The organism is Streptomyces sp. NPDC054872, from assembly GCF_053610705.1.
In genome coordinates this window covers 115343-173013 of the sequence record NZ_JBSGYY010000009.1, presented here as the reverse complement: position 1 = coordinate 173013, position 57671 = coordinate 115343, and the positions used below count along the sequence as shown (strand labels likewise).

Below are 57671 nucleotides of genomic sequence, written 5' to 3'. Positions count from 1 at the left end.
GTGCGCGGACCGGCCGGGAGGGGGTCCCGTGTCCGATTCACCGTCCACGCCTGAGCCATCAGATGTGGAAGATTCACCAGCACCTTCGGCAGGAGAGCCAGCCAAAGAGCCGCCAGAGCGGCCAGAGCCGCGGCGAGCGGACGGCGACAGCCACATCGAGGCGCCTGAGGAACCCCAGGACGCCGTGCCCCGGCCGCGTGCCGCGGAGGGCGTTCCAGGGCCTCGTACCGACTGGGCGTACCCGGAGGGCGCGTACAAGCACGAGCCGTTGTTGGCCGACCTGCGTTCCGAGCCGCCGGCCCCGGTCCGCGCGGGCACACTCGGCGCGGTGCTCGCGACCGGCCTGCTGAGCATGCTGCTGCTCGGCGACGGGCTCGCGATCAACCTCCTGATCGTCGCCGTGCCCGCCGCGCTCGCCGCGTACTTCGCCGCCGAGCAGGCCGGTCGCAGGCCCCGCCCATGGACGCTTGCCTGGGCGGTCGGCGGCCTCGCGCTGCTTGCCGTGCCCGCCCTGCGGGACGCGGGCTGGCCCTCGTTCCTCGCCATCGTCGCCGCCGTCGGCCTCGGCTCGCTCGCCCTGCACGGCTGCCGTACCTGGCCCGGCGTGCTGCTCGGTCCGGTCGGTCTCTTCGAAGCGGTGCTCTCGGGCCTCGGCTGGGGATGGCGCGGGGTGCGGGACCGCGCGAGCGGGTCCAGGAGCGGACCCGTGCTGCGGGCGGTCGCGGTGACCGCCGTGCTGCTGGTGGTCTTCGGCGCACTGTTCGCCGGGGCCGACGCCGCCTTCGCGGGGCTGCTCGGCGATCTGATGCCGGATGCCTCCGTCGCCGACGGGCCATGGCGTCTGCTGCTCTTCGCGGCCGGCGTCGTAGGGGCGCTCGCCGCGGCACACACCGCTGCCGCGCCCGTGCGGTGGGACCGGCTCGTCGTGGGACCCGGACGGGAGCGGGGCCGCGTCGAGTGGGCGCTGCCGCTGATCGTCCTGAACCTGCTGTTCGCGGCGTTCAACGTGGTGCAGCTCGCCGTGCTCTTCGGCGGCTACGACGCGGTCCTGGAGAAGACCGACCTCTCGTACGCCGCCTACGCGCGCCAGGGCTTCTGGCAGCTGCTGCTCGCCACGCTGCTCACTCTGGTCGTCATCGTCCTCGCCCTGCGCTGGGCGCCCCGGGGCGGGGCGCGCGACCGAGGTCTGGTGCACGCCGTGCTCGGCACGCTCTGCGCGCTCACACTCGTCGTCGTCGCGTCGGCGGTGCGGCGCATGGACATGTACGTCGAGGCGTACGGCCTGACCAGGCTGAGGGTGTCCGTCGTGGCCGTGGAGCTCTGGCTCGGCCTCGTCATCGTCCTGATCATGGCGGCCGGAGTGTGGGGCGCGCGTTGGTTGCCGCGCGCCGTTGCCGCGAGCGCCGCCGCCGGTGTACTGGCCTTCGGGCTCCTCTCGCCCGACGGACTCATCGCCGAGCGCAACGTGCAGCGCTACGAAGACACCGGGAAGTTCGACCTGGAGTACGCGCGGGGGCTGTCCGCCGATGCGGCTCCGGCCCTCGACGCCCTGCCGGAACCGCTGCGCTCCTGCGTCCTCGATGGCCTGGAGACGAGCCTCGGCTCCGAGCGCGGGCCTTGGTACGCCACCAGCCTGGGGGAGGCGCGGGCCAGGGAGATCCTCGAGGACCACCCGCCCGAGGCTCCCCCGGCCGGCTGCACGGATGATGGCGAGGAGCCGTCGTACCGCTGAGTCGCGCACGGCCGGGTCGCCGGTTTCCTGGGCGAAGGGAGTGCGGCAGCCGTCGTCCGCGGCGGCGATGCCGGGTCGCTCCCCCCCCGCCGCGGGCGACCCGGCACATACGCGTGCGCGCCGGTCAGCCGCCGGCGGGACCCGCCGCGCTCGCCGTACCGGACAACGCGTCCAGGTCGCTCTTGCGCACCCTGACCACCACCAGCGCGGTGACCAGGGCGAGCAGGGCCATGGCGACGGCCGGCAGGAAGGCCGTCGAGATCCCCTCGGCCAGCACTTCGTGTCCCCAGGGCGCGGGCAGCTCGCCGGTCTTGGCGAACGCGGCCTTCTGTTCCGGCGATGCGTTCGCCATGAAGTCCGCCATCTGTTCCTTGCCCTCGTTGCGGCTCGCCGTGCCGAACACCGTGGTCAGGATGGAGAGGCCGAGCGAACCGCCCACCTGTTGCGTCGCGTTGAGCAGCCCTGATGCCGCGCCCGCCTCGTGTGGGGCCACTCCGGAGACGGCTGTCAGTGTCAGGGTCACGAAGTTCAGACCCATGCCGAAGCCGAACAGGAGCATCGGGCCGAGTACTCCGCTCACGTACGAGCTGTCCGGGCTGATGAGGGTCTGCCAGCCGAGCCCGACGGCGACGAGGGCCGAACCGATCACCATGAACGGCTTGGGGCCGAGGGTGGGAAGCAGCCGTTGGGAGATGCCCGCGCCCGCCACGATCGCGACGGTGACCGGCAGGAAGGCGAGGCCCGCCTCGATCGGTGTGTAGCCCAGGACGTTCTGGACGAAGAGCACGATGAAGAAGAACATGCCGAACATCGCCGCGGCCAGACTGAGCATGATCACGTACGAGCCGGAGCGGTTGCGGTCGGCGAACATCTTCAGCGGAGTGATCGGTTCCTTCGCCCGGCTCTCGATCAGGGCGAAGGCGAGGAGCAGCACGATCGCCGCGGCGAACGACCCCACGGTGAGGCTGTCGCTCCAGCCGTCCTCGGCCGCCCGGATGAATCCGTAGACCAGGGAGGCCATGCCGAGGGTCGACGTGAGGGCGCCCGCGATGTCGAAACGGCCCGGATGGCGCTCGGACTCGCTGATGTAGAGCGGGGTGAGGAAGGCGATCAGGATGCCGATGGGCACGTTCACGAACAGCACCCAGCGCCAGTCGAGCCACTCGGTGAGCATGCCGCCGGCCAGCAGGCCGATGGCGCCGCCGCCCGCGGAGACGGCCGCGAACACACCGAAGGCGCGGTTGCGCTCGGGGCCTTCGGGAAACGTCGTGGTGATGAGGGCGAGAGAGGTGGGCGACGCGATCGCGCCACCTACACCCTGCAGGGCCCGCGCGACCAGCAACTGCCAGGGCTCCTGCGCGAATCCGCCCAGGAGCGAGGCGAGGGTGAAGACCAGGATGCCGGTCATGAAGACGCGGCGGCGGCCGAGGATGTCACCGGCCCGACCGCCGAGAAGCAGCAGGCCACCAAAGGTGAGGGTGTACGCGCTGACGACCCAAGTGAGGTCGGTGGTGGAGAATTCGAGCGCGTCCTGAATGTGCGGGAGCGCGATGTTCACAATCGTGGCGTCGAGGACCACCATGAGTTGGCAGGCCGCGATGACGGTCAGGGCGATACCGGGCCGGCCTTCTCGGCGGGCGGCGCCGGGCTTCCGGTCTTTGGATAACTGAGAGGTTGTCACTATGGGTCCCCCACAAGTGCGTTAGTGAACGCTCCCGTTCACTGTCCCGTCAACGGTAGTGACTCCCCAACAGTGAACGCAACCGTTCACTGATACTGCCTCGTACTCCAACGGAGAGATGTCGATGGTTACTTCGCGCTGGAGCGCCGCATCCGCTCAAACGGCCTCCCTGCGCCGCCGGGGCCCCGTCCTCGAACGGGCGATCCTCGAGGCCACGCTCGAACAGCTCAGCACCGTCGGCTGGGCCGGCCTGACGATGGAGGGCGTGGCCGCGGGCGCGCAGACCGGCAAGGCCGCCGTCTATCGCCGCTGGCCCTCCAAGGAGGACCTCGTCGTCGACGCGCTGCGGTCCGGCCTCCCGAGACTGGACTCCGCACCGGACTGCGGAGGGGTCAGGGAAGACCTCCTCCAGCTGTGCAGGCAGATGCGTGAGGCGATGTTCTCGCGGCCCGGATTCGCTCTTCGCGCGGTCCTTCACGAGTGCGACACGGTGACGGCCGAGCGGTTCCATGGCGTGATCTTCGATGGGGTCATCGGGCCGAGCGTGGGGCTGATCCAAGAGGTCGTACGCCGCGGGGTCGAGCGCGGAGAGGTCCGTGCCGAGGCCATGAATCCCTACGTATGCGATGTCATTCCGGCGATGATGATGTACCGGTCCAAGGTGTGCGGGAGCGAATGGAGGGACGAGGAGTTCACCGAGCTGATCGATCAGGTCATGGTTCCGCTGCTTCGTCGGTAGACCTGGGTGTCGCCGGTGGCATGCGGCGGCGTACGCTGTCAGGCGCCATGCCGTACGAACCACCCACCCACACCGTCGAGCGCTCCCTTCGCGCTACCACCGGAGCGAAGATCGTTGCCGGAGTCGACGAAGTCGGGCGCGGCGCGTGGGCGGGACCGGTCACCGTATGCGCGGCGATCACGGGACTGCGCAGGCCGCCCGAAGGGCTCACCGACTCCAAGCTGATCACTCCCAAGCGGCGCACCACGCTCGCGGGGGAGCTGGAGAGCTGGGTCACGGCCTACGCCCTGGGGCACTCCTCGCCCGAGGAGATCGACGACATGGGGATGACCGCCGCGCTGCGGCTCGCCGCGACGCGCGCCCTGGAGGCGCTTCCGGTGCGTCCGGAAGCGGTGATCCTCGACGGGAAACACGACTATCTCGGGATTCCGTGGCAGGTTCGTACGGTGATCAAGGGCGACCAATCCTGTGTGGCCGTCGCTGCGGCTTCGGTGATCGCGAAGGTTCGGCGCGACAAAATGATGGCCGAACTGGGTATCGAACATGCAGACTTCGGTTTTGCGGCCAACGCCGGCTATCCGTCGCCGGTGCACAAGGCCGCGCTGGCGGAGCGGGGGCCCACCCCGTACCACCGGATGTCGTGGGCGTATCTTGATGCGCTGCCCCAGTGGCGGCACCTCAAGAAGGCCCGCAGCTGGGCGGATGGAAGTGTTCCGGAGATCGAGGGCCAGCTCGGCTTCGATTTCTGACACTTCCGGCAGTTCCCATCGCACTCAAGTGCCCCCCCCGCCGATGCCACCCGCACCGGCGTTTGATAAATAACAACGCATGCCTCTCAGTCCCGAGGAGCCTCAGATTCACGAGAGTGCCCAGGGTCCCCGCGTGACCCCGGCCAGTGGCCGCATCACGCCGACCCCCCGCCCCGTACCCGGCCCGCGTCCCGCGGCCGCGCCGCGTCCTGGCCGACCGGGCCCCGCCCGGCCGACGCCGCCGGCGCAGCGCACGTCGCGTGAGCCGGCCGCCAAGCCCGCTCCGTCCGCCCCGGCTGTTCCCGGATCCTCCGTCGCTCCCGCTCGTGTCCCCGCGGGCCCCGCAACGGACGCCGGCGCTTCGGTTCCGCAGATCCAGCTGATCCCGGCTCCCGTCGAGGGGGCGCTCGACGCCGCCGAGGAAGCCGTTGACCTGCTGCTCGACTCGGGTCGCGCTCCGGGTGAGGTGCTGGTGATCACCACCGGCGACCCGCACCCGTGGGCCACGCACGAGCTGTCGTTCGGCGAGGTCTCCTACTGGGCTCAGCACGACGCGGGTGACGACGTCTTCTACGCGGACGCCGCCGCCCTGGACCGTGCCGTGTCCCGCCCCGTGGTCGTCGTCGCCATCAACGGCGGCAGCGAGGAGATCGCGGTCGGCGCGCTGCCGACGGCGCTCGCCCGAGCCGGAGCCCTGCTGATCGTCTGCGGTGACCCGCAGCGGATCAACGCGATGCTGGGCGCGGGCGTCTGACGCTCGCTGTCCGACATCCGCGCCTCGGCTTCGCCTGCCTGACGTTCGTCGTCAGGCGGACGAAGTCGCGGCGTGGAGCGACCGGTTTCGACGGCATGGCCGAGTGAGCCTCTGACTGTGCGTGTCGCGTTGTCACGCGACGCTGCCGGCGGGCGCGCGCCGGTCCATGCCTGTGGCCCGCTTCGCGGCGGGTGGTGCGGCGGACGACTCAGCGTGCCGCCGCTCGGCGCAGGACGTCGGACGCGGCGCCGCCGGTGCGTGGTGGCGGCGGATCGGTGTCGGCGAAGGTCTCGGGCTGTGAGCCGGTGCTCGGCCGACGGCCGCCGCGCCCCTCGCCGAGTACCTGCCAGCCATCACGGGTCAACGTGATGTACGCGCCGCACCGCAGCCCGTGCAGCGTGCAGGCGTCCCGCAGCCCCCACATCCACGCCCCGTCCTCCTGCGTCCAACGCGCGTCACCGTCACGGCAGTAGAGCAGGACAGCCGTACGCACCGGTGTGCGGCGCCGCAGATCGTGCGGGATGATCCGACGCAACTGCGCGAGCAGGGCGTTACGGAAGACCCAGCCGTCCGCCGCGCTCGGCCGACGGGTGAACGAGGCGCTCGCCCGCAGCCGTTCCTCCGGATCGAGGACGGCGACGACGGCTGTCGCGGGCGTCGGACGATGCCGGGCGTGCAGGCCGCTGACGACCTCACGTGGGTTGCGCAGCAAGGGAATCCCGGCGGCTGACCACTCCGCGGGCTCCAGCATCCGGGTCAGTCGGTTGGCGGGATCGGCGGACATCTCAGCCGACGTCGAGGACTCCGACATCGATGCCGCAGCGGACGGAGCGAATCCGAAGGTCACGGTCCTCCCTTCGGCTACGCGCCCAGAGGGCGGGGTCGGACTGGGGAGCGCACCGCGGCACAGTGCTGCCGGGCGCACGGGGAGCCGCGTGGGGAGCGCCACCAATTCTTCCCGTCGAATTGCCTTGCGGCAACGCGCAATTGAGGCCGCCGACCGGTATTTGGTGATGCGCCTTCTATATCCCTGCCCAAGGCGCCCCCCATTGACGCTTCCGTCAGCCCTGTACAGCCAGGACCAGCGGCAACACTCCCTTGGCTCCGGCTCGGCGGAGCATGCGCGCGGCGACCGCCAGGGTCCAGCCGCTGTCCGTCAGATCGTCCACGAGCAGTACGGGGCCGCCCGCTTCCTGGAGCGCCGCGGCGAGCTCCGGGGGCACGGACAGTGTTCCGTCGAGGGCGCGCAGGCGCTGGGCGCTGTTGCTCCTCGGAACGTGCGTCGTATCGGCCCCGGCGGCGTACTCGATGGAGCCGAGGAGGGGCAGGCGGCCGATCTCCGCGATCCGCGCACCCAGCGACTGGATCAGCTGGGGCCTGGTGTGCGAGGACATGGTCACGACACCGGCCGGTCGCGGCTGCGCGTCGGCGTTGCCCGATGCCCAGCCACCGGGGCCCTTCGCCCAGTCGGCGAGGACACCGACCACGGCGTCCGCCACATCGTCGGGCACCGGCCCGTCAGGGGCCTGCGGCGAGAGCATCGGCCGGAGCCTGTTGCCCCACCCGATGTCCGAGAGACGCCCCAACGCCCGGCCCTGCGCTGCCTGTTCCCCGGCGGGGATGCGTCCCTTCAGGTCGACGCCGATCGCGGCGAGCCCGGTCGGCCACATCCTGCGGGGCTCCACATCGACGCCCGCGCGGACCAGTTCGCCCTTCGCTGTGTCGAGCGCCCCGGATGACACGGCGTCCGTGAAGCGTGCTCCCGCGCAGTTGTCGCAGCGGCCGCAGGGGGCGGCTGCCTCGTCGTCCAGCTGCCGTCGCAGGAACTCCATCCGGCAGCCGGCGGTCGTGGCGTAGTCCCGCATCGCCTGCTGTTCCGTCTGCCGCTGCTTGGCGACCCAGGCATACCGCTCGGCGTCGTACGCCCAGGGCATCCCGGTGGAGGTCCAGCCGCCCTTGACGCGCCGCACCGCTCCGTCCACGTCGAGGACCTTGAGCATCGTCTCCAGGCGTGACCGGCGCAGCTCGACCAGCGGCTCCAGGGCGGGCAGCGACAGTGGCCTGCCCGCCTGCGCCAGCACGTCCAGCGTGCGCCGGACCTGCTCCTCCGGCGGGAAGGCGAGCGAGGCGAAGTAGTTCCAGATCGCTTCGTCCTCCTTGCCCGGAAGGAGGAGCACCTCCGCGTGATCGACACCTCGGCCCGCGCGACCGACCTGCTGGTAGTACGCGATCGGGGATGAGGGGGAGCCGAGATGCACCACGAAACCGAGGTCGGGCTTGTCGAAGCCCATCCCCAGGGCGGAGGTGGCGACCAGGGCCTTCACGCGGTTGGCGAGCAGATCCTCCTCGGCCTGCTGGCGGTCCGCGTTCTCCGTCTTTCCGGTGTAGGAGGTGACGGTGTGCCCGCACTGCCGCAGGAAGGTGGTGATCTCCTCGGCCGCTGCGACGGTGAGCGTATAGATGATCCCCGAGCCCGGCAGTTCGTTCAGATGGTCGGCGAGCCAGGCCAGCCGGTGCGCCGCATTGGGGAGTTGCAGGACGCTCAGGCTCAGGCTCTCGCGGTCGAGGGGGCCACGCAGCACGAGCGCGTCCGAACTGCCGCCAGTGCCCAGCTGCTCGGCCACGTCAGCCGTCACGCGCGCGTTGGCCGTCGCCGTGGTCGCCAGGACGGGGACGCCGGGGGGAAGGTCGGCGAGCATCGTGCGCAGCCGTCGGTAGTCGGGCCGGAAGTCGTGGCCCCAGTCCGAGATGCAGTGCGCCTCGTCGACCACGAGCAGACCGGTCGCGGCGGCGAGCTTGGGCAGGACCTGATCACGGAAGTCCGGGTTGTTCAGCCGCTCCGGGCTGACGAGGAGGACGTCCACGTCGCCGGAGGCGACCTCGGCCTGGATGGTCTCCCACTCCTCGGTGTTGGAGGAGTTGATCGTGCGGGCGCGGATCCCGGCTCGCGCCGCCGACTCCACCTGGTTGCGCATGAGCGCGAGCAGTGGGGAGACGATCACGGTGGGGCCACTGCCCCGCTCCCGCAGCAGGGCGGTCGCGACGAAGTACACGGCGGACTTTCCCCAGCCCGTGCGCTGCACGACCAGTGCCCGCCGCTTGTCGGCGACGAGCGCTTCGATCGCGCGCCACTGGTCCTCGCGCAGCCGTGGACCATCTGACGGAGACGCCTCGCCGCTCGCGTGCGCGGGGCCGCCGACGAGGCGGGCGAGTACGGCATCGGCCGCCGTGCGCAGATCTTCGTTGCTCATGCCCCCATGCAACCCGATGGGTCTGACATTAGGCGAACGGGTCCGCCGGACTGTGGATAACTCTTGGCGTGGCCCTGACCGTACTTATCCACAGGGCAAACCGGAACCTGGTCATCCGCGGGAGAGTCGGCGCATGACGAACCACAGCGAGCAAAACGACCCGATCGACTCGACCAGCCCCATCGACTCCGCCAACTCGACCGAGCGAACCGCGTCCATCGACGAGACCATGGTCACCCTGCGCACCCCCGCCGAACTCGCGGACGCCCTGCCGTACTTGCTCGGGTTCAGGCCCGAGGAGAGCGTCGTCCTCATCGCCCTGCACGGCGAGCGGGGGCGGTTCGGCGGCCGGGTGCGCCTCGGCATTCCCGGGCGTGCGGAGGACTGGCCGCCCATCGCGGAGCAGCTCGCCCAGTGCCTGGTGGGCGGCTGTGAGCGGCGCGGCGCCCGGCCTGACGGCATCGTGGCCTTCCTGTGCGCGGAACCGGTCGGCGCCGAAACCGGCCGGCAGGTCATGGAGCGCCTGCGCCCCCTGGCACAGGTGCTCCGCACCGCCTGCGGAAGGCTCGACGTCCCCGTGTTCGAGGTCGTGTGCATCTCGGCGGGCACCTTCTGGACCTACTGCTGCCCGAACCAGCAATGCTGCCCGCCGGAGGGCGTGCCACTGCTGCGTCCCGGCACCTCGGTTCTGGCCGCCGCCACGGCTTACGCCGGCGTCCAGGTAGGCACCACCACGCGGGAGATCCGGGCGCGGTTGACTCCCTGGGAATCCGTTGCCGCAGCCGACCAGGAAGCCGCGCTCGACGCGGCGGGGATGGCGCTCGTGCACCGGATGCTGGGGGAGGACGGGCAGGCCGAGGTCGCCGCTGACACGCTCGACCTGGCCCGACGGATCATGGCGCGCATGGCTGCCGCGCCGACGGTCGGCGACCGGCTTGAGGCGGACCTCCAGGACGACGAGCTCCTCGCGCACGACGAGGCCGCCGCGCTGATCCTCGGCCTGCAGGACCGTACGACGCGCGATCGGGCCGCGGAGTGGATGGAAGGCGATGTGGCGGCATCGGCGCTTCGGCTCTGGAGGGTCCTGGCCCGCCGCTGCGTCGGGGCCTACAAGGAGCACGCGGCGGCACCGCTGTCGCTCGCGGGCTGGGTCGCGTGGTCCCTCGGCGACACCACGGAGGGCCAGGAAGCCCTGGCCATGGCGCTGTGCGCCGATCCGAGGTACACCTTCGCGCAACTCCTGCACCACGCGTGCGCCGGAGGTCTGGACCCCGAGCCGATCCGCCGCTGCTTGCGCACGGAGCGGAGGGACCGCAGTGCCACGGGAGTGCAGACCGAACTGCCACTCTCCTCGGGGCCTTCGGGGCCTTCGGGGCCTTCGGGGCCTGCGGAACCTTCGGGGCCAGCGGAGCCTTCGTCGTCTTCGTCGGCTTCGGAGCTCGCGGAGCCCTCGGGTGAGCCGGTGGGTGTCGTCGCCGCTCGACGCCGCCGTCCCGCACGTCCGAAGGGCGGCACTGGCGCACGGAGCGCCGACAGGCCGACCACGGGGCCACAGAACCGACGCAGCACCATCCGTCGCACCTCGAGGAACGACACGTGAAAGCCGATGTGCGGCACGTCCTGGGGCCAGGGGGTGGACAAGTGCCGACCGTCCTGCCGTACGGGGGAGGCCAGGGCCGGGCGAGTGGCTTCCCGTCCGGTAGGCGTGACTTGGTGCGGGGCAGGTCCGTTCACCTGAAAGGCGGTACCCGTGCCTGGGTCGATCCGCCGTACGGCCCCCGACTCCCCGTAGCGCGGACAGCGCAGAAGAGGCCATCCCATGCCCCTGCCCGCCTCGTCCCCCCTCTCCGGCAGAGGGGGTCCCCAAAGGCCTGTGCCGGGCTCCCCGCTCTCTCCGGGCGGATCCACGCAGGCTCCCGCGGCTCCCGCGCCGCGTCGCCTCGCGCAGTTGCCGCCCGCGCACGCCACGCTGATCTGTGTCGCCCTGCCCGCACTCGCGATCTCCACCGACCAGGGGCAGTTGACCGGACGCGGACTCGAGGGGTTCTACCGAGCCGGGCGCAGGCTGCTGTCCCGCTGTCAGCTACGAGTGGCGGGGCGCGAGCCGATCGCCGTGCAGGCACGGATGCTCTCGGCCGACCATGCCCGCTTCACGGCGACGCTGCGTCCTGCCGCGGACGGCGGCCCGGATCCGGAAGTGATCGTCGAGCGGACCCGGTACGCGGACGGCACGGAGCGGATCATTCTGCGCAGTGCCGCCGGCCGGCCCCTGCGACTACCGGTGGAGGTGTCGCTCGGCACGGATCTGGCGGAGCTCGGAGCAGTCGCCTTCGGCACCACGGGCCCCGAACTGCCCCCCACGGTCCACGACTCCGGAATGCGTTGGTCCTCGCCGTCGGGCACCTGTGTGGTCACCGCACACCCGGCGCCCGCGGACGCACTGGCCTCGGCCGGACTGCTGCGCTGGGAGGTGGAGCTGGCGCCGGGCGGCGCCTGGAGCCTGGAGCTGCGCGTCCGGCCGGAGGGCGCGGGCCCGGTGAGGGCGGTCGGGCACGCGATGTCCCGTTCGCTCGCCACGGCACGGGCCGCGGGCGACGACCCCGGGGCCCGCGCCCTGCTGGACCGGTCCGTGGAGGATCTCCAGGCGCTGCTGCTGCGGGACCCCGAGCACCCGACCGATCTCCACCTGGCCGCGGGGGCGCCGTGGCGCTGCGGACTCGCACCGGCCGAGGCGCTCGCCGCCGCCCGGATGGCCCTGCCGCTCGGCACCGGGATCGCCATGGGGACACTGCGCACGCTGGCCCGCCGTCAACTCACGGGCAAGGGGCCACGGGTGGGCATGATCCCCGGGCCGCTGCGGAACGCGGGGCCGCATCTGCCGCCCGGGTGCACGGGGGTCGAGGCGACGCTGCTCTTTCCGGTGCTGTTGGCGGAGGCGTGGCGTTGGGGGGCATCGGCTCAGGAAGTGGAGGAGTTGCTGCCGGCGGCCGAGCGCTGCCTGCGGTGGCTGCTCGCCGCGGTGGGCGACCGGGGGTTCCTGCCGGACCCGTACCCGGGAGGGCCCGCGCGCTGCGAGACCCAGGCCCATGCCCACCGGGCCGCGCTGCTCGGCGCCGACCTGCTGGATGCCCACGGCCGCCCGGGCGGTGCCGGACTGCGCCAGTGGGCGGAGCGGCTGAGGGGCACCTTCCGGGAGGACTTCTGGGTGGAGGACCGGGCGGGTGGCCGGCCCGCCGCGGCCTGCCTGGCCGACGGCCGCCCCGTGCCGCTGCTCACCGGCGGAGCCGCGCACCTCCTCGACACGGGGCTGCTCGGAGGGGGCGTGCTCGCGCCAGGGCTGCTGGACAAGGTGCGGACGGAGCAGCTCGCCCGGCTGCTGGGCGGGCCCGCCATGGACTCGGGGTGGGGACTGCGGAGCCTGGGCGTCAAGGAAGCGGCGTACAACCCTTTCGGACATCGTGGCGGGGCGGTCCGCATCCATGAGACGGCGGTCGCCGTCGCGGGTCTGGCCGCCGCGGGCTACGAGAAGGAGGCGAGCGCGCTGCTGCGAGGGGTGATGGCGGCGGCCGAGACGTTCGGCCACCGGCTGCCTGAGATGTACGCGGGGGAGCAGCGCACGGAGGGCGGTGCTCCGTTGCCGCACCCCGCGGCCTGCCGCCCGGCGGCCACCACCGCGGCTGCCGGGGTGCAGCTCCTCACCGCACTCGCCGGGATCCGGCCCGACGCCCCGTCGGGCACGGTGACGCTCAGTCCCGTCCGCAGCGCACCCCTGGGGGAACTGGGGCTGACGTCGCTGCGCGTCGCGGGCGCGCCGTTCTCCGTGCGCGTCAGCCGACTCGGCCTCGCCATGGTCGAGGAAGCGGCCGACGGGCTGCAGCTGGGGGTATGACGTACGGACCAGGACGAAGGGTGCAGCGGAGGTGTGGCCCACGAGGGAGGGACCTTCGGCCGGGGTGGCTCGCCTCCGACGGGTGTGGCCTAAACCCGACGCGAGGGCCGGTGAATCCGGCCGGGTTCGGATGCCGGAGGAGCTGTTTATCGTCAGGCAGACGACTATGATCGCGGCATGTCGCCCTACGACCCGTCGGCCTTCCCGCCGTTTGCTGTCACCGTCGATCTGGTCGTGCTGACCGTACGTCGTCATGCGCTCTGCGCGCTTGCCGTACGCCGGGGCGAGTCGCCGTTCCAGGGGCGATGGGCGCTGCCCGGCGGATTCGTGCGCGACGACGAGGACTTGTCGGCGGCCGCCGCGCGGGAGTTGGTCGAGGAGACGGGGCTGTGCGCGCACGATCCGGACTCCCCGGCCCAGGCGAACGGCGCACACCTGGAGCAGTTGGCCACGTACGGCGACCCCAAGCGTGATCCGCGGATGCGGGTCGTCAGCGTCGCCCACCTCGCGCTCGCTCCCGACCTTCCCGCCCCGCGAGCCGGCGGCGACGCGAACAGCGCGCGCTGGGCGCCGGTCGAGGCACTGCTCAACCAGGGTGGATACGGACGTGAGGACGAGCAGGCGGCGCCGCTCGCCTTCGATCACGCGCAGATCCTGTCGGACGGCGTGGAGCGCGCACGTTCGAAGATCGAGTACTCGTCGCTTGCGACGGCCTTCTGCCCGCCCGAGTTCACCGTCGGCGAGCTGCGCCGCGTGTACGAGGCCGTGTGGGGCGTCGTGCTCGACCCGCGCAACTTCCACCGCAAGGTGACCGGCACACCGGGCTTCCTCGTCCCCACCGGTGGTACGACCACGCGCCAGGGTGGCCGCCCCGCTCAGCTCTTCCGTGCCGGCGGCGCGACGCTGCTCAACCCGCCGATGCTGCGCCCCGAAGTCTGAGGCTCGCGCCACGGGTCACGTCAAGGGTCGCTCCGCTGGTCGCCCCGCCGGTCATCTGTCGGTCCGGCGGCGTGATGAACACCCGCGGCCCACGCCCTGACCGAAATGCCAGAAATATCGCGTTATCTTGCTGACGTACCCACGGGGTTCGTCCGTCCCCGACCCGGCGGACGAATCCTGGCCGTCGAGCGGTCGCACATCCTGCGAGAGAAGCGATGATCCAGGCCATCGGACTGACAAGCAATCCCCGCCAGGAGCTGCCGCCTGCCGTCGACGACGTGTCCTTCGAGGCGCGAACAGGCCGTGTCACGGCACTGCTCGGCGCGCAGGGCGCCGGTAAGACGACGGCGCTGAGGCTCATGCTCGAACTCCAACAGGGCCGAGGTGTCACCTACTTCAGAGGGCGCCCGCTGCACCGCATCACCTACCCGTCACGCGAGGTGGGTGTCCTTCTGGGCGAGGTTCCCGGACACCCCGGCCGTACGGTCCGGGGGCAGCTGCGCATGCTGTGCGCGGCCGCAGGTATGCCCGTCCAGCGCGCCGACGAGGTGCTCGAAGTCGTCGGCCTGGTGAGCCTTCGCGATCAGCGCCTCGGCACGCTCTCGCGCGGCATGGACCGTCGTCTCGGCCTCGCCTGCGCGCTGCTCGCCGACCCGCACACACTCGTCCTGGACGACCCCGCCGATGGACTCTCGGCCCGTGAGGGCGGCTGGCTGCACAGCGTTCTGCGCGCGCACGCCGCCCAGGGCGGGACCGTCCTGTTCTCCACTGCCGACCCCAAGGAAGCCGCGCGGACCGCCGATCGCGTCGTGACGCTGGAAGCGGGCCGGCTGGTGGCCGATCAGGAAGCCAGGGACTTCGCCCGCACCCGGCTGCGCCCCCGGGTCGCGGTGCGCAGTCCGCATGCGGCACGGCTCGGGGTGCTGCTGTCCAAGGAGGCCCGCGCCGGGCAGCGCTCCATCGAGGTGGTGAAGGAGGACGGCAACCGGCTCTCGGTGTACGGCAGCAACTGTGCCGACATCGGAGAGACAGCCTTCCGTCACGGAATCCTCGTCCACCAACTCGCCGACGAGATCGGGGATGCGGGGCCCACGGCGGCTGAGGCCGGCAGTCCCTCTCCCGAACCTGATGCCTGTCCCGCGCCCGCTCCCGCCCCTGAGATCGCCACCGCAGCCGTAGTTGCGGATACGTCAGCGGCGGCAGCCCACACACCGTCGGGAGCCGTACCCGAAGCCTCGAACCGGGCTGGGGCCGAGATCGTGCCCGCGGACAAGATCGTGCCCGCGGAAGAGAACCACTCCGCGCCCGAGAACCTCATCCCACTCGCCACCTCGGAACCGGTCGCAGCCGCCGTCACCCCCCAGCCTGTCCCCGCGGCGCCATCCCACTTGCCGCCCCCCATCTCGGTCCGCCCCGCCCGCAGCCCTCTTCGGCCCTTGCGCTACGAACTGCGCCGCGCCGCCGGTGTGGGCACCGGTTACCTCACCACGGCCGCTGTGCTCGCCGTCTCCGCCGTGATCTGCGTCTTCCTCGCCAGGAGCGGTCACACGCCGCAGCCCCAGCTGCTGGCCGCCTGGCCGCAGGAACTTCCCCTGCCGCCCGCGGCGCTCGGCGCCGGACTGCTCGGCGCCCTCGCCTTCGGCGAGGAATTCCGCCACCCCGCCCTGGCTGCCGACCGGGGCACCGTCCCCCGTCGCTTGGGGCTGCTCAGCGCCAAGTTGACCGTCGCGGCCGCCACCGCACTCCTGCTGAGCTTGCTCGTCCTGGTCTCCGACGCCGCTCTCCTGCACCTTGTATACGGAGAAGAGGTCGCGAAAGTTCCCGCCGACTGGCTTTCGATGAGCGTGAGTTGGGTCGGCCTGGTGGGTGGCTGCGCCTGGGCGGGGGTCCTCGCCGGAGGAGTCTTCCGGTCCACGACCGCCGGTCTCGCCGCGGTTCTCGCGGTGCCGATCGTCGTCGTACCGCTCGTACAAAAGGCCTTGGAGGGACCGTCTGTGCGATCGGCGGCGGGGCTCCCCGGGAGGCTGCGCGACCTCGCACTGGTGCAATGGCCCTTCGGTGTCGAGCGATATCTGGCCGGTGGAGTCCGGATGGTCGCTCAACCCGTCGGCAGTGCCCTGACGTTGTCGCTGACCGCACTGCTCTGCGCATATCTGCTCACCGGGATGCGCGGCAGGGCTCGATGACAACCGTCCGTCGGTTCCGTTCACGTGCTGCGCACAACTCCCCCGGAGAACGCCCATTTCTTTCCGATAAGGCGTCAATTGCGGCGGGGTAAGCGATCACCCTTTCGTGTGCTTTTCACCAAAGACCTCAAGGGACTTGGGAGCCACGCCGACAAAGAATTCCGTGAGTACCCTTGCGCACACCATGATGACCGCCGCCCGCTCCGCAGACTCCGGCCTCGCCGGCCCGGGCGAACTCGACCGCTACCCCTACGCCGAGGCCCCGGGTGCCGACCGCGTCGTCGCGCCCTCCTGGGACAGCGCCGACCACGATCTCGGCCGCGTCGGACGACGCACCGCCGGCAGCCGCGGCCGCGGACTGCACGGCCAACTCGTCCAGCAGCTCGGCCAGATGATCGTCTCCGGAGACCTCGGAGCAGACCGCCCGCTGGTCCCCGAGGAGATCGGCCAGCGGTTCGAGGTCTCCCGCACCGTCGTCCGGGAATCGCTGCGTGTACTCGAGGCCAAGGGCCTGGTCAGCGCCAGGCCCAATGTCGGCACGCGCGTGCGCCCCGTCAGTGACTGGAACCTCCTGGACCCGGACATCATCGAATGGCGCGCGTTCGGGCCGCAGCGCGACGACCAGCGCCGCGAACTCAGCGAGCTGCGCTGGACGATCGAGCCCCTCGCCGCGCGGCTCGCCGCGGGCCACGGCCGCGAGGAGGTGCAGCAGCGGCTCGCCGACATGGTCGAGATCATGGGCCATGCCCTGAGCCAGGGCGACGGAATCACCTTCTCCCGTGCCGACGCGGAGTTCCACTCGCTGCTCATCCAGCTCGCGAGCAACCGCATGCTGGAGCACCTGTCGGGCATCGTCTCGGCCGCGCTCCAGGTCTCGGGCGGCCCCATCACCGGCTGTGACCGCCCCACCGAGGCGTCCCTGGCGCACCACTCGCGCATCGCCGACGCCCTCGGCGCGGGGGACGGCGCCGGCGCCGAGGCCGCCATGCGCCAGCTGCTCACCGTCCACCCGGAGGTGGAGCGCGTCGTGCCCGCCCCCCGCGAGCACTGACGGCCGGGTCTGCGTTCGTACGGCCGGCTGATGCGCTCCGCGGCACGACCTCATCACTCCGTTGGCGCGGTGGCGTCGCCGGGCTTCTGCGGGTTCCTCGGGGATCCGGCAGGGACCCGGCGACGCGGTCGTTGCGGGTCGGAGGGCCGTCAGAGCTCAGGTCTGCACATGTCTGACCGTATCTGGCCGCTTTTACGCGCTTACGGGGTGTGACTCGGGCCACGTAGATTGGGCGTAACGCTCGTCGGGGCAGCGCGATGACCTAAGAGGTGATAGCCGAGGAGGGAATACAGCAGTCGTTCGCGGCGCTGTGTAGCTCCCCGGCCCCGCCTGCGCCGTCGGCCCATCCCTAGTCGTCGGTCGTCGGTCCTGGTCCACAATGGACGGGGCCGGAAGCCGTTTTCCAACGTTCCGAGAGGTTGTTCGTGTCGGCCAGCACATCCCGTACGCTCCCGCCGGAGATCGCCGAATCCGTCTCTGTCATGGCGCTCATCGAGCGGGGAAAGGCTGATGGGCAGATCGCCGGCGATGACGTGCGTCGTGCCTTCGAAGCTGACCAGATTCCGGCCACTCAGTGGAAGAACGTTCTGCGCAGCCTCAACCAGATCCTCGAGGAAGAGGGTGTGACGCTGATGGTCAGTGCCGCGGAGCCGAAACGCCCCCGCAAGAGCGTCGCAGCGAAGAGCCCGGCCAAGCGCACCGCGACCAAGACCGTCGCGGCCAAGACGGCCACGGCGAAGCAGGCCACCGCGTCCGCCGCCCCCGAGGCGTCGGCCGTGGATGTCGCCGCTGAGGACGCGCCCGCGAAGAAGGTCGCCGCCAAGAAGACGACGGCGAAGAAGGCCGTCGCCAAGAAGACCGTCGCCAAGAAGGCGACGGCCAAGAAGACGTCCAAGCAGGACGACGAGATGGTGGACGACGAGGCCACTGAGGAGACGACCGCCAAGGGCAAGCCCGGTGAGGGCGAGGCCACGGAGGAAGGTCCCCAGGCAGGCTTCGTGCTGTCCGACGAGGACGAGGACGACGCCCCGGCCCAGCAGGTCGCCGCGGCCGGTGCCACCGCCGACCCCGTCAAGGACTACCTGAAGCAGATCGGCAAGGTCCCGCTGCTCAACGCCGAGCAGGAGGTCGAGCTCGCCAAGCGCATCGAGGCCGGCCTGTTCGCCGAGGACAAGCTGGCCAACGCCGACAAGCTCGCCCCGAAGCTGAAGCGCGAGCTGGAGATCATCGCCGAGGACGGGCGCCGCGCCAAGAACCACCTCCTGGAGGCCAACCTCCGTCTGGTGGTCTCCCTGGCCAAGCGCTACACCGGCCGCGGCATGCTGTTCCTGGACCTCATCCAGGAGGGCAACCTCGGTCTGATCCGCGCGGTCGAGAAGTTCGACTACACCAAGGGCTACAAGTTCTCCACGTACGCCACCTGGTGGATCCGTCAGGCGATCACCCGCGCGATGGCCGACCAGGCCCGCACCATCCGTATCCCGGTGCACATGGTCGAGGTCATCAACAAGCTCGCGCGCGTGCAGCGCCAGATGCTCCAGGACCTGGGCCGTGAGCCCACCCCGGAGGAGCTGGCCAAGGAACTCGACATGACCCCCGAGAAGGTCATCGAGGTCCAGAAGTACGGCCGTGAGCCGATCTCCCTCCACACCCCCCTGGGTGAGGACGGCGACAGCGAGTTCGGTGACCTCATCGAGGACTCCGAAGCGGTCGTTCCGGCCGACGCGGTCAGCTTCACGCTCCTTCAGGAGCAGCTGCACTCCGTGCTCGACACCCTGTCCGAGCGTGAGGCGGGCGTGGTCTCTATGCGCTTCGGTCTCACGGACGGCCAGCCGAAGACCCTCGACGAGATCGGCAAGGTCTACGGAGTGACGCGTGAGCGCATCCGTCAGATCGAGTCGAAGACGATGTCGAAGCTGCGCCACCCGTCGCGTTCGCAGGTCCTGCGCGACTACCTCGACTAGTCACCAGCGCTCCACGAAGAAGACCCGGGACCTCACGCGAGGCCCCGGGTCTTCTGTTTGTCCGGCGCGGCCGCCGCGTGACGCACCACCCCGTGACGCACCGCCGCGACGCGGACGCGCGTGGCGCGGGTGCGGGGTGTGACGCACTGGATCACTGTGGGTGTTTCACGAGAACCCAGAGTGAGGAGATCGCATGCCTCGTCCTATCGCCCGAACATTCACGGCGACGCTGGCCCTTGTGGCCCCGGTGGTGGCGCTGCCGTTGGCCTCCACGACCCCCGCGGCCGCCGACAGCGTCGTCGTCGGCGGCGGTCCGGTCCGGGTGGCCGACAGTCCCTGGGTGGTGGCGCTGTCCAGCCGTGACCGGTTCGGGGGTACGCGTTCGGGACAGTTCTGCGGAGGTGTGGTGGTCGGGCGGTCCACGGTCCTCACGGCGGCCCACTGCCTGGGGGAGGAAGTCCTCGGAGTACGGCTGGGCGAGATGAGTGACCTGAAGGTGATCGCCGGCCGGGACGATCTGGGGAGAGCGCAGGGCCGCGAGGTTCCGGTGCGTGAGGTGAAGGTCAATCCGGAGTACGACAGTTCGTCGAACTCCGGCGACTACGCCGTTGTGTCGCTGGCCAAACCGCTTCCGCAGGGCTACGTCATCGGTATGGCGGCCGCGGGGGACCAGGCGTACGCACCCGGCACGCGTGCGGAGGTCTACGGGTGGGGTGACACCACGGGATCGGGCGACTACGCGCGGACGTTGCACTCCGCGCAGGTACGCGTACTGCCTGATGCCACCTGCAAGGAGGCCTATCCGGGCAATTCTGACGGAACGTACTCGGCCGCATCCATGCTGTGCGCGGGGGAACTTGAGGGCGGCCGAGACGCCTGCCAGGGGGACAGCGGCGGCCCGCTGGTCGCGCGGGGGCGGCTGATCGGCCTGGTGTCGTGGGGGAGCGGCTGTGGGCGGGCCGGGAGCCCCGGGGTCTACACGCGAGTCTCGAGCGCCGCACAGGCGGTCGATTCGCGCGGCTGAAGTACGGGAGTTGTCCGCGTGGGGGGTATGGGGCGCCGCGAGAGACCGCCGAGAAGGCGCCTGGGCGCCCCTGTAACGCGAGCGGGCGGCCGACCCTGGGGTTGGCAGGGTCGGCCGCCCGGTCACCGGCCTGGCGTGCGCCGGATCGCTCGTCGTGGGTGCGAGGTGTCAGCGATCCTCGTCGTTGGTCTCCGGGACGGCCGTCAGCCGCTCCGTCTCGTCCTGTATCTCAGCGGCGATCTTCTTGAGTTCCGGCTCGAACTTGCGGCCGTGGTGGGCGCAGAAGAGCAGTTCACCGCCGCTCAACAGGACGACGCGCAGGTATGCCTGGGCGCCGCAGCGGTCGCAGCGATCAGCGGCCGTCAGGGGGCTCGCGGGGGTCAGAACAGTAGTCACGTCGCCTCTTCTCTAGCTCGACGAGCTGTCGTACCAGGGTCAACATCCAACCAGGCCGAAAACGTTCCCGCTCGTGGCTTTTCCTCGAAGTTTTTTCCGAGGCGGCTGTCTGCTGCCGGTTGGCGGCGAATGTGCCGTATTACGTCTCTAACGTGTCGTACGGTTTCGCGCTGTCTGTCAGGTCGGTCGTCCGCCGGCTGGGTTGCCGGTTGTTCATGAGGACGTGCCCGGAGCCTAAATGGTTCATGCCTGGAAGGGAACGTGACGTGCGCTTCACTCAATCGAGGGATCGAACAAGCGTGCGGCACTGGACTAGTGTGAGGAGTGACGAGGGTGGCGTTACAACGGCTCTACCAGGCCTCGGTACCCTCTGAGCGGCAACCGAAGCCGGGGCCTTACCCCAAGAGGCCCCTTTTGAAATTCAGCGAGGAGCGAACCGCGTGACCGCCGAGACGTCCGTGCCGTCCACAGCATTGCTGACCGGAGCAGACCGGGACGGTTCCAACTACACCGCGCGGCACCTGCTCGTCCTGGAGGGGCTCGAGGCCGTTCGCAAGCGTCCTGGCATGTACATCGGGTCGACGGACAGCCGTGGCCTGCTGCACTGCCTCTGGGAGATCATCGACAACTCCGTCGACGAGGCCCTGGGCGGCTACTGCGACCACATCGAAGTCATCCTCCACGACGACGCCTCCGTAGAGGTCCGCGACAACGGCCGAGGCATCCCGGTGGATGTCGAGCCCAAGACCGGCCTCTCCGGAGTCGAGGTCGTCATGACCAAGCTCCACGCGGGCGGAAAGTTCGGAGGTGGCGCCTACGCTGCTTCCGGCGGTCTGCACGGTGTGGGTGCCTCCGTGGTGAATGCCCTGTCCGCTCGCCTCGACGTGGAGGTGGACCTCCACGGGCACACCCACGCGATCAGCTTCCGTCGTGGCGTCCCCGGGGCCTTCGCCAAGCCCGGCCCCGACGCCGACTTCGACTCGTCGGCCAAGCTGCGCAAGGCCAAGAAGATCCCCAAGACGCGCACCGGCACGCGCGTGCGCTACTGGGCCGACCGCCAGATCTTCCTCAAGGACGCCAAGCTCAACCTCGAGACGCTGCACCAGCGCGCCCGGCAGACCGCGTTCCTGGTGCCCGGCCTGACCATCGTCGTGCGCGACGAGTACGGCCTCGGAGAGGGCGGTACCAAGGGCGAGGAATCCTTCCGCTTCGACGGCGGCATCAGCGAGTTCTGCGAGTACCTGGCCCAGGACAAGGCCGTCTGCGACGTCCTCCGCCTCACCGGGCAGGGCACCTTCAAGGAGACCGTCCCGGTCCTCGACGACCACGGCCAGATGTCTCCCACCGAGGTCACCCGTGAGCTCGCCGTGGACATCGCCCTTCGCTGGGGCACGGGTTACGACACGACGCTGCGGTCCTTCGTCAACATCATCGCCACCCCCAAGGGCGGCACCCACGTGACGGGCTTCGAGCGCTCCCTCACGAAGACGATGAACGAGGTGCTGCGCACCCAGAAGGTGCTGCGCGTCGCCGAGGACGACATCGTCAAGGACGACGCCCTGGAGGGGCTGACCGCGGTCATCACGGTCCGTCTCGCCGAGCCGCAGTTCGAGGGCCAGACCAAGGAGGTGCTCGGCACGTCGGCGGCCAACCGCATCGTCTCCAACGTCGTCGCCAAGGAGCTCAAGGCGTTCCTGACGTCCACCAAGCGCGACGCCAAGGCGCAGGCGCGTGCCGTGATGGAGAAGGCCGTCGCCGCCGCCCGTACGCGCATCGCGGCGCGGCAGCACAAGGACGCCCAGCGCCGTAAGACGGCCCTGGAGTCCTCCTCGCTGCCCGCCAAGCTCGCCGACTGCCGCAGCGACGACGTGGAGCGCAGCGAGCTCTTCATCGTCGAGGGAGACTCCGCGCTCGGCACCGCCAAGCTGGCGCGGAATTCCGAGTTCCAGGCCCTCCTGCCGATCCGCGGCAAGATCCTCAACGTTCAGAAGGCGTCCGTCACGGACATGCTGAAGAACGCCGAGTGCGGCGCGATCATCCAGGTCATAGGGGCTGGGTCAGGCCGGACCTTCGACATCGACGCGGCGCGCTACGGAAAGATCATCCTGCTCGTCGACGCCGATGTGGACGGCGCGCACATCCGGATCCTGCTGCTCACCCTGTTCCAGCGCTACATGCGTCCGATGGTGGAGGCGGGCCGGGTCTTCGCGGCCGTGCCGCCCCTGCACCGGATCGAGCTGGTACAGCCGAAGAAGGGCCAGGACAAGTACGTCTACACGTACTCGGACAACGAGCTGCGCGAGACGCTCCTGGAATACCAGCGCAAGGGGATCCGCTTCAAGGACTCCATCCAGCGCTACAAGGGCCTCGGAGAGATGGACGCCGATCAGCTGGCGGAGACCACCATGGACCCCCGCTTCCGCACCCTGCGGCGGGTCAACATCGGCGACCTGGACGCCGCCGAGCAGGTCTTCGATCTGCTGATGGGCAATGACGTGGCGCCCCGCAAGGAGTTCATCACGAGCTCGGCGGCGACGCTGGACCGTTCGCGCATCGACGCGTAGCGCTCGCGCGGGACGCATTCCACCGTGGGTGGAGCCTCTTGGCTCCACCCACGTTCCATTTGTGGGGGCCATTGATGAGGTCCTTCACCTGATGGGGTGAAGAGCAGGGAGAGAAGAGTCAGGGATCTTCCCGTTCTGTCCATCCTTGGGCACGCGGCCGAACAAGGCTGCGGACAAGGAGAGTTCGGTGGAGAAGCACGACGGGCGCGATGCGGGGCCGGCGCGGACCGGAGATCCGAGGGATCCCTGGTACGACGCGCTTGCGTCCGGCTGGGGTGAGCTGGACGGCACGGGCGCGCCGGCGCCCGTGGTGGCGCCCCGGGCCGCGCCGGAGCGGGCCGCGAGCGCCGCCGACATCTATCTGGAGGTCCAGCGCAGTGCTGCCTTCCAGGAGGTGCGCGGCCGGTATCGGCGGTTCGTCTTCCCCGGAGTGGCCCTCTTCTTCACCTGGTACGTCGCGTACGTCGTGACCGCGACGACGGCACCGGGGCTGATGGCACGCCCGGTCGCCGGAGCCGTGAACGTCGCGATGCTCGCCGGCCTCGGCCAGTTCCTCACCACCTTCCTGCTGACCTGGGCGTACGCCCGCCACGCCCGGCTGCGCAGGGATCACGCGGCGCTCGATCTGCGCTGGGCCGTGTTCGAGCAGAAGCGGGAGCAGGAACTGGCCCGGGGGAGCGAGCGATGACCGGGGACCACCAGACACTCGCCCTGCTGCTGTTCGGCGTGTTCGTGGCCGTCACGCTCGCCATCACGACGTGGGTGAGCCGCAACCGGCACGGTTCGGCGGAGGAGTTCTACGCGGGCGGCCGGCTCTTCTCGCCCATGGAGAATGGATTCGCCATCGCGGGCGACTACATGTCGGCCGCCTCCTTCCTCGGCATCTCCGGGCTGATCGCGCTCTTCGGGTACGACGGGTTGCTCTACTCGGTGGGTTTCCTCGTCGCCTGGCTGGTCGTGCTGTTCCTGGTGGCCGAACTGGTGCGCAACTGCGGCCGGTTCACGCTCGCCGATGTCGTGGCCGCACGGATGAGGGAGCGGCCCGTGCGCATCGCGGCGGGAACTTCCTCGGTGACCGTGTCCGTTCTCTACCTGGTGGCGCAGATGGTGGGGGCGGGCTCACTGGTCGCGCTGCTGCTCGGCGGGACGAGCGAGGCGGCGCAGACCTGGACGGTGATCGGCGTCGGTGCGCTCATGGTCATCTACGTGTCGTTGGGAGGGATGCGGGCCACCACCTGGATCCAGATCGTCAAGGCGGTCCTGCTGATGTGCGGCGCGATCGCGCTGACCGTGCTCGTGCTCCTGCGTTTCCACGGCGACTTCGACCAGTTGCTGCGAACCGCCGCCGATCGCAGCGGACACGGCAGTCAGTTCCTCGCGCCCGGGTTGAGGTACGGCAGCGACTGGACCTCGCGCCTGGACTTCATCAGTCTCGGACTCGCACTCGTCCTCGGCACGGCCGGGCTGCCGCACATCCTCTCCCGCTTCTACACGGTGCCGACCGCGCGGGCCGCCCGCCGTTCCGTCGTCTGGTCCATCGGCCTCATCGGCAGCTTCTACCTGATGACGATCGTGCTCGGCTTCGGCGCCGCCGCGATCGTGGGGTCCGATGCCGTGCGGGGATCGAACGCCGCGGGGAACACGGCGGTCCCGCTGCTCGCGCTCGATCTGGGCGGCGGCGCGGACTCCACGGGAGGAACGGTTCTTTTCGCGATCGTCGCCGCGATCGCCTTCGCCACGATCCTCGCCGTCGTCGCCGGGATCACGCTCGCCTCCTCGGCATCGGTGGCCCACGACCTGTACGCGTCGCTGCGGCGCAAGCACGCGAAGCCGCGCAGCGAGGTGGCGGTGGCGCGCCTCGCGGCCGCCGGGATCGGTGTGGTCGCGATCGGCCTGGGGCTGCTCGCCCGGGATCTCAACGTGGCGTTCCTGGTCGGCCTGGCCTTCGCGGTCGCCGCGTCCGCGAATCTGCCCGTGCTGCTCTTCTCGCTGTTCTGGCGGAACTTCACCACGCGGGGAGCGGTCTGGTCGGTCTACGGCGGACTGGTGCCCGCCCTGGTGCTCGTCGTGCTGTCACCCGTGGTCTCCGGAGGGCCGAGCTCGCTCTTCCCGGGAGTGGACTTCCAGTACTTCCCGCTGGAGAACCCCGGGCTCGTCTCCATCCCGCTGGGCTTCCTGGCCGGATGGCTGGGCACCGTCACCTCGTCGGAGCCCGCGGACGAGGCCAAGCACGCGGAGACCGAGGTGCGCTCGCTCACCGGGGCGGGAGCGGCGTAACTGCCCGCCACGGGTGGCTAGGAGGCGCTGGACGCCCACTCGTAGCGGTGCTCCGGGCGGCCCGTGTCGCCGTACTTGAGGCTGAGCCGGACGCGCCCCGAGCGCTCGAGGAGCTTCAGATAGCGCTGGGCCGTCTGGCGGCTCAGCCGGGTGCGGTCGGCCAACTCCTGGGCGGACAGCGGACCTTCCGCGCCCATCAGGGCCCTGCGGACCAGCTCCGCCGTGGTGGGGGAGTGGCCTTTGGGCAGCTCCGGCGCCGGAGTCGCCGAGAGGGCGCCGAAGATGCGGTCGACCTCGGCCTGCTCGGCCTCGCCCCCGCCGTCCAGGGTGCGGCGCAAGGTCGCGTACGCGTCGAGCTTCGCGCGAAGTCCCGCGTACGAGAACGGCTTGACCAGGTACTGCAGGGCTCCGTGGCGCATCGCGGCCTGCACGGTGGCGACGTCGCGCGCGGCGGTCACCATGATCACGTCGGTCTGGTGGCCGCGCTCACGCAGCGTACGGACCACGGCGAGGCCCGTCCGGTCCGGCAGATAGTGGTCGAGGAGTACCAGGTCGACCGGGAGCTCCTCGACGAGCCGCAGGGCCTCGGCCGCGCTGTGGGCCTTCGCGGCCACCCGGAAACCGGGGACTTTCGTCACGTAGGCGGCGTTGACGTCCGCGACCCGGACGTCGTCGTCCACGACGAGAACCTCGATCATCGTGTCTCCTCCGTGCGGGCCGGTTCGGACGTCGGGTCCAGTTCGGGCTGGGCGAGCGCTTCGGGCAGGACGACGGTGAACTCGGCGCCCCCTTCGGGGGAGGCGTCGGCCCGTGCGCTGCCGCCCTGCCGTTCGGCGAGCCTGCGGACCAGGGCGAGCCCGATGCCGCGCTTGCCGTGTGCCGGCGGCTCCTTGGTGGACCAGCCCTCGGTGAAGATCGTCTCGCGTTGTCCGGGCGGTACGCCAGGGCCCGTGTCGCTCACCCGCAGCACGACGGCGCGTCCCTCCGTGCGTACATCGACCTCCACGCGCGCGTGGAGGGTGCCCGCCGCCGCGTCGAGCGCGTTGTCGACCAGATTGCCGACGATGGTGACCAGACCGCCGGGATCGATCAGCCGGTCGGGCAGCGCGGTGTCGCGCGGAACGGCGAGGACGACCCCGCGCTCCGCGGCGACCGTGGCCTTGCCCACCAGGAGCGCGGCGAGCAGCGGGTCGCCGATCTTCTCCGTGATCTGTTCGGCGGTCACCCGGTGCGCGCCCGCCACCTCGCCGACGAACTCCGCCGCCTCCTCGTACATCTCCAGTTCCAGGAGGCCGAGCAGGGTGTGCATGCGGTTGGCGTGTTCGTGGTCCTGGGCCCGCAGCGCGTCGATGAGACCGCGGGTGGAGTCGAGTTCGCGGCCCAGCTGCTCCAGTTCGGTGCGGTCACGCAGGGTGGCGACGGCGCCGCCGTCGTCCGTGGGCATGCGGTTGGCGACGAGGACACGCTGACCGCGGACGGTCAGGAGGTCGGTGCCGGTGACCCGTCCGGCGAGCACGTCGGTCGTACGCCCCGGGCCGAGCGCGGTGTCGAGCGGTTGCCCGATGGCTGCCGCGCCGAGTCCGAGGAGACGCTGGGCCTCGTCGTTGAGCAGGCGTACGCGGCCCGCGCGGTCCAGGGCCACCACGCCCTCGCGGATGCTGTGCAGCATCGCCTCGCGTTCCGCAAGGAGTGCCGAGATATCGGAGAAGGCCAGGTCACGGGTCTGTCGCTGCACCCTGCGTGAGATCAGATAGGCGGCGAGGGCGCCGACGGCGAGCGCCCCACCCGCGTAGGCGAAGAGCCCGGGGATCGCGTGGATCAGCCGGGCGCGGACACTGTCGTACTCGATGCCGACGGAGACGGCTCCCACGATGTCCCCGTCGATCTCCCGCAGCGGCACCTTGCCGCGAGCCGAGCGGCCCAGGGTGCCGTCGTCGATCTCCATGACCTCGTCCCCGGCGAGCGCCTCGCTGGGGTCGGTGGAGACGATGCGGCCGATCTGGCCATGGTCCGTGTGGGACCAGCGCACGCCGTCCTTGTTCATGATCACGACGTACTCCGCGCCACTGGCACGCCGGATGCGTTCCGCTTCCGTCTGCACGGGCCCGTCGACGGCGGGCTTCGAGGAGCGGAGGTCGTCGGCGATCTGCGGCTGGGCGGCCGTGGTCTGGGCGATGGCGAGCGCGCGACGCATCGCCTGGTCGTCCAGTTGATCGCTGAGCGGCGCGAGGAAGAGCCCCGTCGCGAGCACGGCGACCCCGGCGGCGATCGCCAGCTGCATGAGCAGCACCTGCGAGAACACGCGCCGCGGCAGGCCGAGGCGGAGTCTTCGGGCAGGGGAGGTCGGGCTCATGTGTACGAACGGTACGGCGAGCGGAGGGCTACTCCGAAGTGACTGTGGCGGGGATCTCCTGTGCGGCTCCGTCCCCGAGCAGCCGCACCGCCACGACATCCATGCGAGCCGGGGCCGCAAGTGCCGCGCCGCAGCTCTCCGGTCTGGGCGGCTGGGAGGATCCCTGGGCGACCGTCACGCGCCAGCGCCGCCCGTCGGTGTGGGCCACGGTCACGCCCCAGCGCGGGGCCGTGCCGTCCGTGTGGACGACGCTCAGGGCGCCCGCCGCCTCCTCGCCCGCCGTGGCGCGCACCGCGAGTTCGGCGGCCTGTCCGGGGCGCTCCCAGGCGGAACTGCCCCGGCAGCCCTCGGTGACGACCCGCCCCGTACGCACCGCTTCGAGGATGCCTTTGACGGCGGCCTGATCGGAGTGGCCGTATGCGTAGCCGTAGGGCAGGACAAGGAGCGTGGGGGAGAAGCGGTGACCACCCAGATGAGTGACTTCCCAGACGCCTTGTTCACCTGACGTGGCGAGTTCGGCGGCGAGTGGCCTGCCCAGGAGCGCGCAGCAACGGTCACGTTTGCCGTTCGTGCAGACCAGGGCGAGCGGGTCGCCGGTGTGCGGGGCGCCGAATCCGCCGTGGTCGCCCGCGCCCAGAGCCGTGAAGTCGAGGCCGAGCAGCTCCTCCGGCCTGTCCGTGACGTGTCCGCGCAGCCAGCTGTTGCCGGGCGCGGTGTGCGCCACGTACACCCGTCGGCGTGCCGAGGGGTGGCTGTCGGCGTGGCGGCCGGGGCGGCGGATGAGCGCGACCCGTACGCCTGTTCCCTCGGCGGCGGCCTCAAGGGCGCGGCCCACTTCCGGATCCAGGTGGCTCGAAGTGAGCGCTCTGGCGCCCCACGGGCCCGGCTGTTCAAGGAGCAGCCAGGTCCTGGCGGTGGCCGCGGTCCCCGCGAGAGGCTCGTCCAGGTCCCGCGAAGCGGTGGCGCACGTACTCACAGAGGCGAGCCTAACCCGCGCCGGGTCTGGGCTGATTCATCCCCCGTCGGGCACGGGCATGGCCTGGGGCGGACGCAGTCCGACGTACTGCCCGCTGGGGCGCATGCGCAGCGGACGTTCCTCGTACTCCTCCAGGGCGTGTGCGATCCAGCCGGCCGTGCGCGCCACGGCGAAGATCGTCTCACCCGCCTCGGCGGGCATCCCGGAGGAGGCGGTCAGGACGGCGAGGGCCAGGTCGACATTGGCGTGCAGGTCCGTGTGGCGAGCCGTGGTGGCCACCACGTCGCGCGCCGCCGCGAGGGCGGGCCCTGCCTCGGGGATCGCCTCCAGAAGCGTGAACAGGGCCTCTGCGCGCGGGTCGTCGCCGGGGTAGAGCCGGTGGCCGAGGCCGGGGACGCGGCGGCCCGCGCGAAGCTCGTCGGCCACTACGGGGGCCGCGCTGCCGCGGTCAAGGACGTCCAGGAGCATGCGGTGCGCGAGGCCGCTCGCCGCGCCGTGCAGGGGGCCCTCCAGGACGCCGAGGCCGGCCGACACGGCTGCGTACGGGTGGGCGCGGGCGGATGCGGCGACGCGGACGGCGAGCGTCGATGCGGCGAGGTCGTGGTCGACGAGCAGCGCGAGCGCGGTGTCCAGGGCGTGCAGCTGGGCTTCCTGGGGCTGTCGGCCGCTCAGCCGTGCCCACAGCCGGTGGGCCAGTGGGCCCTCGTCCCGATGGGCGCGGCTCACCGGGGGCAGTGCCGTGACGAGCGTGGGGATGAGGGTGCGTGCGGTGCCGATGACGGCTTCTTCGGAGAGGTCGAAGCGGAGGGGGTCGGCCGCGGCGGCCGCGATGGCGGCCACACGGAGGCGGTCGGTCGGGCCGCTGTGCTCGGGGAGCGCGTCGACGGCACGGCGTGCGGCGTCCGCGGTCTCCCCGGGGGCGGTGAAGCGGATTCCGGGACGCATGACACCCGTCCACAGCCACTCGGCGACCTCTTCGTAGGAGTGCGCCAGGGAGAGTTCCGTCGCGTCGACGCCGCGGTAGTAGTAGCGGTCCTTGTCGATGAGCGTGATGCGGGTGCGGACGGAGAGTTCGCTGCTCGCGGAGGTGGCGGCGGGCTCCCGGCGGTTCCTGCGGGCGAGCGACTCGACTTCTTTGGCGTCGAAGGTGCTGCCCCGGGAGCCGGGGCCACGGCGACTGCTGAGCTGGCCGCGGCTCACGTAGGCGTACACGGTCTCCTGCTTCACGCCGAGCAGTTCCGCGGCTTCCCGGGTGCTCAGGCGTCGGCCTTCCTTGGGGGCGGCCTCTTGATCCGTCATGGCGTCACCGTATCCACTCCGACCCTAGATTGATTCAATCAATATTGACAATGACTCAGTCAAGCATGGACAGTCAAATCAAGTCCAGGGAGGAAGTCGAGGAAGAACATGCCGATCAATGGCTCCACCACCACCCCCAGCAGTCCCGTGGAGGTTCCCCGCGGGCTCGCGGGCGTCGTCGTGACCGAGACCCGGCTCGGGGACGTCAGGGGACACGAGGGCTTCTACCACTACCGCCAGTACTCGGCCGTCGAGCTCGCGCAGACCCGCGGCTTCGAGGACGTCTGGCACCTGATGTTCCATGGCGAGCTGCCGGACGGGGGGCAGCGAGCCGCCTTCGTCGAGCAGACCGCGGGCCTCCGCCGCCTGCCCGAGGAGGTACGTGCCGCGCTGCCCGCCATAGCCCGCGCCAGCGCCCTGTCGGGGCCGCTCTCCGGACTGCGTACGGCGCTGTCGCTCTTCGGTGCGGCAAAGGGTTTCCGCCCGGTGTACGACATCGACGGCGACCGGCGCCGTGCCGACGCGCTCGCCGCGTCCGCTGTCGTGCCGACGCTGCTCACCGCGCTGTACCGGCTCGGCCAGGGGCTCGTCCCCGTTGAGCCGCGCGAGGACCTCTCCTACGCCGCCAACTACCTCTACATGCTGACGGGTTCGGAACCGGATCCGGAGCGTGCGAGGGCGATCGAGCAGTACTTGATCTCAACCATTGACCACGGCTTCAACGCGTCCACGTTCACGGCGAGGGTGATCACGTCGACCGGGGCGGATGTCGCGGCCTGTCTGGTGGGGGCCGTGGGCGCGTTGTCGGGTCCGCTGCACGGTGGGGCGCCGAGCCGGGCGCTGGACACGCTGGACGCCATCGGCACGCCCGATCGCATCGACGGCTGGATCCGTGAGCGGGTGCTCGCGGGGGACCGGATCATGGGCTTCGGCCACCCCGTGTACCGCACGGAGGACCCGCGTTCACGCATGCTGCGGGGTATCGCGCGGCAATTCGGCGGGCCCATGGTGGAGTTCGCGGTCGAGGTCGAGCGCCAGGTGGAGGCGATCCTCGCCGAACTGAAGCCGGGCCGCGAGCTGCACACGAACGTGGAGTTCTACGCGGGCGTCGTCATGGAGCTGTGCGGCCTGCCCCGGGAGATGTTCACGCCCACCTTCGCGGCGGCGCGGGTGGTGGGTTGGGGGGCCAACGTCCTGGAGCAGGCGGAGGACTCGAAGATTATTCGGCCGGCGGCGCGGTATGTGGGGGCGGTGGCGCCCGAGGAGGTTCCGGCGTTCGCCTGAGCGTGCGGCGGCGGGGCGCGTTCAGCCACTCCGCCACCGCTCGTCCATTTCCCCGCTCACGAGGTGGGCGGGGGCGCCCCTCCATGGCGGTCGGTCAGAGCCTGATCGAAGACCCGGAAAAGGCGACCCTCGGGGCTCTCCGGTGGCGCACCGGCCTTGCCTGCGCGAGAGGCGGTCCAGTAGCGCAGAAAAACGGGACTTGCGAGGAGATTCTGGGCGTAAATCACCAGATCGTCCTCCGAGTAGCTGCCCCAACTGAGCGCGAGCACGAAGTGGCTGTAAACGAGGTTGGCGAAGAGGTTCTGCCGGAGTTCGGTGTCCGACGCACCTGCGTAGTCATTCCAGACCTCGGCCAGTGAGGGGTCGTCCATCGCCATCTGTGTCAGCTGCATGTGCAGAGCCCGCATGTCGGCCTCCGCGCTCCGGCGCAGTTCGGTGCGCGAGGCGACCATCTCTTCACGCTGCATCGCGAGCTCTCGGCGCTGAAACTGCAGTTCGCGTTGCTGGAACAGCAGCGTGACGATGAGGAGCAGTAGCGCGATCCCGGAGAAGACGGCGCTCACGCCGCCGAAGTAGTCCCCGAGGAGGCTGCGTTCCTCCGCGGCCTTACGGCTTCCGCTGGCTGCTTCGGCGCCGCGTGCGAGCCAGCCGCTGATGATGACGGAGGCCACGCCCACCAGTGCGACGCCCGCGATGGCGGTGGTCAGCCACGCGCAGATCGAGAGCGCTGAACGCAAGTTGGTTTGGCGTGCCATGGTTCCTCCCCCTGGAGACCGCGGGATTCTTCCCTCGGGGCCAGGGGTGGGAAACTGGATGGTGGTGGCCAGGGCCAGAACTGATGGGGCTCTGCCACCCCGTCAACTACCGCTAAGAGTCGGGGATCTCACCCTTGGCGCGGACCAGCGTCTCGCGGCTCACGATCACGATGCGTTCGTAGTCCGCTCGCGAGGCGTCAGGCGGGAGTTCTTTCTCGAGCGTCGCTGTTGCCTCTGTCCCGATGACGGCGAAGTTTCCGTCGCTGAGTTCGAAGACATCGGGGCATGACTGTCCTGAGGCGCTTCCCCGCTGCTGGGGAGAGGCACCGATGCGGCGCACGATCTTCAACGGTTTTCCAGTCTGGAGTGGTTGAGTGCGCAGACCTGGACGTCGCAAGCAGTTTGGACAGTCGTGTTTGGGGTAGGACGCGCGCGCTTACCTTAGGTACTGGTGGTGTCCGAGACAAGCTGAGTCAACACGGCGTGGCACACTCTCGAAAGGCTGAACTAGCCCTGTTCGGTTGGGGGTTCACCCACCACCCACCACTCGTCGGTGTCCGCTTCCTCCAGATCCCGTATGAGCTTGTCGACCATTCGGCCCAGGCGAGCCTCGTCCGAAGCGTCAAGCAGGCTGGCCCGGTGCGGCTGAGTGGCCTTCCAGTAGCGGCGGAAGATCGGGTTCTGGCAGATGAGGCGCAGATGCCCGTGTACCTCTTCCCAGCTGAAGTTGCCGACGCGCCAGAAGAGCAGTGCGTTGGTGTACACCGCGTTAGCGAACAGGTACTGCCGGAGCGTCCGGGGGTCGAGAGTCACGTCGAAGGTGTCCAGGACAGCCGCCAAGTCAGGGTCGTCCATCGCCTTGCTGAGCATGTCGAACTGCAGTCGCTGTTGCGCGATCAAGGTGGTGGCATTCTGCTGACGATCGGGCCGGTCTGCACATGCGTTGTGCAGTCGCAGCGCCCACACTCCGTGCTTGCGTTGCTGAGCGGTCAGGACCGTGAGTGCCCCGACGGCGAAAGCAAGGCCCGCGGCAGCGGTGCACCCCAACCTCCGTGTCCCACGCTTCTGTGTGGCCATGTCAACCCCCGAATCGGCGACCGTCCGCCGGTCGTCGGATGCGGGTCGACAGGGTGAGGACCGGCGAGCGATGGGCGGCGCGCTTGCCGCCTTCCAGAATGCCGAGCGGCTCTGATCGGCAGGGAGGCGGAGAGGAGGCGCACGGAAGGCAGCTGTGGTCGCATGTCCCGGCGCCGTGCCAGATGTGTGCCCCGGCTGCGCCGCTAACAATCGTTCACTTCGTGGGCTTTCTACGCGCTCGTATGCTGGGACGGCAGTCGTTCGTCGTACGAGAGCCGGTGCTCACGCCGGTGCACGCGTCAGTGTGAAAGGGGTCGCACGTTGACTCAGCCGGGTGCCGGGCAAATCCCGGTCGTCGTCCTCACCGGCTTCCTGGGTTCGGGGAAGACGACCCTGCTCAATCACCTGCTCCACCGCAGCGGTGGCAGCCGTATCGGGGCGATCGTCAATGACTTCGGGGCCATCGAGATCGACGCCATGGCCGTTGCCGGGCAGCTCGGGGACTCCACCGTTTCGCTCGGCAACGGGTGTTTGTGCTGCGCTGTGGACGCCAGTGAGCTCGACGCGTATCTGGAGAAGCTCGCTCAGCCCTCCGCCCGGATCGACCTCATCGTCATCGAGGCCAGTGGGCTTGCCGAGCCGCAGGAGCTCGTGAAGATGGTGCTCGCCAGCGAGAATCCGCACATCGTGTACGGCGGGCTCGTCGAGGTTGTCGATGCCGTCGAGTTCGACTCGATCCGGCAGCGGCACCCCGAGGTCGACCGGCACCTCGGCATCGCTGATCTTGTCGTCGTCAACAAGGTCGACCGAGTCGCTGAAGACGAGCGGGAGCGGGTCCTCGGTGTCGTCCGCGGGCTCACCGATCGTGCCGCCGTCGTCCCCGCCTCGCACGGACGCGTCGACGTGGAGCTGCTCCTTGACCGGAAACCCGTGGGCGAGCGCCTCGGGCAGCTCTCCTTCGACGACCTGCATCAGCATGAGCATGACGCGGACGGTGACCACCATGGCCATCTGCACTCCGCCTACGAAAGTCTCTCCTTCTCCTCCGAAGTGCCCATGAGCCCCCGCCCGTTCATGGCCCTCCTCGACAGTCGGCCCGAAGGGCTCTACCGCATCAAGGGGTACGTCGATTTCGGCGCCCACGACCCGCGCAACAAGTACGCCGTGCACGCCGTGGGGCGGTTTCTGCGGTTCTACCCGGAGCCATGGGCCGCGGGTGAGCCCCGGCTGACCCAGCTCGTGTTCATCGGGTCCGGCATCGACGTACCCGCCCTGGAGAAGGAGCTGGAGGCCGCGCGCGAGCACGCCCCACAGACCGGTGCCGATGAGCACGGCATGTGGGGCGTGCTGCGGTACGTGCAGGAACCCGAGCCGGCGGAGTAGCCGGCTACGCCGGGCCCGCCACCGCCGCCACCGGCTTCGCCAGGGAGACGCCCGAGCCGTCGCGGCGGGGGTCGATCTCCGGCAGCTCCGCCGGCAGGCCGCTGCGCTGGGCCGCGAGCGGTGGCGTCGGGCCCGCCCACGCGAAGCTCAGGCAATCCTCTCCCTTGAGGAAGCGCTGGACGCGTACGCCACCCGTGGCGCGGCCCTTGCGGGGGTACTGGTCGAACGGCGTCACCTTTGCCGTCGTCTGCACCGAGTCGTCGAGCGTGCCGCGCGAGCCCGCCACCGTGAAGACCACGGCGTCCACGGCCGGGTCCACCGCCACGAAGGAGATGACCTTGACGCCGTCCGCGAGCTTGATGCCCGTCATGCCGCCCGCGGGGCGGCCCTGCGGACGGACCTGCGAGGCCTGGTACCGAAGTAGCTGGGCGTCGTCCGTGATGAAGACCAGGTCCTCCTCGCCGGTGCGCAGCTCGGCCGCGCCGACGATCCGGTCACCGTCCTTGAGGGTGATGACCTCCAGCTCTTCCTTGTTGGACGGATAGTCCGGGACGACGCGCTTGACCACGCCCTGTTCGGTGCCGAGGGCCAGGCCCGGTGAGGACTCGTCCAGGGTCATCAGGCAGATCAGCTTCTCGTCCGCCTCCAGGGAGAGCAGCTCCGAGACCGGTGCGCCTCCCGAAAGGTTCGGCGCCGAATGCGTCTCCGGTAGCTGGGGCAGGTCCACCACGGAGAGGCGCAGCAGGCGTCCGTCGGACGTCACCGCGCCCACCTCACCCCGCGCGGTCGCGGGCACGGCGGAGACGATCACATCGTGCTTGACGCGCTTGGTGTCGCTCTCGGCGAACGGCTCGCCGTTGGCCGTACGCGCGAGGAGGCCGGTCGAGGAGAGGAGCACGCGGCACGGGTCGTCCGCCACCTGCAGCGAGACGGTGGGCGCCGGGGTGCCCGCCGACTCCAGGAGGACCGTGCGCCGGTCCGTGCCGAACTTCTTGGCCACGGCGGCCAGTTCGGCGGAGACCAGCTTGCGCAGCTCGGCGTCCGACTCCAGGATGCGGGTCAGCTCCTCGATCTCGGCGTTGAGCTTGTCGCGCTCGGACTCCAGCTCGATGCGGTCGAACTTGGTGAGGCGGCGCAGCGGCGTGTCGAGGATGTACTGCGTCTGGATCTCGCTCAGCGAGAACCGCTCCATCAGGCGGTCCTTGGCCTGCGCGGAGTTGTCGCTGGAGCGGATGAGGCGGATGACCTCGTCGATGTCCAGGAGGGCGACAAGGAGCCCCTCGACCAGGTGCAGCCTGGCCTGCTTCTTGCCGCGGCGGAACTCGCTGCGGCGTCGCACGACGTTGAAACGGTGGTCGAGATAGACCTCGAGCAGTTCCTTGAGGCCGAGCGTGAGGGGCTGGCCGTCCACCAGGGCCACGTTGTTGATGCCGAAGGACTCCTCCATCGGCGTCAGCTTGTAGAGCTGCTCCAGGACGGCCTCCGGGACGAAGCCGTTCTTGATCTCGATGACCAGGCGCAGGCCGTGCGAACGGTCCGTGAGGTCCTTGACGTCGGCGATGCCCTGCAGCTTCTTCGAGCCGACCAGGTCCTTGATCTTCGAGATGACCTTCTCGGGGCCCACGGAGAAGGGCAGTTCGGTGACGACCAGGCCCTTGCGGCGCGCGGTCACGTTCTCGACGGCCACCGTCGCGCGGATCTTGAAGGTGCCGCGGCCCGACTCGTACGCGTCCTTGACCCCGGACAGGCCGACGATGCGGCCGCCCGTGGGCAGGTCGGGACCCGGCACGAAACGCATCAGCGTCTCCAGGTCGGCCCCGGGGTGCTTGATCAGGTGACGGGCGGCGGCGATGACCTCGCCGAGGTTGTGCGGCGGCATGTTCGTCGCCATGCCGACGGCGATGCCCGAAGCGCCGTTGACCAGGAGGTTCGGGTAGGCCGCCGGGAGGGTGACCGGCTCCTGCTCCTGGCCGTCGTAGTTCGACTCGAAGTCGACGGTGTTCTCGTCGATCGACTCCGTCATCAAGGACGTCGCGTCGGCCATCTTGCACTCGGTGTACCGCATGGCGGCCGGCGGGTCGTCGTTGCCGAGGGAGCCGAAGTTGCCGTGGCCGTCCACCAGCGGCAGGCGCATGGAGAAGGGCTGCGCCATGCGCACCAGGGCGTCGTAGATCGACGCGTCGCCGTGCGGGTGCAACTTACCCATGACCTCGCCGACGACGCGGGCGCACTTCACATAGCCGCGGTCGGGGCGCAGGCCCATCTCACTCATCTGGTAGACGATGCGCCGGTGCACCGGCTTCATGCCGTCGCGGGCGTCCGGCAGGGCGCGCGAGTAGATGACCGAATACGCGTACTCGAGGAAGGAGCCCTGCATCTCGTCGACGACGTCGATGTCGAGGATCTTCTCCTCGAACGACTCATCGGGCGGCGGGGTCTTCGTGCTGCGGCGGGCCATCGCTGCTGCGGCTCCTTCAGGGTGTCTGCCAGGGCATCAACGGGATCTGACGCCGACCATTGTGGACTGTCCCACTGACAACGCCGACCACGACCCGGACTTCGGGGCCGACTACGCCGAGCGCGGAGCGGGAACTTCACCGGTTGTCGGCACGCTTGCATACAGTGTCAGGACTGGCAGAATTTCCAGCTTTTCGCGATCGAAGGGACGTACATGCCCATGGGTCACACGGCCACAGCCGAGGCCGGCTCCGGCGGCCTGACAGCGACCGAGCACCGGCTGGCCAACGGCCTGCGCGTGGTGCTCTCCGAGGACCACCTGACCCCGGTCGCCGCGGTCTGCCTCTGGTACGACGTCGGTTCACGCCACGAGGTCAAGGGGCGTACGGGCCTCGCGCACCTCTTCGAGCACCTCATGTTCCAGGGTTCGAAGCAGGTCCAGGGCAACGGCCACTTCGAGCTGGTGCAGGGCGCGGGCGGTTCGCTCAACGGCACCACGAGCTTCGAGCGCACGAACTATTTCGAGACCATGCCCACACACCAGCTCGAGCTGGCCCTGTGGCTGGAAGCCGACCGCATGGGCTCGCTGCTCTCCGCGCTCGACGAAGAATCCATGGAGAACCAGCGGGACGTCGTCAAGAACGAGCGCCGCCAGCGCTATGACAACGTCCCGTACGGCACGGCCTTCGAGAAGCTGACCGCCCTCTCGTACCCCGAGGGCCACCCCTACCACCACACTCCGATCGGCTCCATGGCCGACCTGGACGCGGCGACGCTGGAGGACGCCCGGGCGTTCTTCCGTACCTATTACGCGCCCAACAACGCGGTGCTGTCGATCGTCGGTGACATCGACCCGGAGCAGACCCTCGCCTGGGTGGAGAAGTACTTCGGGTCCATCCCCTCGCACGACGGCAAGCAGCCGCCGCGCGACGGCTCGCTGCCGGACACGATCGGCAAGGAGCTGCGGGAGGTCGTCGAGGAAGAGGTCCCCGCCCGCGCCCTGATGGCCGCCTATCGCCTCCCGGAGGACGGCACGCGCGCGTGCGACGCGGCCGACCTGGCGCTCACGGTCCTCGGCAGCGGCGAGTCCTCCCGGCTCTACAACCGCCTCGTGCGCCGCGACCGCACCGCCGTGGCGGCCGGGTTCGGCCTGCTGCGGCTCGCCGGCGCCCCCTCGCTCGGCTGGCTCGACGTGAAGACGTCCGGTGACGTCGAGGTCCCCGTCATCGAGGCCGCGGTCGACGAGGAGCTCGCCCGCTTCGCGGAAGAGGGCCCCACCGAAGAGGAGATGGAGCGCGCCCAGGCACAGCTGGAGCGCGAGTGGCTCGACCGCCTCTCCACGGTGGCGGGCCGCGCGGACGAACTCTGCCGGTACGCCGTCCTGTTCGGCGACCCGCAGCTCGCCCTCACCGCCGTCGGGCGCGTCCTGGACGTCACCGCGGAAGAGGTCAAGGCTGCCGCGGCGGCCCGCCTGCGCCCCGACAACCGCGCGGTGCTCGTGTACGAGCCCATCGACGGCGCTGCCGCCACCGAAGCCACCGACGAGGACGAACAGGAGGCGGCGAAGTGACCGAGGCCGCAACGATGCAGTTCCATCCGCAGCCCCAGGCCGGCGCCGCACGGCCGTGGGCCTTCCCCGCGCCCGAGCGCGCCACCCTGGACAACGGCCTCACGGTGCTGCGCTGCCACCGCCCGGGCCAGCAGGTCGTCGCGGTGGAGGTCCACCTGGAGGCGCCGCTCGAAGCCGAGCCCGCGGGCCTCGACGGCGTCGCCACGATCATGGCGAGGGCTTTCAACGAAGGCACCGACAAGCACTCCGCCGAGGACTTCGCCGCGGAACTCGACCGCTGCGGCGCCACCATGGACGCGCACGCCGACCACCCCGGCGTGCGCGTCTCCCTCGAAGTCCCGGTCTCCCGCCTCCCGAAGGCGCTCGGCCTGCTCTCCGACGCTCTGCGCGCCCCCGCCTTCGCGGACAGCGAGATCGAGCGCCTCGTGCGCAACCGCCTGGACGAGATCCCGCACGAGGCCGCGAACCCGGGGCGCCGCGCCGCCAAGGAGCTCTCCCGGCAGCTCTTCCCGGCCACCTCGCGCATGTCCCGCCCCCGGCAGGGCACCGAGGAGACGGTCACGGCCATCGACTCGGCGGCGGTGCGCACCTTCTACGAGAAGCATGTGCGTCCCGCCACGGCGACCGCCGTCGTCGTGGGCGACCTGACCGGCGTCGACCTCGACGCCGTGCTCGCCGACACCATCGGCGCCTGGACGGGCGGCACCGCCGAGCCGCGTCCGGTGCCCCCGGTGACCGCGGACGACACCGGGCGTGTCGTCATCGTGGACCGCCCCGGAGCCGTCCAGACGCAGCTGCTCATCGGCCGCGTGGGACCGGACCGCCACGACCGCGTCTGGCCCGCGCAGGTGCTCGGCACGTACTGCCTCGGCGGCACCCTCACCTCACGCCTGGACCGCGTCCTGCGCGAGGAGAAGGGATACACCTACGGCGTACGGTCGTTCGCCCAGGTCCTGCGTTCCGCACCGGACGGCACCGGCGCCGCGATGCTCGCCATCAGCGGCTCCGTGGACACCGAGTCCACGGGTCCCGCGCTCGACGACCTGTGGAAGGTCCTGCGCACCCTCGCGGCCGACGGCCTCACGGACGCCGAGCGCGATGTCGCCGTGCAGAACCTGGTGGGCGTGGCCCCGCTCAAGTACGAGATGGCGGCGTCCGTCGCGGCCACCCTCGCGGACCAGGTCGAGCAGCACCTGCCGGACGACTTCCAGGCCCAGCTGTACCGCCAGTTGGCCGCGACCGGCACCGTGGAGGCCACTGCCGCCGTCGTGAGCGCCTTCCCGGTGGACCGCCTGGTGACGGTGCTCGTCGGTGACGCCGCGCAGATCGAGGAGCCCGTCAGGGCCCTCGGCATCGGTGAAGTGAGTGTGGTCACGGGCTGAGTGACAGTCAGGACATATCGGGACCCCAGTGGCTGAGATTCATCACTGGGGTCCTCATATGTCCGAATTGATATGGAGGTTACGTGTCTGGCCTGTGGCGTGCGCTACAAAAGCTCTGATCCGTTTGTCGTTTGAAAGATGGCCCGCTTAGCGTCATCCCGGCTGTTCGTCATGCAGTACGCCGCACCCGCGGCACCGGACAGTCATCGCCGAGTCCCCGTACGGCGCGAGCCAGGGGAGCCGGGGACCCACATGTCCCCTTGGGGTGAATCGGGAACCTTGCCGTCAGGTGAGGGACTCGTAGGAGACCTTCCTGCTCCGAACCCGTCAGCTAACCCGGTAGGCGAGAAGGAAGGAAAGGATCAGCCGCTTCATGGCGTTCACCCGTGCCACCGGGAAGCACCGTCGCCCGAGCCGCCTCACGCGTACGACCGCGAACGTGGCGGGCGTCGCCGCCCTCACCACCACCGGTGTCATCGGAGGCCTGGCCGCTCCGGCGCTCGCCGCCGACGACGCGGCGGCCCTTGAGCACACCGGCCTGACCCAGGCCGTCTCCGTCGGCGACTCGCTCGCCGAGAGCATCGACGCGCAGGCCACTGTCCAGCAGGAGGCCGCCGACGCCGCCGCGGCCGCCAAGAAGGCCGAAGAGGCCGCGAAGAAGAAGGCCGAAGAGGCGAAGCGCAAGGCCGAGGCCGAGGCGAAGGCCAAGGCCAAGAAGGAGCGCGAGGCCAAGGAGCGTGCCGCTCGCGAGGCCGAGCGCAAGCGCCTCAACAGCTACGTCTCCCCGATCTCCGGCTCGTACGTCTCCACGGGCTACCAGACCGGCGGCGCCATGTGGTCCTCCGGCAGCCACACCGGCGTCGACTTCCACGCCGCATCCGGCACCTCGGTCCACGCGGTCGGCTCCGGCACCGTCGTCGAGGCCGGCTGGGGCGGCGCCTACGGCAACAACGTGGTCATCAAGATGAACGACGGCACGTACACCCAGTACGGCCACATGTCGTCCCTGGGCGTCACGGTCGGCCAGACGGTCACTCCGGGCCAGCAGATCGGCCTCTCCGGCTCCACCGGCAACTCCAGCGGCCCGCACCTGCACTTCGAGGCCCGCACCGGCGCGGACTACGGCACGGACATCGACCCCGTCTCGTACCTCCGCTCGCACGGCGTCAACGTCTGACCCCGGCGGTCCAAGGCGGACGCGTGAAGCGCCCCTGATTCACCGAAAGCCCCGGCTCCCCGAGAGCCGGGGCTTTCGCCGTTCCCGTATCTCCTTTGGCCAAAAGTATCCCTGGATTTCAGCCTGCCGTCGGAAATTCGGCCGCCCTGCAATAGAGTCACAGACCAGGCGTCGATCGACCGCGTTTCGCGGGGATTAAGGCGGAGGTCAGTCATGCGCATTCCCGCGCACTCGGTATGCACGGCCATCCGGGACGACATCGTCTCCGGTGTCTACGAGCGGGGTGGCCGGCTCACCGAGGAACTGCTCGCGCGCCGCTACGGGGTCTCCCGCGTCCCAGTGCGCGAAGCCCTGCGCACCCTTGAGGCCGAGGGCTTCGTCGTCACGCGCCGGCACGCGGGCGCGTGCGTGGCGGAGCCCACCGAGCAGGAGGCCGCCGACCTCCTGGAGATCCGCGCGCTCCTGGAACCCCTGGGCGCGGCCCGCGCCGCCCAGCGCCGCACGGAGGCGCACCTGAAGGTCCTGCGCGGTCTCGTCAGGCTCGGCCAGGAGCGGTCGAGGCGCGGCCACAGCGAGGATCTGCGCTCCCTGGGCGGCTGGTTCCACGAGACGCTCGCCCAGGCATCCGGCAGCCCGGGCCTCACGGCACTGCTCACCCAGCTCCGGCACAAGATCGCCTGGATGTACGTGGTCGAGACGACGGCAGCTCCCGCCGAAGCCTGGGCCGAGCACGCCGCGATCGTCGACGCGGTGGCCCGCGGGGACGCGGAGCGGGCCAGGTCGCTCACCGCCGCCCACACGGAGCGGACGACGGCCGCGCACCGGCCGCGCTTCTTCCCGCGCGGTCACCGGACCGCGACGGTGATCGTGTGAGGGATTCGCAACATGCCGTAAACACGGTCGGCCTCCGGCATTAACACAGGCGCCGTATACAAAGAAGTGCTATTCGGTGGCGGAGTAATTGTGCTGCCCGAATTCCGCTTTCGATGTCCTGTGCCGGTATTCGGTAAAAGGGGACAGAAAAGCCGTAGGGCCCGCCCCCATTTCGGGGGAGGGCCCTACGGCGTATGAGTACCAGCCTTGGTCAGACGGTCTCGGGGAGTTCCTCGAGGCCGTCCGCGACCAGCTTCGCCAGACGGTCGAGGGCGGCGTCCGCACCCTCGGCGTCGGAGGCGAGCACGATCTCCTCGCCGCCCTGCGCGCCCAGACCGAGCACCGCGAGCATGGAGGCGGCGTTCACGGGGTTGCCGTCAGCCTTGGCGATCGTCACGGGGACGCCGGCGGCGGTGGCCGCGCGGACGAAGATGGAGGCGGGTCGGGCGTGAAGGCCCTCGGCCCAGCCGACGTTGACGCGGCGCTCAGCCATGTGTTGCTGCCCTTCCAGGTGTCTCACACTTGTCTAGACCAGTGTCTCATGCCGTCGCGAGTGCTCCGGCGGCCGTCGGTCCGTACGGTGCCTGCCGATGGTCCGGTGCCCCGTCGACCGTACGTCCTCGAGCCCCGGGCCCTCGTCCCGCTGTTCGACGTCTCCTAGCCTGCCCCGGCCAAGGCGCCCCCGCGACCCGTACCCTGGGCCCATGCAGACCCCGTCGGACCGGCACGCATACCCTTCCCACTGGGAAGCCGATGTCGTCCTGCGTGACGGAGGCACCGCCCGGATCAGGCCGATCACGGCCGAGGACGCGGACCGCCTGGTCAGCTTCTACGAACAGGTCTCGGACGAGTCGAAGTACTACCGCTTCTTCGCGCCCTACCCCCGGCTGTCCGCCAAGGACGTGCACCGCTTCACCCATCACGACCAGGTGGACCGGGTGGGTCTGGCGGCCACGGTGGGCGGCGAGTTCATCGCCACCGTGCGCTTCGACCGCATCGACGAGCGCGGCATGTCCGCCAGCGCGCCCGCCGACGAGGCCGAGGTCGCCTTCCTCGTGCAGGACGCCCATCAGGGCAGGGGAGTCGCCTCCACCCTCCTCGAACACATCGCCGCCGTCGCCAGGGAGCGTGGCATCCGCCGCTTCGCCGCCGAGGTGCTGCCCGCGAACACCAAGATGATCAAGGTGTTCACGGATGCGGGCTACCAGCAGAAACGCAGCTTCGAGGACGGCGTCGTACGGCTCGAATTCGATCTGGAACCGACCGACCGCTCGCTCGCCGTGCAGCGCGCCCGTGAGCAGCGGGCCGAGGCGCGGTCGGTGCAGCGGCTGCTCACGCCGAAGTCGGTCGCGGTGATCGGCGTCGGACGCACGCCGGGCGGCGTGGGGCGCAGCGTCCTGCGGAACCTGCGCGAAGCGGGCTTCACGGGGCGGCTGTACGCGGTGAACAGCGCGTTCGAGAAAGGCGCCGAGGTCGACGGGGTGCCCGCGTACCGCTCCGTGCGGGACATCGACGAGACCGTCGAGCTCGCCGTCGTCACCGTGCCCGCCGACCGGGTGCCGCAGGCCGTCGACGAGTGCGGGGAGCGCGGGGTGCTCGGGCTCGTCGTGATCTCCGCCGGGTACGCGGAGAGCGGTCCCGAAGGGCGGGAGCGGCAGCGCGAACTGGTGCGCCAGGCCCGGTCGTACGGCACGCGCATCCTCGGCCCGAACGCCTTCGGGGTCATCAACACGTCGCCGGACGTGCGCCTCAACGCCTCGCTGGCCCCGCATCCCCCCGAGCGCGGCAGGATCGGCCTCTTCACGCAGTCCGGCGCGATCGGCATCGCGCTCCTCTCCGGGCTGCACCGGCGTGGTGCGGGCCTGTCGACCTTCGTGAGCGCGGGCAACCGCGCGGACGTCTCGGGCAATGACGTCCTCCAGTACTGGTACGAGGACCCGGACACCGATGTCGCCCTGATGTACCTCGAATCCATCGGCAACCCGCGCAAGTTCACGCGGCTCGCCCGGCGCGCGGCGACGGCGAAGCCGCTGGTGGTGGTGCAGGGGGCGCGGCACAGCGGGATCGCCCCCACGGGGCACGCGGTGCAGGCCACGCGGCTTCCGCATGCCACGGTGTCGGCGCTGCTCCGCCAGGCGGGGGTCATCCGGGTCGAGACCGTCACGGAGATGGTGGACGCGGGGCTGCTGCTCGCGGGGCAGCCGTTGCCCTCCGGGCCGCGGGTGGCGATCCTCGGGAACTCCGAGACGCTCGGGCTTCTCACGTACGACGCGTGCGTCGCCGACGGGCTTCGGCCGCTGCCGCCGCGGGATCTGACCACGGGGGCAACCCCGGGCGACTTCCGGGCCGCGCTCGCCGAGGCGCTGTCCGACGACGCCTGCGACGCCGTGATCGTCACCGCCATCCCCTGGGTGGGGGAGGACGGGGCCATGGGGTCGCCCGAGGGCGAGGAGCTTGCCGCCGCGCTGCGGTCGGCTGCCGCCGGGTGCCCGGCGAAGCCCGTGGCCGTGGTGCACGTCGAGCTCGGCGGACTCGCCGAAGCGCTGGCCGCAGCTACGCGGACTCGCCCTGACGCCCCTGCACCAGCACCCGGCAGCGGGAGCTGTGCCCACCCTTCCCCCAGCTCTCAACTTCGTTCGAGCAGGGGAGACTCCAATCGCCCTGCGGGACGCCTGCCCACAGCGGCGGCGGCCAGGGTGGGGGAGTCGGAGTTCCAGGACCGCCCGAGCCCGGCGCAGCCGTACCGCATCCCCGCCTACCCCGCCGCCGAGCGCGCCGTCCGGGCCCTCGCCGAAGCCGTGAAGTACGCCCAGTGGCGGCGGGAGGCCAAGGAACCCGGCAAGGTCCACGAGTACGAGGACATCGACGAGAGCGGCACGGCCCGGCGGATCGACGAGCTGCTCGCCGCGCAGGACGACCCGCGCGGCGCCACCCTCGCCCAGGACGACGCCCGCGAGCTGCTCGGGCGGTACGGCATCGACGTACGGGACGCCCGGCCCGCGCCCGACCCTGACGCGGCCGTGGAAGCCGCCCGCGCGCTCGGCTACCCCGTGGCCCTCAAGACCACCGCCCCGCACCTGCGCCACCGCGCCGATCTCGGCGGCGTGCGGCTCGACCTGGCGGACGAGGAACAACTGCGCCGGGCCTACGCGGAATTGACCCGGGCCTTCGGCAAGCCCGCCGAGCTGCGGCCCGTCGTGCAGGCCATGGCACCCCGCGGTGTCGACACCGTCGTCCGCGCGGTCATCGACCCGGCGGCCGGAGCAGTGCTCTCGTTCGGGCTCGCCGGCGCCCCGTCCGAGCTGCTCGGCGACACCGGGCACCGCCTGGTCCCGGTCACCGAGCGCGACGCGGGTTCCCTGGTCAGATCCATCCGGACCGCCCCGCTCCTCTTCGGCTGGCGCGGTTCGGCGCCGGTCGACACCCCGGCCCTCGAAGAGCTCCTCCAGCGGGTCTCGCGCCTCGTGGACGATCACCCCGAGGTGGTCGCCGTGTCCCTGGAGCCCGTGGTCGTCGCCCAGCGCGGCCTCTCCGTGCTCGGCGCCTCCGTGCGGCTCGCGCCCCCGCCGGCCCGTGGCGACCTCGGCCCACGGGCCCTGCCCGGGTACTGAGGCGGCCAGTGGGGCATCGGGCGGCCTCCGCCGGGTCGTAGGATGGACGGCATGGCAAAGACCGGTACGACGACCCAGGGGCTGCGCGCGGCGATCGAGCGCAGCGGCTACTACCCGGCCCTCGTGGCCGAGGCGGTGGAGGCCGCGATCGGCGGCGAACCCATCGGGTCGTACCTGGTCCACCAGGAGACCACGTTCGACGCGAACGAAGTGCGCCGGCACGTGACGGTCCTTGTCCTGACGGGCACGCGCTTCATCGTCAGCCACACCGACGAGCAGGCCGCGGACAGCACCTCCCCGACGCCGTATGCGACGACCTCCACGGAGTCCGTGAAAATCGGCCGGATCTCGTCCGTGGTCGTCAGCCGCGTCGTCGCCAACCCCGAGAAGTACGTCCCGGGCTCGCTGCCCCGCGAGGTCGTCCTGACCATCGGCTGGGGCGCCGTGTCGCGCATCGACCTGGAGCCCGCCGCCTGCGGCGACCCCAACTGCGAGGCGGACCACGGATACACCGGCAGCTCCACCGCCGACGACCTCAGCCTCCGCGTCAGCGAGGCGGGCGACGGCCCGGACACCGTGCGCCAGACCCTGGCCTTCGCCCAGGCGCTGTCCGAGGCGACCGCGGACACCGCCCGCTGATGTCCCTGCCCGCCTGGGACGACGTGCAGCCGCTCGCCCTCGACTCCGCGCCCCTGCCCGAGTACGGCGTGGGCTCGCTCGCCGACCTGCTGCCCACGCTCGTCTCCCACCAGGGTGTCGAAGGCTTCGCGCCCGTCATCCCGGAACTCGCCCCGGCCGACCGGAACTGCGTCTTCCTGATCGACGGCCTCGGCTGGGAGCAGCTGCGCGCCCACCCGGACGAGGCGCCCTTCCTGACCTCGCTCATCAGCTCCTCCCGCGGCGGCACCGGACGCCCCATCACCTCGGGCTTCCCCGCCACCACCGCGACCTCCCTGGCCTCCGTCGGCACGGGTCTGCCGCCCGCGTCGCACGGCCTGCCGGGCTACACCGTGCGCAATCCCGCCACCGGCGAGCTGATGAACCAGCTCCGCTGGAACCCGTGGACGGACCCGCGCAAGTGGCAGCCGTACCCCACCGTCTTCCAGCAGGCCCACGCGGCGGGCGTGCACACCGCCCAGGTGTCCTCCCCGACGTTCGAGAACACCCCGCTCACCAAGATCGCGCTGAGCGGCGGCAGCTTCCGCGGCCGGCTCTCCGGCGAGGACCGCATGGACCTCGCGGCCGAGCAACTGGCCGCGGGCGACCGCTCGCTGGTCTACACGTACTACGCGGAGGTCGACGGCAAGGGGCACCGCTTCGGCGTCGACTCCGACGCCTGGCGCGGCCAGCTGATGTACGTCGACCGCCTGGTCCAGCGCCTGGCCGAACAGCTCCCGCCCCGCAGCGCCCTGTACGTCACCGCCGACCACGGCATGCTCGACATCCCCTTCGACGAGCAGTCCCGCATCGACTTCGACGAGGACTGGGAGCTGCGCGCCGGAGTCGCCCTCCTCGGCGGCGAGGGCCGTGCGCGCCATGTGTACGCGGTCCCGGGCGCCGAGAACGACGTCCTGACCGTCTGGCGCGAGGTGCTCGGCGAGCAGTTCTGGGTGGCGAGCCGGGACGAGGCGATCGCGGCGGGCTGGTTCGGCCCGCCCGGCGCCGTGGACGAGCGGGTGTACGGACGCATCGGCGACATCGTCGCGGCGGCCCACGACGACGTGGCGATCATCGCCTCCGAGAGGGAGCCGAAGGAGTCGGCCCTGGTCGGCATGCACGGCTCGATGACTGCCGTCGAGCAGCTCGTACCGCTCCTCGAAGTACGCTCCTGACCAGAGACCGCCGACCCGTTACCGCACCCGCACGTCCCGAAAGGCCGCAACTCCCCATGCCCGAGCTGGTGTTCTTCTCCGGAACGATGGACTGCGGAAAGAGCACCCTGGCTCTGCAGATCGAGCACAACCGGTCGGCCCGAGGCCTGCGGGGGCTGATCTTCACGCGGGACGACCGCGCGGGCGAGGGCAAGCTCTCCTCGCGGCTCGGTCTCGTCACGGACGCGATCGAGGCGGCCGACGACTTCGACTTCTACGCCCACCTCGTCGACCATCTCTCGCAGGGCGGCCGCGCGGACTACGTGATCGCGGACGAGGCGCAGTTCCTCGCCCCCGGCCAGATCGACCAGCTGGCGCGCGTCGTCGACGACCTGGGTCTGGACGTCTTCGCCTTCGGCATCACCACGGACTTCCGCTCCAAGCTCTTCCCCGGCTCGCAGCGCCTGGTCGAACTCGCCGACCGCGTCGAGGTGTTGCAGGTCGAGGCGCTGTGCTGGTGCGGCGCCCGCGCCACCCACAACGCCCGCACCATAGGCGGCGCGATGGTCGTCGAAGGCGCTCAGGTCGTCATCGGCGACGTCAACCACGCGGCGGACGAAGTGGGTTACGAAGTGCTGTGCCGCCGTCACCACAGGCGCCGGATGACGGCGGCGACCTCACACGCGGGCGCCCTGTCGCCGGACGTGCTGCCGGTCGACACGTCCGCCCGCGTCTGAGTCAGCTCTCCGAGCGCACGAGTGTGAAGACCGCCCCCTCCGGGTCGGCGACCGTGGCCTCCTGGCCGTGGGCGCCCGCGTGCGGCGGCCTGACGACGTGGCCGCCGAGTTCCACGACCCGCTCCACCGACTCGCCCACGTCGGCGACCTCGAAGTACGTCATCCAGTGCGCGCCCCGGTCCCGCGGCAGCGCCTGGCCGACGCCGTGCACCGAGGCCACCGGCCGGCCGTCGACCTGCAGCGTGACGTAGTCGAAGTCGGCCGAGACGACCGCCTCTTCGGTATATCCGAAGACCGCTTGGTAGAACTTGACGACGCCTGCCGTCTCCTGCGTGACCAGTTCGTTCCAGGCCGGGGCACCGGGCTCCCCGCCGATGGCGGCGCCCAGATGCTCCGCCGCCTGCCAGATCCCGAACACCGCGCCCGCGGGGTCCACCGCGATGGCCATCCGCCCGGCCGGGCCCGCGTCCAGCGGACCGACACCGATCGTGCCGCAGCAGTGCCGCACGGCCTCGGCCGTCGCGTCCACGTCGTCCGACGCCAGGTACGGCGTCCAGGCGATCGGCAGATGGTGGTCGGGCGGCAGCTGACCGATCCCGGCGACCTCGTGGCCGTCGAGCAGCGCCCGTACGTAGGGCCCGAGCTGATCCGGCCCCGGCTGGAACTCCCAGCCGAACAAGGCTCCGTAGAACTCCTGGGTCGTGGCCAGGCCGTGCGCCATCAGGCTCACCCAGGTGGGTGTGCCGGGCGCGCGGCGGACGGCCCCCGAGCCGTCGTGCCGGCCCGTCGACCCCCGTGCCTCCGTCATCGTCACTCTCTCCTCGGCCCTTCAGGTGGCCGCTCGGCTCCGCATATCGAATGCACGTACCTATGTCGCGCCCTGGCCCGCCCGTGCAGATGCTCGCACCACCCGCGGCGCCCCGCGCTCCGGCCGCGCCGCGTGTCCCGGCTCCGCCCAGAGGATGCCCGGTTTGCCGTTTCTCATCCGTAAACGCGCGGTTGCTCTGTGGTGTCGTTCGGCAGTACACGGTGTGCCCGCTTCCATACGCCGCGTGTTCGGCGGTCGTACGGCGGAGCAGGGTAGCCGGACCTGGCCGCTGCGGCCACCCCGTGCGCAAGGATGGGGCCCATGAATGCCATCATCTCCGCATCCGAACTCGCGAGCGACCTGGCGGGCGAGAACCCGCCAGTGCTCCTGGACATCCGCTGGCAGCTGAGCACCGCCAAAGCGGCGGGCGCCCCCGCCTTCGACGGCCGGGCCGAGTACGAGAAGGGCCACATCCCCGGCGCCGTCTTCGTCGATCTGGACGCCGAGCTCGCGGGTCCGGCCGGCTCGGGCGGACGGCATCCCCTGCCGGACGTGGAGCGCTTCGGGGCGGTGATGCGGGCGGCCGGGGTCTCGGCCGACCGGGACGTGATCGTGTACGACGGCGGGCAGGGCTGGGCCGCCGCACGCGCCTGGTGGCTGTTGCGCTGGACGGGTCATCCCTCCGTGCGGGTGCTCGACGGCGGGCTCGCCGCGTGGGGCGGTCGGCTGGAGTCCGGGGACGAGCGCCCGGCGGCCCCGGGGTCGTTCGCCCCCGAGCCGAACACCACCGACCTCCTCGACGCCGACGCCGCGGCCGCCCTCGCCCGTTCCGGGCTGCTCCTGGACGCCCGCGCGGCCGAGCGCTACCGCGGTGACGTGGAGCCGATCGACCGCGTCGGCGGTCACATCCCGGGCGCGGTGTCCGCGCCGACGACGGAGAACGTCAGGGCGGACGGCACTTTCCGGCCGGCCGCCGACCTCGCGGACCGCTTCAACTCCCTGGGCGCATCCGACACTTCCGAGGTCGGCGTCTACTGCGGCTCCGGCGTGTCCGGCGCCCACGAGGTGCTCGCCCTCGCGGTGGCGGGCATCCCGGCGTCGCTGTACGTCGGCTCGTGGTCGGAGTGGTCGTCGGACGAGTCCCGCCCGGTGGCCAAGGGCCCGGACCCCCAGTAGCCGAGGGCATGGCAGGGGCCCCGCACCTGCACGGTGCGGGGCCCCTGACGACGTTATGACGCCCTGCTACTCCTGCTTCTTGCGGCGCGTGCCGAAGACGATCTCGTCCCAGCTGGGCACCGCCGCGCGTCGCCCTGGACGGACGCCGTCGGCCTCCGCCTGGCGGTCGGTGGTGCCGGTCAGGCGGTCGCGGTGGCTGGCCACCGAGCGCGGCATCAGGACGTCCGCGTACGCGGCACCCGCGCCGGCCGATGCCGCGGGGGGCTCCTCGGTCTCCGGGTCCTGCTCGGGCTCCTCCGCGGGCGGGAGATCGGTCGCGGGCAGCGCGGGGCGCTCCGGCACGATCATGTCGCCGCGGAAGCTCGGCACCGCCTCCAGGAGGCTGGTGAGCGAGTCCCGCTCCGACTCCGACACGGCGGCGGTCGCGGCGGTCGCCGTGCCCTCCTCCGAAGGCTCCGGGGGCAGCGGCACGCCGGGACGCTCCAACTGCCGGTCCAGGGCGCGGTCCAGCGGCCGGTCGAGCGAGGGCCTGTCACGGGGCAGCCGTGCGATGCGCGGCACGAACGGGAAGCTGGGCTCGGGAGCGGCGATGTCGTCCGTCTCGCCGATCAGCGAGCGCGCCTCGTCGTCCACGGCCTGCACGAGCCGCCGCGGCGGGTCGTACGTCCAGCTCGCGGAGTGCGGTTCGGTCGCGACGCGGTAGACGAGCAGGACTTCCCAGGTGCCGTCGTCGCGGCGCCAGGAGTCCCACTGGACGGTTTCCTTGTCGGCGCCGCGCAGGAGCAGACGCTCCGAGACGGCCTCGCCGAGCTGGGGTCCGGTGTTCTCGCCGGGACGGCGTACGGGGGTCTTGCGGGCCCGCTCGGCCATGAAGGCGCGCTCGGCGAGCACGGGTCCCTCGAAGCGGCGGACGCGGTCGACGGGGATTCCGGCGAGCGAGGCGACTTCCTCCGCGCTGGCACCGGCACGTATACGCGCCTGGATGTCGCGGGGGCGGAGGTGGCTCTCCACCTCGATCTCGATCTGGCCGAGACGCGGACGGTCACCGCGCACCGCGGCGCGCAGTCGCTCGTCGATCGGAAGCGTGTACTCCGTGCTGTCCGCAGCCTTCAGCACCAGCCGTGTGCCGTCGTTGCTGACGGCCACGACACGCAGTTCGGGCATGGGGACCTCCCGGGTGGTGCCTGCCGACGTCACGTGCGTCGCTGCTTCCGCTAGTCGAGTGTGGCCTGCCCGGGTGCAGCCTGCCACAACCTTGCCGAGTTGCCCGGCGTGTCGGGCATGGGCCCAAGGTCGCCGTTATGGCACGGTTACCTTTTCGCAACTCTCAGTGACCACTTTGGTCACCCTGTGCAGCGAGCCCCCTCCCGGCGGTCCTGGAAGGCTCCGGGCACCCAGGTGGGAGACCGGACCCAGGGCTCGCAACAGTACTCCATTCGGGCCATGCGGGTGGTCCGCCGCGCCGCCGAAGTTCACACGGGGGACGGGAGTTGGCGCCTCGGGATACCCGGGCAGGGTGGTGCACGAGTGGCACACTTCACGGAATCTCCAAAAACGGAACTATCCACTTCACCCATACGTCCCTTTCTCGTGCAGTCAGTCGAGAAAGGGAGGCAAGGGTCGGAGATGCGTGAAAAGCCGGAATCCGTCATGGAGTCGAAGGACCGGACGGAACCGACGGACTCGGTGGAGAAGAAACGGCGTCTCGACCTGAGCGTGCCGCAGGTGGCGGGAAGCGCCGTGGCGGCGGTCGTGGCGGCGAAGCTCGCGTCGAGCTTCGGCGTCTACGGCACGATCCTCGGTGCCGGAGTGGTGAGTGCCGTCGCGACCTGCGGCGGCACGATTTTCCAGCACTTCTTCAGCCGCACGGGCGAGCAGATACGTGACGTCACGGTGCAGGCCAAGCCGAGGGCGCGGCAGGTCCCGCTGACCGACGGCTCGGGGGCGCCGGTGGCGCAGACGTTCAGAGCGGCGGCGTACACGGGTGCGGCTACCGCGCACCCCGGGGCGGGGCCCGTGACGACGACATGGGGGAGGACGGTCGAGCCGGACGCCACGTCGGTGCCGCCTTCCGCCGGTGACGTGGACGCGGACCGCACGACCGTGCTTCCCACCACCGCCGTTGACGCGGATCGGACCAACGTGCTCCCGGTCGTGGACGCCGACACGGACCGCACGACCCTGCTGCCCCTGGCGGACGCCGGAGCCGGCGTCGACGCCGAGAAGACCCAGCTGCTCGGTTCGGTCGACGCCACGCAACTGGTGCCCCGGGACGACGCGACGCGCGTCCTGCGGCAGGCGGCGCCGCCCGCCGCACAGGAGCCGGCGGCGCCACCGCTTCCCTCGGACGAGTTCACCCACGGCACCACGCACCGCACACAGGTCCGAAGCTGGAAGCGGCCGTTGATCGCGGCCGCGGTGGTCTTCGGTGTCGCCATGGCCGGCATCACGACGTACGAGATCGTCTCCGGCGAGGACTTCAGCGGGGGCCACGGCACCACGATCGGCAACGGCTTCTCGGGCAGGAACAGCTCGCCGAACCAGCAGCCCACCCCCTCGACCGATCCCTCCGGGCAGCCGTCCGACGGCGCGTCCACGGGCACGGACGACGGTTCGCGGCAGGACGGCGACGCGTCGCAGGATCCGGACGGGACGAACTCGCAGTCGCCGGACAACGGCAACGACTCGGGCTCCGGTTCGAAGCAGGACCCCGACAAGGGAACGGACTCCGGTACGGACTCCGGGGACGACGACGGCTCGAAGACGGACCCGACCCCGACGCCGACTCCCACCCCGACTCCGACGCCGACCCCGTCGAACGGCGACGGCACCGACGGCGGGAGCGACGTACAGCGGGGAGAGACCGCCACTCCGTAGACGGCCCTCCCCGTGGACGGCGGGCCTCAGTCGCCCAGCACGCGCCGCAAGTAGTCGTTGCCGAACATGCGCTCCGGGTCCAGGCGGTCGCGCAGGGCCGTGAACTCGGCGAAGCGCGGGTAGGCCTGCGCGAAGTAGTCGGCGCCGCGGGTGTGGATCTTGCCCCAGTGGGGCCGGCCGTCGTGCGCGGTGAAGATCCGCTCCGCGGCGGTGAAGTACGCCTGGTAGGGCGTGCCCCGGTACATGTGGACGGCGATGTACGCGCTCTCCCGGCCCGAGGCCGTGGAGAGCGTGATGTCGTCCGCGGGGGCCGTGCGGACCTCCACGGGGAAGCTGATCCGCAGATTCGAGCGCTCCACCATCGTCTTCAGCTCACGCAGCGTCTCGACGAGGGCCGCCCGCGGAACGGCGTACTCCATCTCCACGAAGCGCACCCGGCGCGGGCTTGTGAAGACCTTGTAGGGGATGTCCGTGTAGGTGCGGGCGGAGAGGGCCTTGCTGGAGATCTTGGCGATGCCCGGGATGGTCGCGGGGACGGCCCTGCCGATCGTGTTGACCACCTGGAAGAGGCCGTTGGAGAGAATCTCGTCCTCTACGAAGGCGCTGACCTTCCCGGGCGGGGCGGCAGGGCCGAGGCTGCGGTTGTTGCGCTTGGTGGTGCAGTTGCCGGTGTGCGGGAACCAGTAGAACTCGAAGTGCTCGTTCTCCGCGTGCAGTGCGTCGAACTCACCCGTGACCCGGTCGAAGGTCATGGGCTCCTCACGGGCGGTGAGGAAGAAGACGGGCTCCACGGCGAAGGTGATCGCGCTGATCACGCCGAGAGCGCCGAGGCCGACCCTGGCCGCCGCGAAGACCTCGGGATTCTCCTTCTCCGAGCAGGTGAGGACGGTGCCGTCCGCGGTGACCAGCTCAAGTGCCTTGATCTGGGCGGAGATGGAGGCCGAATCACGGCCCGTGCCGTGCGTGCCGGTACTCGTCGCACCGGAGACCGTCTGCTCCATGATGTCGCCCATGTTCGTGAGCGACAGGCCCTCGCGGGCGAGCGCCGCGTTCAGGCGCTTCAGCGGAGTGCCCGCTTCCACCGTGACGGTGCCGGCCTCGCGGTCGATCTTGCGGATGCCCGTGAGGAGTTCGGGGCGTATCAGGAGGCCGTCGGTGGCCGCGGTGGCCGTGAAGGAGTGGCCGGTGCCGACCGGCTTCGCCCTGAGGCCGTCCTCCCTGGCCGCACGGAGCGCGGCGGAGAGCTCGTCGACCGACGCGGGGGTGACCTCCCTGGCCGGGCGTGCGGTGACGTTGCCCGCCCAGTTACGCCACGGTGTCGTGCTCTTCCCGCTGCCCGTGCCCGTTGCCGTGCTCATGGGTCCCTCCCCGTTGCGGAGCCGGCGCTTTCAGCCGGCGATACCCAAGGAATCCGACCGCCACCGCGACGGCCCCGGAAAGCCCGGGAACCGCGTACCCGGCGTCCGATCCGGCCGCGTCGATGACCCAGCCGGCCGCGGAGGAGCCGAGCGCGACGCCGACCGCGAGTCCGGTGCTCACCCAGGTCATGCCCTCGGTCAGCTTCGCGCGTGGTACGTGCTGTTCGACGAGGGCCATCGTCGTGATCATGGTCGGCGCTATGGAGAGGCCCGCGATGAACAACGCCACGGCCAGAAACGGAAGGTTCCCGACCAATTGAAGCGGGATCATACTCACGGCCGTCGTGCAGACGCCCAGCAGCCACCTCGGCGCGGCAGCGCCCTTGAAGTGCACGAGCCCGAAAGCCGCTCCGGCCAGACAGGAGCCCAGCGCGTACACCGCGAGTGCGAGGCTGGCCATCGCCTTGTGCCCGAGGTCCTCGGAGTACGCGACGGTCACCACGTCGATGGAGCCGAAGATCGCGCCGGTCGCCACGAAGGTCGCGACCAGGACCTGCAGCCCGCCGGAGCGCAGCGCCGAACCCTTCGTGTGGTGTTCGCGGCCGTGCGGCACGGGCTCGGTGGCCCGCTGGGCCGTCAGCCAGAAGACGCCCACGGCGAGGAAGACCCCGGCGAGCAGCGGCCCGGCCTCCGGGAACCACACCGTGGAGAGGCCGATCGAGATGATCGGCCCGAAGATGAAGCAGACCTCGTCCACCACGGACTCGAAGGAGTACGCGGTGTGCAGCTGCGGGGTGTCCCGGTAGAGCACCGCCCAGCGCGCCCTGATCATCGAGCCCACGCTCGGCACGCAGCCGACCAGCGCGGCGAAGGCGAACAGCGTCCAGTCCGGGAGCTCGTACTTCGCGCAGAGCAGCAGCCCGGCGACCGCCGCCAGGGACGCCAGGGTCGCGGGCCGCAGCACCCGGCGCTGGCCGTACCGGTCGACCAGACGGGAGATCTGCGGGCCGATGGCGGCGGCGGAGAGCGCCACGGTCGCGGAGAGCGCGCCCGCGAGTCCGTACCGCCCGGTGAGCTGGGACACCATCGTCACGATGCCGATGCCCATCATCGAGAGCGGCATCCGGCCGAGGAAGCCGGCGGTCGTGAACCCCTTGGTGCCGGGGGCGGCGAAAATGGCGCGGTAGGGGCTGGGCACGTGGACTCCGCTTGGGCGCCGGGGCGGCTCCGCGAAGACCATGGGCGGAGGCGTTCCGGTAAGGCGTAAAGATGGCCAATACAGCTTACGGTTCCGACAGGGCCGGACGCACCATGATTTTCCGGCTGTCAGTGGCGGGTGGCAGGATCGGATACATGTCCGATGCGCTCGATGCCTCTCCCTATGACGCCCTGCTGCTGCTCTCGTTCGGCGGCCCCGAAGGGCCAGACGACGTGGTCCCGTTCCTGGAGAACGTGACGCGGGGCCGCGGCATCCCCAAGGAGCGGCTCAAGGAAGTGGGTCAGCACTACTTCCTCTTCGGCGGGGTCAGCCCGATCAACGACCAGAACCGCGCCCTCCTCGACGCGCTGCGCAAGGACTTCGCCGACCACGGCCTCGACCTGCCGGTCTACTGGGGCAACCGCAACTGGGCGCCCTATCTGACCGACACGCTGCGCGAGATCGTCCGCGACGGCCGCCGCCGCGTGCTCGTCCTCGCCACCAGCGCGTACGCCTCGTACTCGGGCTGCCGCCAGTACCGGGAGAACCTGGCCGACTCCCTCGCCGCGCTCGCCGCCGAGGGCCTTGACGTGCCGCGCGTCGACAAGCTGCGGCACTACTTCAACCACCCCGGTTTCGTCCGTCCCATGATCGACGGGGTTCTGAAGTCCCTGGCCGACCTCCCCGGCGACGTGCGGGAAGGGGCGCACCTCGCCTTCACGACGCACTCCATCCCCACCGCGGCCGCCGACACCTCCGGCCGCGTCGAGGACCATGGGGACGGCGGTGCCTACGTCAAGGAGCACCTGGACGTGGCGCGCCTCATCGCCGACGCGGTGCGCGAGGAGACCGGCGTCGCACACCCCTGGGAGCTCGTCTACCAGTCGCGCAGCGGCGCCCCCCACATCCCGTGGCTCGAGCCCGACATCTGCGATCACCTCCAGGAGCGCCGGGACGCGGGCGCGCCCGCCGTGGTGATGGTCCCGATCGGTTTCGTGTCGGACCACATGGAGGTGCTGTACGACCTCGACACCGAGGCCGAGGCGAAGGCCGCGGAGCTGGGTCTGCCGGTCCGCCGCTCGGCCACGGTGGGCGCCGACCCGCGGTTCGCCGCCGCGGTCCGGGAGCTGGTCCTGGAGCGTTCCGCCACGGAGAGCGGCCGCGAGGTCGCGCCCTGCGCCCTGGGCGCGCTCGGCGCGAGCCACGACCTCTGCCCGGTGGGGTGCTGCCCCGCTCGCGCCCCCAAGCCCGCGGCCGCGGGCGCCGACAGCCCGTACGCGTGACCCGGGAACCCCGCAGGCGACCCCGTAGGCACTAGGAGCACCGTGACCGACCCCGCAGAACAGCAGCTGAAGGCCGAACTGCTCGGCGTCGCCCTGGAGGCCGCGCACCGGGCGGGAGCCTTCCTGCGCGACGGGCGCCCGGACGACCTGGGCGTGGCCGCCACCAAGACCAGCGCGGTCGACGTCGTCACCGAGATGGACATCGCATCCGAGAAGCTGATCACCGACTTCTTCGCCGAGCGCAGGCCCGCCGACGGCGTGCTGGGCGAGGAGGGCGCGAGCTCCGAGGGCAGCAGCGGCGTCCAGTGGGTGATCGACCCGATCGACGGCACCGTGAACTACCTGTACGGGCGCCCCGACTGGTCGGTGTCCATCGCGGCCCGCAAGGACGGCGAGACACTCGTCGGCGTGGTGCACGCCCCGATGCGCGGGGAGACCTACCGGGCCGTCCTCGGGGAGGGCGCCTTCGTCAACGACAAGCCCGCGCGCACCCGCCCCGCGCCCCCGTTCGAACAGGCCCTCGTCGGGACCGGGTTCGGTTACGTCGCCGCGCGCCGCGTCCGGCAGGCCGAGGTGGCCCGGCAGCTGATCCCGCTGGTCCGCGACATCCGCCGGGGCGGCTCTGCGGCCATCGACCTGTGCGACGTCGCGCTCGGCCGCCTGGACGCGTACTACGAGCGTGGCCTCAACCCCTGGGACTTCGCGGCCGGTGACCTCGTCGCGCGGGAGGCGGGCGCCCTGACCGGTGGACGCCCCGGAGAGCCCCCCACGGGCGAGCTGACCATCGCGGCCCCGCCCGGCCTCTTCGAGGACCTGCAGGGCCGCCTGGAGGAGCTCGGCGCCTGGCACGACTGACCACCGGGCGGAGCACCCGCCTCGGGCACGCGGAAGGGCCCCGGCATCTCGTCCACAGATGCCGGGGCCCTTCTGCCTGTGCTGGATCAGGGATCGATCAGGAGCAATCGATCAGGAGCGCTGGGTCAGGCGTGCAGCACGCCGACCTCCACGCCGTGCTCGGCGGCCAGGCGGT

General features: G+C 70.8%; 45 protein-coding genes, 1 pseudogene and 1 riboswitch (2 of these 47 running past the window's edge). Of the genes and pseudogenes, 28 read left to right on the top strand and 18 right to left on the bottom strand.

Features of this window, described 5'->3' with window-relative positions:
* On the top strand, window positions 1-1732 hold the 3' portion of the coding sequence (locus ACWGIH_RS13790) for a DUF4153 domain-containing protein (protein WP_453443489.1). 47 nt of this gene lie to the left of the window's left edge; only the last 1732 of its 1779 coding nucleotides appear in the window; its start codon lies beyond the left edge, outside the window; it ends in the stop codon at window positions 1730-1732.
* Between the two features lie 124 nt (window positions 1733-1856).
* On the opposite strand, the gene ACWGIH_RS13785 is transcribed toward ACWGIH_RS13790, so the two are convergent.
* Window positions 1857-3413: an MFS transporter gene (locus ACWGIH_RS13785; protein ID WP_453443391.1), complete on the bottom strand. Its 1557-nt coding sequence runs from the start codon at window positions 3411-3413 to the stop codon at window positions 1857-1859.
* Window positions 3414-3537: 124 nt separating this feature from the next.
* Here ACWGIH_RS13785 and ACWGIH_RS13780 point away from each other — a divergent pair, with 124 nt between their 5' ends.
* The 3 genes from ACWGIH_RS13780 (at window position 3538) to ACWGIH_RS13770 (ending at window position 5655) form a co-directional block, all read left to right on the top strand.
* A complete protein-coding gene (locus ACWGIH_RS13780; protein ID WP_453443488.1) occupies window positions 3538-4152 on the top strand; it encodes a TetR/AcrR family transcriptional regulator in 615 nt (204 codons plus the stop codon).
* 47 nt (window positions 4153-4199) lie between these two features.
* Complete coding sequence (locus tag ACWGIH_RS13775; RefSeq protein ID WP_453443487.1) at window positions 4200-4901, top strand: ribonuclease HII; 702 nt, start codon at window positions 4200-4202, stop codon at window positions 4899-4901.
* A gap of 79 nt (window positions 4902-4980) precedes the next feature.
* The gene (locus ACWGIH_RS13770; RefSeq protein WP_453443390.1) at window positions 4981-5655 is read left to right on the top strand and encodes a hypothetical protein; all 675 of its coding nucleotides are present in this window, start codon (window positions 4981-4983) and stop codon (window positions 5653-5655) included.
* A 208-nt stretch (window positions 5656-5863) separates the two neighbouring features.
* On the opposite strand, the gene ACWGIH_RS13765 is transcribed toward ACWGIH_RS13770, so the two are convergent.
* Together ACWGIH_RS13765 and ACWGIH_RS13760 are read right to left on the bottom strand one after the other, a co-directional pair.
* Entirely contained in the window at window positions 5864-6502 is a 639-nt protein-coding gene (locus ACWGIH_RS13765) for a hypothetical protein (RefSeq protein WP_453443389.1), read from the bottom strand.
* Between the two features lie 214 nt (window positions 6503-6716).
* Window positions 6717-8906 carry a RecQ family ATP-dependent DNA helicase gene (locus tag ACWGIH_RS13760; RefSeq protein WP_453443388.1) on the bottom strand — a complete coding sequence of 730 codons (2190 nt, stop codon included), beginning with the start codon at window positions 8904-8906 and terminating at the stop codon, window positions 6717-6719.
* A 133-nt stretch (window positions 8907-9039) separates the two neighbouring features.
* Here ACWGIH_RS13760 and ACWGIH_RS13755 point away from each other — a divergent pair, with 133 nt between their 5' ends.
* From ACWGIH_RS13755 to ACWGIH_RS13725, 7 genes are all read left to right on the top strand, one after another.
* Window positions 9040-10506 carry a DUF4192 domain-containing protein gene (locus ACWGIH_RS13755; RefSeq protein WP_453443387.1) on the top strand — a complete coding sequence of 489 codons (1467 nt, stop codon included), beginning with the start codon at window positions 9040-9042 and terminating at the stop codon, window positions 10504-10506.
* 219 nt (window positions 10507-10725) lie between these two features.
* A complete protein-coding gene (locus tag ACWGIH_RS13750; protein ID WP_453443386.1) occupies window positions 10726-12795 on the top strand; it encodes a glycogen debranching N-terminal domain-containing protein in 2070 nt (689 codons plus the stop codon).
* A gap of 177 nt (window positions 12796-12972) precedes the next feature.
* Complete coding sequence (locus ACWGIH_RS13745) at window positions 12973-13734, top strand: NUDIX hydrolase (RefSeq protein ID WP_453443384.1); 762 nt, start codon at window positions 12973-12975, stop codon at window positions 13732-13734.
* A 215-nt stretch (window positions 13735-13949) separates the two neighbouring features.
* Window positions 13950-15920 (top strand): ATP-binding cassette domain-containing protein, encoded by a 1971-nt coding sequence (locus tag ACWGIH_RS13740; protein WP_453443383.1) that lies wholly within the window; start codon window positions 13950-13952, stop codon window positions 15918-15920.
* A 163-nt stretch (window positions 15921-16083) separates the two neighbouring features.
* On the top strand, window positions 16084-16971 hold the full coding sequence (locus ACWGIH_RS13735) for a FadR/GntR family transcriptional regulator (RefSeq protein WP_453443381.1): 888 nt from the start codon (window positions 16084-16086) through the stop codon (window positions 16969-16971).
* A 419-nt stretch (window positions 16972-17390) separates the two neighbouring features.
* Entirely contained in the window at window positions 17391-18935 is a 1545-nt protein-coding gene (locus ACWGIH_RS13730; protein WP_453443380.1) for an RNA polymerase sigma factor, read from the top strand.
* 193 nt (window positions 18936-19128) lie between these two features.
* Window positions 19129-19959, top strand: coding sequence for a serine protease (locus tag ACWGIH_RS13725; RefSeq protein WP_453443378.1), 831 nt, complete (start codon window positions 19129-19131; stop codon window positions 19957-19959).
* Window positions 19960-20127: 168 nt separating this feature from the next.
* Here ACWGIH_RS13725 and ACWGIH_RS13720 read toward each other — a convergent pair whose 3' ends face one another.
* Window positions 20128-20355 carry a DUF7455 domain-containing protein gene (locus ACWGIH_RS13720; protein WP_160507629.1) on the bottom strand — a complete coding sequence of 76 codons (228 nt, stop codon included), beginning with the start codon at window positions 20353-20355 and terminating at the stop codon, window positions 20128-20130.
* 440 nt (window positions 20356-20795) lie between these two features.
* Between ACWGIH_RS13720 and ACWGIH_RS13715 the strand changes: the two genes are divergently transcribed.
* From ACWGIH_RS13715 to ACWGIH_RS13705, 3 genes are all read left to right on the top strand, one after another.
* On the top strand, window positions 20796-22919 hold the full coding sequence (locus ACWGIH_RS13715) for a DNA gyrase/topoisomerase IV subunit B (RefSeq protein WP_453443377.1): 2124 nt from the start codon (window positions 20796-20798) through the stop codon (window positions 22917-22919).
* 187 nt (window positions 22920-23106) lie between these two features.
* The gene (locus ACWGIH_RS13710; protein ID WP_453443376.1) at window positions 23107-23607 is read left to right on the top strand and encodes a DUF485 domain-containing protein; all 501 of its coding nucleotides are present in this window, start codon (window positions 23107-23109) and stop codon (window positions 23605-23607) included.
* The gene (locus tag ACWGIH_RS13705; protein ID WP_453443374.1) at window positions 23604-25196 is read left to right on the top strand and encodes a solute symporter family protein; all 1593 of its coding nucleotides are present in this window, start codon (window positions 23604-23606) and stop codon (window positions 25194-25196) included. Before ACWGIH_RS13710 ends, ACWGIH_RS13705 begins: the two co-directional genes overlap by 4 nt.
* Window positions 25197-25213: 17 nt before the next feature.
* Here the strand turns inward: ACWGIH_RS13705 and ACWGIH_RS13700 are convergent, their stop codons facing one another.
* From ACWGIH_RS13700 to ACWGIH_RS13685, 4 genes are read right to left on the bottom strand one after another with little or no spacing between them, the layout of a single operon-like run.
* Window positions 25214-25894: a response regulator gene (locus ACWGIH_RS13700; protein ID WP_453443373.1), complete on the bottom strand. Its 681-nt coding sequence runs from the start codon at window positions 25892-25894 to the stop codon at window positions 25214-25216.
* Complete coding sequence (locus tag ACWGIH_RS13695; RefSeq protein ID WP_453443372.1) at window positions 25891-27549, bottom strand: sensor histidine kinase; 1659 nt, start codon at window positions 27547-27549, stop codon at window positions 25891-25893. Before ACWGIH_RS13695 ends, ACWGIH_RS13700 begins: the two co-directional genes overlap by 4 nt.
* Window positions 27550-27577: 28 nt before the next feature.
* Window positions 27578-28525 (bottom strand): sucrase ferredoxin, encoded by a 948-nt coding sequence (locus ACWGIH_RS13690; RefSeq protein ID WP_453443371.1) that lies wholly within the window; start codon window positions 28523-28525, stop codon window positions 27578-27580.
* A gap of 36 nt (window positions 28526-28561) precedes the next feature.
* On the bottom strand, window positions 28562-29824 hold the full coding sequence (locus tag ACWGIH_RS13685; protein WP_453443369.1) for a citrate synthase family protein: 1263 nt from the start codon (window positions 29822-29824) through the stop codon (window positions 28562-28564).
* A gap of 108 nt (window positions 29825-29932) precedes the next feature.
* Here ACWGIH_RS13685 and ACWGIH_RS13680 point away from each other — a divergent pair, with 108 nt between their 5' ends.
* Window positions 29933-31108: a citrate synthase gene (locus ACWGIH_RS13680; RefSeq protein WP_453443368.1), complete on the top strand. Its 1176-nt coding sequence runs from the start codon at window positions 29933-29935 to the stop codon at window positions 31106-31108.
* Between the two features lie 56 nt (window positions 31109-31164).
* On the opposite strand, the gene ACWGIH_RS13675 is transcribed toward ACWGIH_RS13680, so the two are convergent.
* The 3 genes from ACWGIH_RS13675 to ACWGIH_RS13665 all read right to left on the bottom strand — a co-directional run bounded on the left by ACWGIH_RS13675 (window position 31165) and on the right by ACWGIH_RS13665 (window position 32940).
* Complete coding sequence (locus ACWGIH_RS13675) at window positions 31165-31863, bottom strand: DUF6082 family protein (RefSeq protein ID WP_453443366.1); 699 nt, start codon at window positions 31861-31863, stop codon at window positions 31165-31167.
* A 112-nt stretch (window positions 31864-31975) separates the two neighbouring features.
* Window positions 31976-32212 carry a hypothetical protein gene (locus ACWGIH_RS13670; RefSeq protein WP_453443365.1) on the bottom strand — a complete coding sequence of 79 codons (237 nt, stop codon included), beginning with the start codon at window positions 32210-32212 and terminating at the stop codon, window positions 31976-31978.
* A 158-nt stretch (window positions 32213-32370) separates the two neighbouring features.
* Window positions 32371-32940 carry a DUF6082 family protein gene (locus tag ACWGIH_RS13665; protein ID WP_453443364.1) on the bottom strand — a complete coding sequence of 190 codons (570 nt, stop codon included), beginning with the start codon at window positions 32938-32940 and terminating at the stop codon, window positions 32371-32373.
* A gap of 321 nt (window positions 32941-33261) precedes the next feature.
* Between ACWGIH_RS13665 and ACWGIH_RS13660 the strand changes: the two genes are divergently transcribed.
* Complete coding sequence (locus ACWGIH_RS13660) at window positions 33262-34323, top strand: CobW family GTP-binding protein (RefSeq protein WP_453443363.1); 1062 nt, start codon at window positions 33262-33264, stop codon at window positions 34321-34323.
* A gap of 4 nt (window positions 34324-34327) precedes the next feature.
* Here ACWGIH_RS13660 and ACWGIH_RS13655 read toward each other — a convergent pair whose 3' ends face one another.
* A complete protein-coding gene (locus ACWGIH_RS13655) occupies window positions 34328-36781 on the bottom strand; it encodes a DNA gyrase/topoisomerase IV subunit A (protein WP_453443362.1) in 2454 nt (817 codons plus the stop codon).
* Window positions 36782-36994: 213 nt separating this feature from the next.
* Between ACWGIH_RS13655 and ACWGIH_RS13650 the strand changes: the two genes are divergently transcribed.
* The 4 genes and pseudogenes from ACWGIH_RS13650 to ACWGIH_RS13635 all read left to right on the top strand — a co-directional run bounded on the left by ACWGIH_RS13650 (window position 36995) and on the right by ACWGIH_RS13635 (window position 41826).
* Entirely contained in the window at window positions 36995-38350 is a 1356-nt protein-coding gene (locus ACWGIH_RS13650) for a M16 family metallopeptidase (protein ID WP_453443360.1), read from the top strand.
* Complete coding sequence (locus ACWGIH_RS13645; protein ID WP_453443358.1) at window positions 38347-39732, top strand: M16 family metallopeptidase; 1386 nt, start codon at window positions 38347-38349, stop codon at window positions 39730-39732. The genes ACWGIH_RS13650 and ACWGIH_RS13645 overlap by 4 nt, the downstream gene beginning before the upstream one ends.
* A gap of 197 nt (window positions 39733-39929) precedes the next feature.
* Window positions 39930-40093, top strand: a riboswitch (cyclic di-AMP (ydaO/yuaA leader).
* Between the two features lie 12 nt (window positions 40094-40105).
* Window positions 40106-40909: a M23 family metallopeptidase gene (locus ACWGIH_RS13640; protein ID WP_453443356.1), complete on the top strand. Its 804-nt coding sequence runs from the start codon at window positions 40106-40108 to the stop codon at window positions 40907-40909.
* Window positions 40910-41122: 213 nt separating this feature from the next.
* Window positions 41123-41826, top strand: a pseudogene (locus tag ACWGIH_RS13635) (GntR family transcriptional regulator).
* 167 nt (window positions 41827-41993) lie between these two features.
* On the opposite strand, the gene ACWGIH_RS13630 reads toward ACWGIH_RS13635, so the two are convergent.
* Window positions 41994-42275, bottom strand: coding sequence for an HPr family phosphocarrier protein (locus ACWGIH_RS13630; RefSeq protein WP_190085156.1), 282 nt, complete (start codon window positions 42273-42275; stop codon window positions 41994-41996).
* Window positions 42276-42486: 211 nt separating this feature from the next.
* Between ACWGIH_RS13630 and ACWGIH_RS13625 the strand changes: the two genes are divergently transcribed.
* From ACWGIH_RS13625 to ACWGIH_RS13610, 4 genes are read left to right on the top strand one after another with little or no spacing between them, the layout of a single operon-like run.
* Entirely contained in the window at window positions 42487-45393 is a 2907-nt protein-coding gene (locus ACWGIH_RS13625; protein ID WP_453443355.1) for a bifunctional acetate--CoA ligase family protein/GNAT family N-acetyltransferase, read from the top strand.
* A 42-nt stretch (window positions 45394-45435) separates the two neighbouring features.
* Window positions 45436-46032, top strand: a complete 597-nt coding sequence (locus tag ACWGIH_RS13620) for a DUF5998 family protein (protein WP_361842999.1) — start codon at window positions 45436-45438, stop codon at window positions 46030-46032.
* Window positions 46032-47225 (top strand): alkaline phosphatase family protein, encoded by a 1194-nt coding sequence (locus ACWGIH_RS13615; RefSeq protein WP_453443354.1) that lies wholly within the window; start codon window positions 46032-46034, stop codon window positions 47223-47225. The genes ACWGIH_RS13620 and ACWGIH_RS13615 overlap by 1 nt, the downstream gene beginning before the upstream one ends.
* 56 nt (window positions 47226-47281) lie before the next feature.
* Window positions 47282-47941 (top strand): thymidine kinase, encoded by a 660-nt coding sequence (locus ACWGIH_RS13610; protein ID WP_453443352.1) that lies wholly within the window; start codon window positions 47282-47284, stop codon window positions 47939-47941.
* Window position 47942: 1 nt separating this feature from the next.
* Here the strand turns inward: ACWGIH_RS13610 and ACWGIH_RS13605 are convergent, their stop codons facing one another.
* On the bottom strand, window positions 47943-48749 hold the full coding sequence (locus ACWGIH_RS13605) for a VOC family protein (RefSeq protein WP_453443350.1): 807 nt from the start codon (window positions 48747-48749) through the stop codon (window positions 47943-47945).
* 321 nt (window positions 48750-49070) lie between these two features.
* Between ACWGIH_RS13605 and ACWGIH_RS13600 the strand changes: the two genes are divergently transcribed.
* Window positions 49071-49925 (top strand): sulfurtransferase, encoded by an 855-nt coding sequence (locus ACWGIH_RS13600; protein ID WP_453443349.1) that lies wholly within the window; start codon window positions 49071-49073, stop codon window positions 49923-49925.
* A gap of 66 nt (window positions 49926-49991) precedes the next feature.
* Here the strand turns inward: ACWGIH_RS13600 and sepH are convergent, their stop codons facing one another.
* Window positions 49992-51089, bottom strand: a complete 1098-nt coding sequence (gene sepH, locus ACWGIH_RS13595; RefSeq protein ID WP_453443347.1) for a septation protein SepH — start codon at window positions 51087-51089, stop codon at window positions 49992-49994.
* A gap of 462 nt (window positions 51090-51551) precedes the next feature.
* On the opposite strand from sepH, the gene ACWGIH_RS13590 reads away from it, so the two are divergent.
* Window positions 51552-52802 carry a hypothetical protein gene (locus ACWGIH_RS13590; RefSeq protein WP_453443345.1) on the top strand — a complete coding sequence of 417 codons (1251 nt, stop codon included), beginning with the start codon at window positions 51552-51554 and terminating at the stop codon, window positions 52800-52802.
* Between the two features lie 26 nt (window positions 52803-52828).
* Here ACWGIH_RS13590 and ACWGIH_RS13585 read toward each other — a convergent pair whose 3' ends face one another.
* Together ACWGIH_RS13585 and ACWGIH_RS13580 are read right to left on the bottom strand one after the other, a co-directional pair.
* Window positions 52829-54160 carry a D-arabinono-1,4-lactone oxidase gene (locus ACWGIH_RS13585; RefSeq protein ID WP_453443344.1) on the bottom strand — a complete coding sequence of 444 codons (1332 nt, stop codon included), beginning with the start codon at window positions 54158-54160 and terminating at the stop codon, window positions 52829-52831.
* Window positions 54108-55358: an MFS transporter gene (locus ACWGIH_RS13580; protein ID WP_453443342.1), complete on the bottom strand. Its 1251-nt coding sequence runs from the start codon at window positions 55356-55358 to the stop codon at window positions 54108-54110. The genes ACWGIH_RS13585 and ACWGIH_RS13580 overlap by 53 nt, the downstream gene beginning before the upstream one ends.
* 155 nt (window positions 55359-55513) lie before the next feature.
* Here ACWGIH_RS13580 and ACWGIH_RS13575 point away from each other — a divergent pair, with 155 nt between their 5' ends.
* A complete protein-coding gene (locus ACWGIH_RS13575) occupies window positions 55514-56641 on the top strand; it encodes a ferrochelatase (RefSeq protein ID WP_453443341.1) in 1128 nt (375 codons plus the stop codon).
* A gap of 42 nt (window positions 56642-56683) precedes the next feature.
* Entirely contained in the window at window positions 56684-57496 is an 813-nt protein-coding gene (locus ACWGIH_RS13570) for an inositol monophosphatase family protein (protein ID WP_453443339.1), read from the top strand.
* Window positions 57497-57621: 125 nt separating this feature from the next.
* Here ACWGIH_RS13570 and ACWGIH_RS13565 read toward each other — a convergent pair whose 3' ends face one another.
* Window positions 57622-57671 carry the final stretch of a hypothetical protein gene (locus tag ACWGIH_RS13565; RefSeq protein WP_351173867.1) on the bottom strand. The gene runs 124 nt beyond the window's last position, so only the last 50 of its 174 coding nucleotides appear in the window; the start codon falls outside the window, past its right edge; it ends in the stop codon at window positions 57622-57624.

Coding starts and splice junctions, on each gene's coding strand:
- ACWGIH_RS13780 (WP_453443488.1), top strand. CDS start 3,538: ATGGTTACTTCGCGCTGGAGCGCCGCATCCGCTCAAACGGCCTCCCTG.
- ACWGIH_RS13775 (WP_453443487.1), top strand. CDS start 4,200: ATGCCGTACGAACCACCCACCCACACCGTCGAGCGCTCCCTTCGCGCT.
- ACWGIH_RS13770 (WP_453443390.1), top strand. CDS start 4,981: ATGCCTCTCAGTCCCGAGGAGCCTCAGATTCACGAGAGTGCCCAGGGT.
- ACWGIH_RS13760 (WP_453443388.1), bottom strand. CDS start 8,906: ATGAGCAACGAAGATCTGCGCACGGCGGCCGATGCCGTACTCGCCCGC.
- ACWGIH_RS13755 (WP_453443387.1), top strand. CDS start 9,040: ATGACGAACCACAGCGAGCAAAACGACCCGATCGACTCGACCAGCCCC.
- ACWGIH_RS13750 (WP_453443386.1), top strand. CDS start 10,726: ATGCCCCTGCCCGCCTCGTCCCCCCTCTCCGGCAGAGGGGGTCCCCAA.
- ACWGIH_RS13745 (WP_453443384.1), top strand. CDS start 12,973: ATGTCGCCCTACGACCCGTCGGCCTTCCCGCCGTTTGCTGTCACCGTC.
- ACWGIH_RS13740 (WP_453443383.1), top strand. CDS start 13,950: ATGATCCAGGCCATCGGACTGACAAGCAATCCCCGCCAGGAGCTGCCG.
- ACWGIH_RS13725 (WP_453443378.1), top strand. CDS start 19,129: ATGCCTCGTCCTATCGCCCGAACATTCACGGCGACGCTGGCCCTTGTG.
- ACWGIH_RS13705 (WP_453443374.1), top strand. CDS start 23,604: ATGACCGGGGACCACCAGACACTCGCCCTGCTGCTGTTCGGCGTGTTC.
- ACWGIH_RS13700 (WP_453443373.1), bottom strand. CDS start 25,894: ATGATCGAGGTTCTCGTCGTGGACGACGACGTCCGGGTCGCGGACGTC.
- ACWGIH_RS13695 (WP_453443372.1), bottom strand. CDS start 27,549: ATGAGCCCGACCTCCCCTGCCCGAAGACTCCGCCTCGGCCTGCCGCGG.
- ACWGIH_RS13685 (WP_453443369.1), bottom strand. CDS start 29,824: ATGACGGATCAAGAGGCCGCCCCCAAGGAAGGCCGACGCCTGAGCACC.
- ACWGIH_RS13680 (WP_453443368.1), top strand. CDS start 29,933: ATGCCGATCAATGGCTCCACCACCACCCCCAGCAGTCCCGTGGAGGTT.
- ACWGIH_RS13675 (WP_453443366.1), bottom strand. CDS start 31,863: ATGGCACGCCAAACCAACTTGCGTTCAGCGCTCTCGATCTGCGCGTGG.
- ACWGIH_RS13665 (WP_453443364.1), bottom strand. CDS start 32,940: ATGGCCACACAGAAGCGTGGGACACGGAGGTTGGGGTGCACCGCTGCC.
- ACWGIH_RS13655 (WP_453443362.1), bottom strand. CDS start 36,781: ATGGCCCGCCGCAGCACGAAGACCCCGCCGCCCGATGAGTCGTTCGAG.
- ACWGIH_RS13650 (WP_453443360.1), top strand. CDS start 36,995: ATGCCCATGGGTCACACGGCCACAGCCGAGGCCGGCTCCGGCGGCCTG.
- ACWGIH_RS13640 (WP_453443356.1), top strand. CDS start 40,106: ATGGCGTTCACCCGTGCCACCGGGAAGCACCGTCGCCCGAGCCGCCTC.
- ACWGIH_RS13630 (WP_190085156.1), bottom strand. CDS start 42,275: ATGGCTGAGCGCCGCGTCAACGTCGGCTGGGCCGAGGGCCTTCACGCC.
- ACWGIH_RS13625 (WP_453443355.1), top strand. CDS start 42,487: ATGCAGACCCCGTCGGACCGGCACGCATACCCTTCCCACTGGGAAGCC.
- ACWGIH_RS13620 (WP_361842999.1), top strand. CDS start 45,436: ATGGACGGCATGGCAAAGACCGGTACGACGACCCAGGGGCTGCGCGCG.
- ACWGIH_RS13615 (WP_453443354.1), top strand. CDS start 46,032: ATGTCCCTGCCCGCCTGGGACGACGTGCAGCCGCTCGCCCTCGACTCC.
- ACWGIH_RS13610 (WP_453443352.1), top strand. CDS start 47,282: ATGCCCGAGCTGGTGTTCTTCTCCGGAACGATGGACTGCGGAAAGAGC.
- ACWGIH_RS13605 (WP_453443350.1), bottom strand. CDS start 48,749: ATGACGGAGGCACGGGGGTCGACGGGCCGGCACGACGGCTCGGGGGCC.
- ACWGIH_RS13600 (WP_453443349.1), top strand. CDS start 49,071: ATGAATGCCATCATCTCCGCATCCGAACTCGCGAGCGACCTGGCGGGC.
- sepH (WP_453443347.1), bottom strand. CDS start 51,089: ATGCCCGAACTGCGTGTCGTGGCCGTCAGCAACGACGGCACACGGCTG.
- ACWGIH_RS13590 (WP_453443345.1), top strand. CDS start 51,552: ATGCGTGAAAAGCCGGAATCCGTCATGGAGTCGAAGGACCGGACGGAA.
- ACWGIH_RS13585 (WP_453443344.1), bottom strand. CDS start 54,160: ATGAGCACGGCAACGGGCACGGGCAGCGGGAAGAGCACGACACCGTGG.
- ACWGIH_RS13575 (WP_453443341.1), top strand. CDS start 55,514: ATGTCCGATGCGCTCGATGCCTCTCCCTATGACGCCCTGCTGCTGCTC.